This is a genomic window from Paenibacillus sp. sg306046 (assembly GCF_059821225.1).
This window is the reverse complement of the sequence record NZ_JCAMRT010000007.1, coordinates 1-57,671: the sequence shown is the minus strand read 5'-3', so window position 1 is coordinate 57,671 and position 57,671 is coordinate 1. Positions and strand designations below refer to the sequence as shown.

48 protein-coding genes, 1 pseudogene, 1 riboswitch and 1 other annotated feature (1 of these 51 running past the window's edge) are annotated in these 57,671 nt (G+C 55.8%); of the genes and pseudogenes, 15 read left to right on the top strand and 34 right to left on the bottom strand.

Annotated features, from left to right (window positions below):
• Both AC6ROY_RS09165 and AC6ROY_RS09160 read right to left on the bottom strand, forming a co-directional pair.
• A protein-coding gene (locus AC6ROY_RS09165) for a carbon-nitrogen hydrolase family protein (protein WP_500099957.1) crosses the window boundary here: on the bottom strand, positions 1–701 show its 5' portion. Its footprint begins 184 nt before the window's first position; only the first 701 of its 885 coding nucleotides appear in the window; it begins with the start codon at positions 699–701; the stop codon falls past the left edge of the window.
• Between the two features lie 18 nt (positions 702–719).
• Complete coding sequence (locus AC6ROY_RS09160) at positions 720–2,258, bottom strand: GNAT family N-acetyltransferase (RefSeq protein ID WP_500099955.1); 1,539 nt, start codon at positions 2,256–2,258, stop codon at positions 720–722.
• Positions 2,259–2,485: 227 nt separating this feature from the next.
• Here AC6ROY_RS09160 and AC6ROY_RS09155 point away from each other — a divergent pair, with 227 nt between their 5' ends.
• Positions 2,486–2,692, top strand: a complete 207-nt coding sequence (locus AC6ROY_RS09155; protein ID WP_500099953.1) for a hypothetical protein — start codon at positions 2,486–2,488, stop codon at positions 2,690–2,692.
• Between the two features lie 127 nt (positions 2,693–2,819).
• Here the strand turns inward: AC6ROY_RS09155 and AC6ROY_RS09150 are convergent, their stop codons facing one another.
• Positions 2,820–4,913 carry a putative bifunctional diguanylate cyclase/phosphodiesterase gene (locus tag AC6ROY_RS09150; protein ID WP_500099952.1) on the bottom strand — a complete coding sequence of 698 codons (2,094 nt, stop codon included), beginning with the start codon at positions 4,911–4,913 and terminating at the stop codon, positions 2,820–2,822.
• Between the two features lie 208 nt (positions 4,914–5,121).
• Between AC6ROY_RS09150 and AC6ROY_RS09145 the strand changes: the two genes are divergently transcribed.
• Positions 5,122–6,993, top strand: coding sequence for a hypothetical protein (locus tag AC6ROY_RS09145; RefSeq protein ID WP_500099950.1), 1,872 nt, complete (start codon positions 5,122–5,124; stop codon positions 6,991–6,993).
• A 107-nt stretch (positions 6,994–7,100) separates the two neighbouring features.
• Complete coding sequence (locus AC6ROY_RS09140; RefSeq protein ID WP_500099948.1) at positions 7,101–7,475, top strand: hypothetical protein; 375 nt, start codon at positions 7,101–7,103, stop codon at positions 7,473–7,475.
• Between the two features lie 438 nt (positions 7,476–7,913).
• On the opposite strand, the gene AC6ROY_RS09135 is transcribed toward AC6ROY_RS09140, so the two are convergent.
• On the bottom strand, positions 7,914–8,558 hold the full coding sequence (locus AC6ROY_RS09135) for a phosphatase PAP2 family protein (RefSeq protein ID WP_500099946.1): 645 nt from the start codon (positions 8,556–8,558) through the stop codon (positions 7,914–7,916).
• Positions 8,559–8,842: 284 nt separating this feature from the next.
• Between AC6ROY_RS09135 and AC6ROY_RS09130 the strand changes: the two genes are divergently transcribed.
• Both AC6ROY_RS09130 and AC6ROY_RS09125 read left to right on the top strand, forming a co-directional pair.
• A complete protein-coding gene (locus AC6ROY_RS09130; RefSeq protein ID WP_500099945.1) occupies positions 8,843–9,043 on the top strand; it encodes a cold-shock protein in 201 nt (66 codons plus the stop codon).
• Between the two features lie 100 nt (positions 9,044–9,143).
• Positions 9,144–9,332 carry a cold-shock protein gene (locus AC6ROY_RS09125; protein ID WP_500099944.1) on the top strand — a complete coding sequence of 63 codons (189 nt, stop codon included), beginning with the start codon at positions 9,144–9,146 and terminating at the stop codon, positions 9,330–9,332.
• 122 nt (positions 9,333–9,454) lie between these two features.
• Here AC6ROY_RS09125 and AC6ROY_RS09120 read toward each other — a convergent pair whose 3' ends face one another.
• The 4 genes from AC6ROY_RS09120 to AC6ROY_RS09105 all read right to left on the bottom strand — a co-directional run bounded on the left by AC6ROY_RS09120 (position 9,455) and on the right by AC6ROY_RS09105 (position 14,090).
• Positions 9,455–10,417 carry a DUF4097 family beta strand repeat-containing protein gene (locus AC6ROY_RS09120; protein ID WP_500099942.1) on the bottom strand — a complete coding sequence of 321 codons (963 nt, stop codon included), beginning with the start codon at positions 10,415–10,417 and terminating at the stop codon, positions 9,455–9,457.
• A gap of 450 nt (positions 10,418–10,867) precedes the next feature.
• Complete coding sequence (locus tag AC6ROY_RS09115; protein ID WP_500099941.1) at positions 10,868–11,989, bottom strand: GIY-YIG nuclease family protein; 1,122 nt, start codon at positions 11,987–11,989, stop codon at positions 10,868–10,870.
• Positions 11,990–12,234: 245 nt separating this feature from the next.
• Positions 12,235–13,443: a DUF418 domain-containing protein gene (locus AC6ROY_RS09110; RefSeq protein WP_500099939.1), complete on the bottom strand. Its 1,209-nt coding sequence runs from the start codon at positions 13,441–13,443 to the stop codon at positions 12,235–12,237.
• Positions 13,444–13,445: 2 nt separating this feature from the next.
• A complete protein-coding gene (locus AC6ROY_RS09105; protein ID WP_500100173.1) occupies positions 13,446–14,090 on the bottom strand; it encodes a TVP38/TMEM64 family protein in 645 nt (214 codons plus the stop codon).
• A gap of 687 nt (positions 14,091–14,777) precedes the next feature.
• Here AC6ROY_RS09105 and serS point away from each other — a divergent pair.
• A pseudogene (gene serS, locus AC6ROY_RS09100) lies at positions 14,778–15,607 on the top strand (serine--tRNA ligase); the annotation flags it as partial.
• A 28-nt stretch (positions 15,608–15,635) separates the two neighbouring features.
• On the opposite strand, the gene AC6ROY_RS09095 reads toward serS, so the two are convergent.
• Both AC6ROY_RS09095 and AC6ROY_RS09090 read right to left on the bottom strand, forming a co-directional pair.
• Positions 15,636–16,124, bottom strand: a complete 489-nt coding sequence (locus AC6ROY_RS09095) for a CBO0543 family protein (RefSeq protein ID WP_500099938.1) — start codon at positions 16,122–16,124, stop codon at positions 15,636–15,638.
• The gene (locus tag AC6ROY_RS09090; protein ID WP_500099937.1) at positions 16,124–16,618 is read right to left on the bottom strand and encodes a CBO0543 family protein; all 495 of its coding nucleotides are present in this window, start codon (positions 16,616–16,618) and stop codon (positions 16,124–16,126) included. The genes AC6ROY_RS09095 and AC6ROY_RS09090 overlap by 1 nt, the downstream gene beginning before the upstream one ends.
• 154 nt (positions 16,619–16,772) lie before the next feature.
• Here AC6ROY_RS09090 and AC6ROY_RS09085 point away from each other — a divergent pair, with 154 nt between their 5' ends.
• Complete coding sequence (locus AC6ROY_RS09085) at positions 16,773–17,363, top strand: beta-class carbonic anhydrase (protein ID WP_500099936.1); 591 nt, start codon at positions 16,773–16,775, stop codon at positions 17,361–17,363.
• A 180-nt stretch (positions 17,364–17,543) separates the two neighbouring features.
• Here the strand turns inward: AC6ROY_RS09085 and AC6ROY_RS09080 are convergent, their stop codons facing one another.
• The 5 genes from AC6ROY_RS09080 to AC6ROY_RS09060 all read right to left on the bottom strand — a co-directional run bounded on the left by AC6ROY_RS09080 (position 17,544) and on the right by AC6ROY_RS09060 (position 22,625).
• Positions 17,544–17,960, bottom strand: a complete 417-nt coding sequence (locus AC6ROY_RS09080) for a YkvA family protein (protein WP_500099935.1) — start codon at positions 17,958–17,960, stop codon at positions 17,544–17,546.
• Between the two features lie 24 nt (positions 17,961–17,984).
• Positions 17,985–18,743 carry a GTP pyrophosphokinase gene (locus AC6ROY_RS09075; protein WP_500099934.1) on the bottom strand — a complete coding sequence of 253 codons (759 nt, stop codon included), beginning with the start codon at positions 18,741–18,743 and terminating at the stop codon, positions 17,985–17,987.
• Between the two features lie 114 nt (positions 18,744–18,857).
• Positions 18,858–19,865 (bottom strand): AI-2E family transporter, encoded by a 1,008-nt coding sequence (locus AC6ROY_RS09070; protein ID WP_500099932.1) that lies wholly within the window; start codon positions 19,863–19,865, stop codon positions 18,858–18,860.
• Between the two features lie 213 nt (positions 19,866–20,078).
• Entirely contained in the window at positions 20,079–21,194 is a 1,116-nt protein-coding gene (locus AC6ROY_RS09065; protein WP_500099931.1) for an acyltransferase family protein, read from the bottom strand.
• Positions 21,195–21,392: 198 nt separating this feature from the next.
• Positions 21,393–22,625 (bottom strand): stalk domain-containing protein, encoded by a 1,233-nt coding sequence (locus tag AC6ROY_RS09060; protein WP_500099930.1) that lies wholly within the window; start codon positions 22,623–22,625, stop codon positions 21,393–21,395.
• Positions 22,626–23,039: 414 nt separating this feature from the next.
• Here AC6ROY_RS09060 and AC6ROY_RS09055 point away from each other — a divergent pair, with 414 nt between their 5' ends.
• A complete protein-coding gene (locus tag AC6ROY_RS09055; protein WP_500099929.1) occupies positions 23,040–23,345 on the top strand; it encodes a hypothetical protein in 306 nt (101 codons plus the stop codon).
• Between the two features lie 694 nt (positions 23,346–24,039).
• The gene (gene hflX / locus AC6ROY_RS09050) at positions 24,040–25,311 is read left to right on the top strand and encodes a GTPase HflX (RefSeq protein ID WP_500099928.1); all 1,272 of its coding nucleotides are present in this window, start codon (positions 24,040–24,042) and stop codon (positions 25,309–25,311) included.
• An 80-nt stretch (positions 25,312–25,391) separates the two neighbouring features.
• On the opposite strand, the gene AC6ROY_RS09045 is transcribed toward hflX, so the two are convergent.
• The 4 genes from AC6ROY_RS09045 to kimA form a co-directional block, all read right to left on the bottom strand.
• A complete protein-coding gene (locus AC6ROY_RS09045; protein ID WP_500099926.1) occupies positions 25,392–26,036 on the bottom strand; it encodes a hypothetical protein in 645 nt (214 codons plus the stop codon).
• A 107-nt stretch (positions 26,037–26,143) separates the two neighbouring features.
• Entirely contained in the window at positions 26,144–26,914 is a 771-nt protein-coding gene (locus AC6ROY_RS09040; protein WP_500099925.1) for a hypothetical protein, read from the bottom strand.
• A 19-nt stretch (positions 26,915–26,933) separates the two neighbouring features.
• Complete coding sequence (locus tag AC6ROY_RS09035; RefSeq protein ID WP_500099924.1) at positions 26,934–28,115, bottom strand: SPFH domain-containing protein; 1,182 nt, start codon at positions 28,113–28,115, stop codon at positions 26,934–26,936.
• A gap of 306 nt (positions 28,116–28,421) precedes the next feature.
• Entirely contained in the window at positions 28,422–30,239 is a 1,818-nt protein-coding gene (kimA, locus tag AC6ROY_RS09030; RefSeq protein ID WP_500100172.1) for a potassium transporter KimA, read from the bottom strand.
• A 232-nt stretch (positions 30,240–30,471) separates the two neighbouring features.
• On the opposite strand from kimA, the gene AC6ROY_RS09025 reads away from it, so the two are divergent.
• Complete coding sequence (locus AC6ROY_RS09025; protein WP_500099923.1) at positions 30,472–31,137, top strand: metalloregulator ArsR/SmtB family transcription factor; 666 nt, start codon at positions 30,472–30,474, stop codon at positions 31,135–31,137.
• Between the two features lie 39 nt (positions 31,138–31,176).
• A complete protein-coding gene (locus AC6ROY_RS09020) occupies positions 31,177–32,541 on the top strand; it encodes an MFS transporter (protein ID WP_500099922.1) in 1,365 nt (454 codons plus the stop codon).
• Between the two features lie 25 nt (positions 32,542–32,566).
• On the opposite strand, the gene AC6ROY_RS09015 is transcribed toward AC6ROY_RS09020, so the two are convergent.
• Positions 32,567–33,016, bottom strand: a complete 450-nt coding sequence (locus tag AC6ROY_RS09015; RefSeq protein WP_500099921.1) for an SRPBCC family protein — start codon at positions 33,014–33,016, stop codon at positions 32,567–32,569.
• A gap of 115 nt (positions 33,017–33,131) precedes the next feature.
• Between AC6ROY_RS09015 and AC6ROY_RS09010 the strand changes: the two genes are divergently transcribed.
• Positions 33,132–33,974, top strand: a complete 843-nt coding sequence (locus AC6ROY_RS09010; RefSeq protein ID WP_500099920.1) for a DUF6597 domain-containing transcriptional factor — start codon at positions 33,132–33,134, stop codon at positions 33,972–33,974.
• Here AC6ROY_RS09010 and ileS read toward each other — a convergent pair.
• Positions 33,971–37,057 carry an isoleucine--tRNA ligase gene (gene ileS, locus AC6ROY_RS09005; RefSeq protein ID WP_500099919.1) on the bottom strand — a complete coding sequence of 1,029 codons (3,087 nt, stop codon included), beginning with the start codon at positions 37,055–37,057 and terminating at the stop codon, positions 33,971–33,973. The genes AC6ROY_RS09010 and ileS overlap by 4 nt on opposite strands.
• Before the next feature lie 71 nt (positions 37,058–37,128).
• Positions 37,129–37,387, bottom strand: a binding site (T-box leader).
• A gap of 247 nt (positions 37,388–37,634) precedes the next feature.
• Here ileS and lepB point away from each other — a divergent pair.
• Complete coding sequence (gene lepB, locus AC6ROY_RS09000; protein WP_500099918.1) at positions 37,635–38,153, top strand: signal peptidase I; 519 nt, start codon at positions 37,635–37,637, stop codon at positions 38,151–38,153.
• Between the two features lie 365 nt (positions 38,154–38,518).
• On the opposite strand, the gene AC6ROY_RS08995 is transcribed toward lepB, so the two are convergent.
• The 4 genes from AC6ROY_RS08995 to AC6ROY_RS08980 all read right to left on the bottom strand — a co-directional run bounded on the left by AC6ROY_RS08995 (position 38,519) and on the right by AC6ROY_RS08980 (position 42,935).
• On the bottom strand, positions 38,519–39,310 hold the full coding sequence (locus AC6ROY_RS08995) for a DUF817 domain-containing protein (RefSeq protein ID WP_500099917.1): 792 nt from the start codon (positions 39,308–39,310) through the stop codon (positions 38,519–38,521).
• Between the two features lie 284 nt (positions 39,311–39,594).
• Entirely contained in the window at positions 39,595–40,983 is a 1,389-nt protein-coding gene (gene thrC / locus AC6ROY_RS08990; protein ID WP_500099916.1) for a threonine synthase, read from the bottom strand.
• Between the two features lie 27 nt (positions 40,984–41,010).
• On the bottom strand, positions 41,011–41,508 hold the full coding sequence (locus AC6ROY_RS08985) for a hypothetical protein (RefSeq protein WP_500099915.1): 498 nt from the start codon (positions 41,506–41,508) through the stop codon (positions 41,011–41,013).
• Positions 41,509–41,939: 431 nt separating this feature from the next.
• Positions 41,940–42,935 carry a DMT family transporter gene (locus AC6ROY_RS08980; protein WP_500099914.1) on the bottom strand — a complete coding sequence of 332 codons (996 nt, stop codon included), beginning with the start codon at positions 42,933–42,935 and terminating at the stop codon, positions 41,940–41,942.
• 121 nt (positions 42,936–43,056) lie between these two features.
• A riboswitch (FMN riboswitch) is annotated at positions 43,057–43,200 on the bottom strand.
• A 308-nt stretch (positions 43,201–43,508) separates the two neighbouring features.
• Between AC6ROY_RS08980 and AC6ROY_RS08975 the strand changes: the two genes are divergently transcribed.
• Complete coding sequence (locus AC6ROY_RS08975) at positions 43,509–45,665, top strand: ATP-binding protein (protein WP_500099913.1); 2,157 nt, start codon at positions 43,509–43,511, stop codon at positions 45,663–45,665.
• Positions 45,666–45,786: 121 nt separating this feature from the next.
• On the top strand, positions 45,787–46,356 hold the full coding sequence (locus AC6ROY_RS08970; protein WP_500099911.1) for a DoxX family membrane protein: 570 nt from the start codon (positions 45,787–45,789) through the stop codon (positions 46,354–46,356).
• A 131-nt stretch (positions 46,357–46,487) separates the two neighbouring features.
• Here AC6ROY_RS08970 and AC6ROY_RS08965 read toward each other — a convergent pair whose 3' ends face one another.
• The 9 genes from AC6ROY_RS08965 to AC6ROY_RS08925 form a co-directional block, all read right to left on the bottom strand.
• Positions 46,488–47,366, bottom strand: a complete 879-nt coding sequence (locus AC6ROY_RS08965; RefSeq protein WP_500099910.1) for a radical SAM/SPASM domain-containing protein — start codon at positions 47,364–47,366, stop codon at positions 46,488–46,490.
• 102 nt (positions 47,367–47,468) lie between these two features.
• A complete protein-coding gene (locus AC6ROY_RS08960) occupies positions 47,469–48,566 on the bottom strand; it encodes a mechanosensitive ion channel family protein (RefSeq protein WP_500099909.1) in 1,098 nt (365 codons plus the stop codon).
• A 207-nt stretch (positions 48,567–48,773) separates the two neighbouring features.
• Positions 48,774–49,415, bottom strand: a complete 642-nt coding sequence (locus AC6ROY_RS08955; RefSeq protein WP_500099908.1) for an NAD(P)-dependent oxidoreductase — start codon at positions 49,413–49,415, stop codon at positions 48,774–48,776.
• 330 nt (positions 49,416–49,745) lie between these two features.
• Positions 49,746–50,108, bottom strand: coding sequence for a DUF423 domain-containing protein (locus AC6ROY_RS08950; protein WP_500099907.1), 363 nt, complete (start codon positions 50,106–50,108; stop codon positions 49,746–49,748).
• A gap of 127 nt (positions 50,109–50,235) precedes the next feature.
• Positions 50,236–51,360 (bottom strand): acyltransferase family protein, encoded by a 1,125-nt coding sequence (locus tag AC6ROY_RS08945; protein WP_500099906.1) that lies wholly within the window; start codon positions 51,358–51,360, stop codon positions 50,236–50,238.
• Between the two features lie 723 nt (positions 51,361–52,083).
• The gene (locus AC6ROY_RS08940) at positions 52,084–54,468 is read right to left on the bottom strand and encodes a polyprenyl synthetase family protein (protein ID WP_500099905.1); all 2,385 of its coding nucleotides are present in this window, start codon (positions 54,466–54,468) and stop codon (positions 52,084–52,086) included.
• A 464-nt stretch (positions 54,469–54,932) separates the two neighbouring features.
• The gene (gdhA, locus tag AC6ROY_RS08935) at positions 54,933–56,303 is read right to left on the bottom strand and encodes an NADP-specific glutamate dehydrogenase (RefSeq protein ID WP_500099904.1); all 1,371 of its coding nucleotides are present in this window, start codon (positions 56,301–56,303) and stop codon (positions 54,933–54,935) included.
• A gap of 668 nt (positions 56,304–56,971) precedes the next feature.
• Positions 56,972–57,244, bottom strand: a complete 273-nt coding sequence (locus AC6ROY_RS08930; protein ID WP_500099903.1) for a hypothetical protein — start codon at positions 57,242–57,244, stop codon at positions 56,972–56,974.
• A 30-nt stretch (positions 57,245–57,274) separates the two neighbouring features.
• Entirely contained in the window at positions 57,275–57,589 is a 315-nt protein-coding gene (locus tag AC6ROY_RS08925) for a hypothetical protein (protein ID WP_500099902.1), read from the bottom strand.
• Positions 57,590–57,671: the final 82 nt, after the last annotated feature.

The window sequence follows — 57,671 nt, the reverse complement described above, 5'->3', positions numbered from 1 at the left end:
TCGCATGGCGTAAATACGCCTGCCTGGCAATAGCCCTGGTCAATCTGCGTACGTGACTCGCTGAGCGCGCCGACCAACCCGCTCAGGACGACATACACCTGGTTTTCGATCGCCCGCGCCTGTGCGCAATGCCGCACACGATGATAGCCGAAGGCGCTGTCTGTGTAGGACGGGCATAAGATCAGCTCCACACCGCTGTCCGCAGCCATCCGGGCCAGCTCCGGAAACTCAATATCATAGCAGGTCAAGATCGCCGTCTTGCCCCAGTCCGTCTCGATAATGTTCAGCCGGTCCCCTTCATTCAGCGACCACTGGCTCCGTTCCTCCGGCGTCACATGCAGCTTATCTTGCGTTTCAACCCGTCCGTCCGGGAAAAACAGATAAGCCCGGTTCACATAGCCGTGCGGCTCCCGGCAAATATGCGTACCGCCCAAAATAACCGTTTGATACATCAGGCTGCACTGCCGGAAAAACCGAATATAGCTGTCGGTGCAGCTGTCCAGATACGCGCATGCCTCCTCGTGGGTCATCGGGGGCTGCAGGCTGAGCAGATGCGCCGTCATATATTCAGGAAACACGATCAGCCCGGCGCCTTGCCTCGACGCTTCCATGATGCTTGCAGACAGCTGGTCCCAAAACTCCCGCTCCGACCTTAGATCGCTGAGTCCATATTGGATCGTTGCTACGTTTAATTTCGTCATAGGTTGCCTCCCGCGTCTCTAGGATCGAATATGGAGCGTGTACATATCTGTACGCCGGTCTCGAAATGTCAGCACTTCCTCCGACTTGCGGTGGCGCTGCAGCACTTCCATATCGACCTCGGCCATAATGACCGTCTCCGTGTTTTCACTGCATTCGCCCGCAATGCCGTCGCGCGGGAACGAAAAATCAGTCGGCGTATAAATGCCCGATTGCGCGTATTGAATATCGACGTTATCGACATGCGTCAAATTGCCGACCGTCCCCGACGTCACTGTAAATACTTGATTTTCGATCGCCCGCGCCTGGGCGCAATATTTCACCCGCAGAAACGTCTGCCTGTCTTCGGCGCAAAACGGCACGAAAATGAGCTGCGCCCCTTCATCCGCCACAATACGCGAAATTTCCGGGTACTCGATGTCGCTGCTCAGCTGGATCGAAATTTTGCCGCAATCGGTATCGAACACCTCCAGCCGCGAGCCGCCGTTGATGCCCCACCACTTTCGCTCATTCGGCGAAATATGCAGCTTGTATTGGCGGGCAATCGTCCCGTCGCGGCGGAACAAATGTCCGACATTGTAAATCCGGTTATTTTGCTCCACGAAGTGGGAGCCGCCGATAATGTTGACGTTGTACTTTACGGCTAGCTCGCTGAACAGCTCGACATATTGCGAGGTAAAGGTGCTCAGCTTGCGGATCGCCAAGCTTGGGGAACGCTCCTCCAGAAACGACAGCAGCTGCATCGTGACATTTTCAGGGAAAACGGCGAAGTCCGACTTGTAGTCAGCCGCCACATCGACATAATGCTCGCATTGGGTGGCGAACTCCTCGAAGGAGTCGATTTTTTTCATCATATACTGCACGACGCAAATGCGCACAGGGAAAGAACGCTTGTAATGAAACTTGCTGCTGCTCGGCTTGTAGTCAATATTGTTCCACTCCAGCAGAGCTGCATAATTCATCGAATCCTGGTCATCGGACAAATAGTTGGTAATGATCCGCTTGAGCGTGAAGCCGTTCATCATCTGGAAGGTCAGCACGGGATCGTAAATGTTCTGCTGCAGCACTTCCTCGGCGTATTCGCGCGGAGTCAGCGTGCCGTTATATTTATGGTAGCCGGGAATGCGGCCGCCGACGATAATGCTCTTGAGGTTCAACTGCTCCGCAAGCCGCTTGCGCGCCTCGTACAGCCGCCGGCCGATTTTCATCCGCCGGAATTCCGGATGCACCATAACCTCCATCCCGTACAGGCTGTCGCCGATCGGGTTATGATTGCGGATATACCCCTTATCCGTAATCTCGGAATACGTATGCTGCTCCAGGTAATCCTCGAAATGCACGATCAAGCTGGAGCAGGACCCGATAATTTCACCGTCCAGCTCCACGCAAATTTGCCCCTCCGGAAAAATCCGGATGTGACTTTCCATCTGCTCCTTTTTCCAGGGATGCATATTCGGAAAGCACAAATGCTGCAATTCAATGATCCGGTCAATATCTGCCATGTCGATGGGGCGAATCAACATTTTCTTTTCAAACTGCGAGACCTGATCCTTGGTCATGGATAACTCCCCATTCTTGTGTTTCCTCTAACTATGCACGGCGAGTTTAATGCCCGTATTAGCGGATCGTAAACGCTGTGTAAAAGTTCGCTTGATTTGTTTGTATTTGGGGAAAATATTCTGTAATATAAATAATACGAGCACACGCTTCCTTACAGGGGGGTTTGGTCAAGCCATTTGCGCAGCTGCATCCCTGAACTACAATCCAGATGAAGGGAACGGTTAGTGTGAGAAAAATAGGGAAATTGTCTTGGTTAACTATGTTTAACGTAGTCATTGGACTCGCCATGGGGATTTTTGCTTATGAGTCCTTTCAAGCGTCACACCCGGTTCGCGGCACGATTTTTGCAGCTAACAGTACAGTTATTTTTGCCCTTGCTGCAGTTTACCTGATATCCAAGCTCAAACTTCAAGATAAGGGCAGCGAGGCGTGACGCAGCAGAAAAAGCTTCCGATCCGCAGCCACTGCGGTACCGGAAGCTTTTTCGCATCATTTGCTGCAATCACCGCTGCGCGAGCTATCGCTGCGTGAAGGCTCGGGACAAATCCAGCTGCACCGGATCAGCCTGCGCTCGCGCTTGCGGCGCCAGGCAGCAAAAACCGCTCGCGCAGCTGCTCGGCCGTCAGCGGACGGCTGAACCAGTAGCCTTGAATATGCTCACAGCCCAGCTCATGGAGCAAATACGCATGCTCCTCCTCCTCGACCCCCTCGGCGATCAAGGTCACATTCAGCCCGCGGCCCAGCGCAATAATCGCCTTGACGATCGAAAAATTAACTTCATTGGTCGTCAGATCGCGGACGAACGATTGGTCGATTTTCAGCTTGTCGATGCTGAATTTTTTCAGGTAGCTGAGCGAGCTGTAGCCCGTTCCGAAATCGTCGATCGCAATGCTGACGCCCAGTTCCTTGAGCCGATTGAGCTTGGCGCTCACATACCCGAAGTCGATCATCGCAATGCTCTCCGTGATCTCCAGCTCCAGATACTCCGCTTCCATCCCGGATTCACGCAGCGCATCCGCGACCAGCTCGACAAGCCGCTCGTCTCGGAACTGGCGAACCGACAAGTTGACAGCCATCTTGACCGCGCCAAGCCCTTCGCTGCGCCATTGCATATGACGGGCGCAGGCGGTGCGCAGCACCCATTCGCCCAGCGGCACGATCAGCCCGGTTTCCTCGGCCAGCGGGATAAAATCGGCGGGCGAGATAAAGCCCTGCTGCGGATGCTGCCAGCGTACCAGTGCCTCGACGCCCGTCAAGGTCAGACCGCCCACCTGACACTGCGGCTGGTAATACAGCGTCAGCTCGTCCTGCTCCAGCGCCCGGAACAGCTCCTTCTCCATCATCATCTTTTTGCGTGAAATATCGTTCAGATCGGAGGTGTAGAACTGGTACGTATTTTTCCCCTGCTCCTTGGCCCGGTACATCGCCATATCGGCATTGCGGATAATCGCGTCCACATCGCTGCCGTCCACAGGAAACATGCTGATGCCGATGCTCGCCGTCAGGTGCAGCTCATTGTCGTCCATCTGGAAGGAGGTTGACAGCAGCTGGACGATTTGCCGGGCCGCATCGACGGCGTGCTCGCCGGTCGTATTCGGAACCACGACGGCGAACTCATCCCCGCCCAGCCGGAACAGCCCGTATTTGCGCCGCAAGCCCTGCTCCAGCCGGGTCGAGATCAGCTTCAGCACTTGATCACCGACCGCATGTCCAAGCGTATCGTTGATCAGCTTGAACCGGTCGAGATCGAGGAACATCACCGCGACCTGCGTCTCCCGCTCCCTCGCCTCATCCAGCACGTCCTCCAGATGCTCGTGGAAGGAGCGCCGGTTCGGCAAAGCGGTCAGCGGGTCATGGTACGCAAGAAAATGAGCCGTTGATTCCGTTACCTTCTCCTGGCTGACATCCTTGGCTACGATGTACATCCCGACGATTTGTCCGCTGACATACATCGGAATGTTGGTCATATGCAAGTCGAGGTAGCTGCCGTCCGCCCGAATCGCCTGAACCTCATAGCTGAGCGGCTCTCCCTGCTTGGCCGCCTCGAAGCGTTCCATCGCCTTGGCCTGGTCATGAACGGCGATCAGCGAGGTCAGCGGCTTGCGCGCCAGCTGCTCCTGCGTATACCCCGCCACCTTGCGCATCGCGTCGTTCGTCTGGATCAGGCTGCCTTGCATATCCACCCAGCATACGATGTCAGGATGATGGTCGAACAGCGACTTGTACCGCTGCTCGCTGACCTCCAGCCGCTGCTCGGCCCACTTGCGCCGGGAAATGTCCTGGAACAGGATAAGCGCGCCCAGCAGCTCCCCGCCTTCACTGTACACCGGCCGGCCGCGAACATGAAGAATATGGACAGGACTGCCCTTGCGGACGGCCCATACCTCCTCCTGCTGAATCGTCTGTCCCTGCAGCACGCGCTGAAAAGGCCGCTCCTCCTCGCACATCGGCGTCTGGCCGTCGGCGCGGTAGTAGCTGCACATCCCCGGCCCCTGCTCCACCAACCCCAGCTTCCGGGCCGCTTCATTATAAAAAAGCGGCTGACCCGCCGCATCATACACAATTATGCCTTCTTCCAAATAATCAACAATCGCCTTGGAGAATGACTCATGCAGCGCTTGTCGTGCGAAAATCAGATCTGAATTCAGCTTCATCACCACCATCTGGGACTAAAGACATTACCCTTCAGTACCGATCTACGTACCCTGATTGTAAAGTACAGCGATTTTCGTTGTCAATTTCATCCTTTCAAGTTTTCATACCGATAGAAAGTCGATTCAGCGTTATCGTGTGCCGTTATCAAACCAGTTTGAATCAGTTACAATAGAAAGAGTAAAATTGAAACGTTTCAAGGAGGGGCTTATGCCATTGATTTCACCCGATGACCGGCAGGCGGAGCTTGTCCGCCGCATCGCGCTGGCCGCCTGCCAGCTGCCGGATGCCGGAGACGGCCTCTGGTTTTATGAGGATATTCGCAACAATTTTTATTACGCCTCCTACTTGTTTGCAGCCGCTGTCGCGGCGGGGACGGAATCAGACTCGACCGCGTCAGATGACAGCGGGGCGGCCGGGGCAGTGTCAGGCTCGACGGCTTCAGTTGGCGGCGGGGCGGCCGAGGCAACGCCAGACTCTGCGGCGCAAGCCTTGGCCGGGTTGCCGCTAAGCCGCGAAGCGGCCAAGACGCGCGCCTCCGCAGTGCTGCGGGCCGTGCTGCGGCTGCAGGATCGGGACCCGGACAGCAGCCTGTACGGGCATTGGCCGCTGGGGCTGTATCCGTCCCCCCAGGAAGCCCAGCCGCATGTGCTGCCTGTCGAGCTGATGGGCAGCCTGATGGCTTACTTCCGCGAACGCTATGGCGCGGAGCTGGATGCGGAGCTGCAGGACGCGTTTGATACGGCGCTGGAGCATGTGTACCGCAGCGGCTTCTACCGTGTGCCGCTGGATCGCTTCAACCATCACGAGGCCAAATATACGGCCGCCAAGCTGATTTTCGGCAGCCGCTACGGCGACCGGGAGCTGCTGGAGGATGGCGTGCGTTCGCTTACGCGCACCTTGGACTTCGTCCGCCAATACGGCCTGGTCGAATACGGCGCGCTGCCCTGGTTCTGGCATTGGGTGCAGGCGTTCACCTGCGCCTGGTCGATGATCGCCGACCCGGCAATCAAGCAGACGCTGGCCGAGCTGCTTGACGAGCTGTGGCGGGAGCGGGCTTCGTTTTATTTGCAGGGAACATGGGTCGGCGCCCAGTCACGCGGCTGGCCGCATGATCTGCCGCGCGACGGCAACGTTCTGTTTGATTACGTCCAGTTCGGCGACTTCAAGCTGCCGGAGGCGATGCCCAGGACCGAATATGCCGGATTTCTGTACTATCCCGCTCCGGACGACGCGCTTCGGCTTGCGCTGGACCGCACCCGCCCGGTGGAGGTCGCCAGGTCGGTGCCGCGCTCGGCCGCGTCGCCGGAGGACAAGCTGCACAGCTATGCGTATATCACGGCGGCTTTTGCGGCAGGCGGCATCTGGGAGCGGGTCGAGGAATTCGATAACGAGCAGCATCGCTGGGATATTACGCTGCCGCTGAGTCGGGACGAAGCTTCGTCCGGCGTAAATCAGGCGTATTTCTTCCACCCGGCAGACGCCGCTTCCTCGACCTGCGACGGCGACAGCCCCGGCGATCCGCGCCACCAGACGGGCTGGACGGAGGTGCTGTACGACCGCAATGTCATCTGCGCCGTATATCCGCTCCCGGATACAGCGGCTGACCGGATCGTCGGCGTGCTGCCCCAAGGGCTATGGCAGCAGCAGGGCCAGTCGCTATTCGGCCACATTCCCGCCGATAAGGGGCTGCAAAGCCAAGCGGCCGCCCTTTCGCCTGCAAGCGGCAGCGCGGCCGCTGACCACGACGGCGTCTACCTCGCCGTCCACCTCCTGCAGCCGTTCCGGCTGCAGCAGCATGATGACCGCGTCACCGTCATCAGCGAAGGACGCTCCAACGCCGTCGTCGTCGAGGCGTTGGATGCCGAAGCCGCGCGCAGCCTTGGCCTGCGCGGCTTTGCCGACTTCGCAGCCGACCGGTCGGCTCGGCTGCCAGTGTTCACCGCCGCCGCTGAAGCGGAGGTCGGCGTCGCCTATCGCAGCGTCTACGGACGCGAGCTGACGCTGCGGTATGCGGGAGACGGCGAGGTGCGCCGCTCCGTTGAGGGGCAGCCTGTCCGCTTCGACGGCTACAAGCGATAACAGACCGGCCCCAAGCCAGCGAGCCGGGACAGGTCCGCTAGCTTGGGGCCGGGACACGTACGCTGGCTTTGAACCAGGGCACGTACGCTAGCTTTGGGCCAGGGCACGTGCGCTGGCTTTCGGCCAGCGCACGCTCGCTGCCGCTGGAGGCCGGCAGCCTCAGCAGCGTGAAGCCCCAACACGCGAAGCATAGCTGCACCCTGACCACACTCCCCAACGGCATTCCGCCTCAACCCCGCATGAAAGCGGGTTTTTCACAAAAAAAGTACGGCGAATCCCAACCGACGATGCCGGTTAAGATTCGCCGCTTTTTTGTACTGAAAACGGTTATTTACGATATAAGCCCCGGTTATCCTGAGCTTGTCAAAATTCAACCAACCTGGATATGTCCCCCAATGATCATCTCCAATACCGGTCAAGTACCAGTCCCCTTGCAAGGTTCGAAGATGAGCCGCGAGCTTGATGAAACATGTCCTCTGTAGAAGGACTTTTACCGAGGGATTGTCTTTCAAAAGGTGGACATACGGATACATCGTAGTTATGCCTCTGCGAGCGATATTCATTTCTATATATAGATGTTACAAGCGTATATGTACCTGAATATGGACATGTGACAGTAGGGGGAAAGGAAGGAACGATGTCCACCCTTCAAAAGACAAGTGTCTCCCGACAGTGGACAAACAGTGAACCAGAAGAGCCTGCCTCCGACTGATTTGGCTCGTGGCAGCCGACTGAAAAACGGTGATGGCTCAGAAGGGCCCAACCTTGATTACAATTCTCCAAAACGTCCCCGAACCGAGCGGCATGGTCAGTTTTGTTGCCTAAGGCGGAGCGATCGGTCAAGTGCCGACGGACAGGGTGGCTTTTGCCCACCGTAACCGGAAGGAGCCGCCAGCCACCGCCGCTCCTCCCGGCTCCATTTAAGGAAATGACAGAGAAGAACGCCGTTTGTGACGTCTGACGCCTCCGTCGCGATAAAGAAACCCGGCGGCAACCGCCACGCAGCCCAAGCCGGCGAAGTAGCCCGCCAAAATGTCGGTTGCATAGTGAACGCCAAAATATAATCGGCTGTAGCCGATCAGCGCGATCAGCAGCGCGCCGAGTACAGCTACGCCCCAACGAATCAGCGCCGGACGGGCTGTGTTCCAGACGATGACAATCAATATGCCGTATAAGGCCATGCCCATCATGGCGTTGCCGCTCGGGAAGCTGTAGCCGTCAACCGCGATCCAATCGCTATGCAGCGGACGCTCGCGCTCAAACAACACCTTCAAGCCGGTATTCAGCAGAAACGCCGCAAGGACCGTACCCAGAATTGTCAATGCCTCTCTGCGCAGCCGCAGCAGCCAGACGAACACTACCGCAATCAGTGTCACTCCGGCGAAAACAACGGTCGAGCCTAACCCGTTCAGCGCCAGCAGCAGAGCCCCCGGCTCCGTTCCCGCCTGTCCGCCGAGCCCGTTTTTCATCGCCGTATCCAGCGCGCTTCCTCCCTCCGCAGGCATCGTCCAAACAAGTCCTGCTACTAACAAGGCGCTCAGCAGCGCGATTCCCCATGCCTTCATTCGATTCAACCTTTCTGCTTTAGTTGCTGGTGCAGCTTTGCCTCCCAGTATACACCGTTGCGAATCAGCTTGCCATATGCGCAAACCTGCACAGGACGGACAGCCCCGCTGGAATACCTTGGCATTGCTATGTGCCTTCTTACATGATATAATAAATTATTCGTATAAAGGTAACCATAAATTCACATCTTAGATAAGGTGTTCATTTCATTTTAAGAAAAAGAACACTTTGGTCGGATGTGACTTTTTCTACATACGGCATTAACTTTTAGGAGGAATTACACGTGGAAACAGGTACAGTGAAATGGTTTAACGCCGAGAAGGGCTTTGGCTTTATTGAAGTTGAAGGCGGCAAAGATGTATTTGTGCACTTCAGCGCCATTCAAGGCGATGGCTTCAAATCGCTGGATGAAGGCCAGCAAGTTCAATTCAACATCGTGCAAGGCAACCGCGGCCCGCAAGCCGAAAACGTCATTAAGCTGTAAATGTCATGATTTAGGGAAAGAACCGTGCCGGACGGGACGGTTCTTTTTCTCTGTTTGACACCTACTTTTAGCCGGCAGAGAAGACAAGGAGGAATGTGTGATGTATTTTTCCAAAAAATCCGCAGAACCGACTCCACAGGAAGAAACCGCGATCTGGACATGCAGCCAGGCGGGCTGCTCCTGCTGGATGAGAGACAGCTTCTCGTTTGAGCAGGACCCGCTTTGCCCGATTTGCAGCTCCGCCATGGTGCAGGGCTCCAAGCTGCTTCCCGTGCTCAAAGGGCACTAACAGACGCACACAGCACCTTGCTATCGGCTTTAAAAGTCGCAGGCACAAGCCGGTATACACCGCTTGTGCCTTTTCGTCATCCCCTATGTCCGGCGAAGGGGCCGGTTTACTTTTACTGTCCGTCAGCGTTCCGCCAGCTTGAAATCGCCTGAGGTTGTATGCACATTCAGCTTGACCTCGCCCGCTCCGTAGGCTCCCTGGATTCGATGATTTTCCTCCTGCTTGACGGTGTACGCAAAGCCTTCCCACTCCAGCTTGCCTGTACCTGAGCTTGATTGGTAATCAACCTTGAGCGACTGCGGCCGACCGCCGATCGCCACTGTCACATCGCCGCTTGACGCTTTCAATTCCGCATGATTCGTCAACGTATCGGACTCCAGCAAGATGCTGCCGGACTCTGTCTGCCCGGACACCAGCGCCGTGCCGTCGATCAGCTTCACATCGCCGCTTGACGCCTGCGCCCGCAGCTCGCCGGCTGTGTACCGCTCTGCGCTTATCGCGCCTGAGCTTGTGCGCATGTCGATGCTGCGTGCCTGCAGCCCGGTTGTCCCCACATCGCCGCTTGACGCAACGGCGGAAATTTTCTCGCCCTTCAGCTGCTCCAGGCTGATCTCTCCGCTGCTGGACTTAATCTGAATGTCATCAGCCGTCAGGTGCTCGACATGGGCATCTCCGCTGCTCGTTTCGATTACGAGAGACTTAAACTGCTTTTGCGGCAGCTCCACCTGCAAGTCCAGATCCGAATTGATGCGGCTGAAACCGCCGCTCTGCTCCGGGAGCTCGATGCTAATCCGGACCGTATCTCCCTTAGGCTCCACCTTCAGCTTCAAATTTTCGCTGTCGCTTGCTCTTCCTTCAAGTCGCGCAGCGATCCGGTCCGGGCTGCCCGGCACTACCTTGATCTCGGCGCTGGTCGATTCGATGCGCACATGACGTATGTTTTCCGCCTCGACCGATTGCTCCTGCTGAACGGGCTGCGTGTTAATCGACAGCTTCCCTGCTGAAAAAAAGCGGATCGGATTCGCCACGTAAATCATAATCAGCACCCCGACCGCGATCAGAATATACCCCAAGCTTCGTTGCATCGTATCGCGCTCCATTCCCTAACTGTAAGTAACCCAAGTATATCAATTTGCCTTCTTACAGATCGTTGGACCTCCGAATGGAATTCATGCCCGCCTTTGGTCCAGGTTCATTCGTAATTGGCCAGCTCGATTCAGTCTCCATCCTGAATGGGGCTGTGCCGCACAAGAAACAGCACCCACTATTTTACGGGACGTTTCACGGATGAGCAAGCCAAGTAGTGTTGACCGTGCATACACTCATCGTCCTTTGCTGGTTGCTGGCGTCGTGTACAAGCTGCATTGCAGACTCCGCAGATAGCCGGTTCCCAGCCCGCTAAAGCGCAAATAGACGCCTGCGATACCACGGTTGATGTGGGATCGAGACGTCTTTGCCAGTGCTGTACCGATCTGTACGCACACTTCGAAGGAATCCTCAAGATTCCTTCGTATTTATCCTGCAAACGGCCTGCTTTATCGCTGCTCGCTTGAGCCGGGCGCGATCCGGCTTAGCCGGTAGTCGTAATTTTGCTTGCACAGCTGCAGCAGGTCGTACTTCAATCCCCGCTTGGGCCGGGTGATCACCGGAGGTCGAACGCCCTGACGGCGCAGGGAGGCACGAATGGCCGTTGCATCGCCGATCCGGTTGACAATCAGCTCATCGGGCGCGTTGTCCGCATACCGGGCCATTACAAAGCGGTCGCAGGCCAGCTCCTCGGCGGCCGTTCCAAGCTCATGCCACTGAAAATCGCGCAGCATCCCTTCCTGCACGCTGGCGATCATCACGGCCTCCGCGCCGAAATACAGCACGTCCTGATTCTGATTGCTTTCACGGTCGACGATTTGCTTGTCCGGAATTTTTTGCAGCGCGCGAATATGATTCAGCATGTTCTGCGCCTTCTCGAATTCGAGCCGCTCTGCGTAAGCAGTCATGCGGGCCGTCATCTCGGCAATAAGCGCTTCCCCCTGATGCGCGAGCAGTCCGGCCGCCTGCGCAGCGCGCGCCTGGTACTCCTCCTCGGAAATCAGCCCTTCGCACACCCCGCTGCATTTGCCGATATGATACAGCAGACATACTTTTCTGGGTAAGGTTGTACAGGTTCGCAGTCCGTAATGATCCGTGACAAATTCGAGCAGCGCATCCCGAAACCGGCCGCTGGAGAACGGCCCAAGACGCTGTACGCCTTCCGCTGACGTTTCCCGGTCTTCGGCAGCGCCGGCTGGCGAGGCAGATCTCCCCCGGTTGCGGTAATACACGTCCAGACGAGGCAGACGCTCGGAGGTCAGCTGAAGATAGGCGTAGCCGCTGTTGTCCTTTTTCAACGCACGGTTGTATTTGGGCTTATGCAGCTTGATCAGGTTGTTTTCGAGCAGCAGGCTTTCAGATTCGTTGTTGACCAGCACGACTTCAATCGCAGCGATTTCTGCGACCAGCTGTCGGGTCCGTTTATGCGCATGATGCGGCTTGAAATAAGAGCGCAGACGCTTGCGCAAGCATCTCGACTTGCCTACATAAATAATCTGACCGGAGTCATTTTTCATGAGGTAACAACCCGGGGTCAGCGGATAGTCAGCAGCCCGGAAGTCAATCGGCATGACCTTCCCCTCCTCCGTCCCGCTATCGGGCAGTCCCAGCGGCACTGACCTCGCCGGCTTTTTTCGCCCCTGCGCGGGCGTCCCTGCTCCCCTGAATTCTGATTTCTTCGTAAATAAAGCATCAATGCAGCCCGCAGCCAAGCACGGCACGGCCACCAGCGGCTGAGCAGCCCTCGCCTCGCTGCTTCCTTGTCAAGCCGCGGCAGGCACAGGCCAGCCTCGGCAGCAGGGCTGGGGCCACGCCATCAGGCGCGGTACTCCTCCCGGCTCTCTGGCGCAGCCGGAGCAGGCGCGCCGCCCGAAGGCTGGCGCAAGGCGGGCAAGCGGCCGTAAGTTGCCGCGCGCCACAGCCACTCCATCGGACCCATCCGGTACCGGCGCAGCCACCAGCGGCTCCCGGCAACCAGCAGCAGCGTTACGACCGCCGCATACACCGTCGTCGCCCACAGCGGCAACGACGCCGCACGGTCGCCCCATAACGCCAGCAGCAGCATGGTCAGCGCCGTCTGCAGCAAATAGTTCGTCAGCGCCATCCGTCCGAGCGCGGCCAGCCCGCTGAACCGCTCCGTTCCCCAGGCATGCATCAGCCGCAGCAGGCTGCTCACGTACAGCACAGCGAGCGTTTTCCCTGTCAGATAGGTAAACGGCAGCATAACCTGCCACATATACGCGTCCACATGATTGGCATAATACATCACGATCACCGCCAGCAGCGGAACGGACAGCCCCAGCGCCGTCCATTGCACAATCCGCACCGTACGCGCTGCATGCTCAGACATCCGTTGCGCCGTAAACCATTGCCGCTTGCCCGCATACAGCCCCAGCAGGAACAGGCCGAATATATCCAGTCCGTTAAACAGCACATTCCCGATGCCGTCCTCCAGCACATACCGCAGCCGTTCAGCCGGATCGGGCACAGCGGTGAATAATGGCTGACTCAGCTCGCTTTCCGGGACAAATACGACCAGCGCCGCCATCGCAACCATCAGCAGCAGCCCGTACAGGCCGCACAGGACGATGCCCCAGACAAGCGCCGTACGGGGCTCGCGCCTGATAAACAGCAGCAGCAGAAAACCAAGCAGCGCATACGTGTACAAAATATCGCCGAACCAGAGCAAGATCCCGTGAGCCAGTCCGAACAGCAGCAGCACCGCCAGCCTGCGGGCAAACAGCCGCTTCGGCCGCAGCCCGCGCCGCTCGGCGCTTTGGATGAATAAATAAAAGCCAAGCCCGAACAAAAACGCAAAGATCGAATAAAACTTCGTCTGAATAAACAGATCGTAGAGCAGACGCATCCAGCTGTCATCTGCATCATACACGGATCGGAACATGAGGCCATTACCGATCATATCCGGCACATTCGCCAAAAAAATACCGACAATCGCGAAGCCGCGAATGACATCCAGTTGCTGCAGGCGCTGACCTGGCTCTACCCCCGCATGCTGTCTCTCCATCCCTATTTTTCCTCCTTAGCCTCATCTGCATCATGCCCTTTTTCGGACAACACATCCCTGCGGGCGAAACGCGCCTCCACCTTGCGGCTGAGCAGCAAGGAAACGCCAATAAACAAGGCTATGTAAAGCAGATACAAGGGATTTTCAATGTACCGGGCCGGATCATGGCCGATATACGAGACCACAAACACCATGATGCCCTTCCCGAGCGCAATCGCCAGCAAAAAAGAACGCAGCGGCATCCGCGCAATTGCCGCAGCCGTGTTGATCACAATAAACGGCCCGATCGGAAACAGGCTGAGCAGAAACACGTAACTGAACGCATGGTGTCTGATCCACGCCATTGCCCTGGCAACCTTGGGCTTGCTCGACCAGCGCTGCGCGATCCGGTGTGCCGCGAGCTTGCGCAAAATCCAGAAATTTACGACGCAGCCTGCAACGATCCCGATCCAGGAGTACAAAAAGCCAAGCCACAGTCCGTATACGGCGGCATTGACGCCTACAATGACCAGTGTAGGCAGCGGTGGAATAAACGACTTGAGGAACGGCAGAGCCAGTCCCGGAACCGGGCCAAGCGACCGGTAGTGCTCCAGCACGGTTCTCAAATTTTCCTCTGTAAGTTGAGCCAGTAAATCCGACATAGGTATCGCTTCCGTTCGCGTCCGTTTCTTGGGCCCTGCGTGCTGGGCTTCTCTCTTGATTTACCACGAACGGTCGCCTCAGTCAAGTTGCCGGGGCCGTTTCGGCAGCAGGATTCGCCCTGTGTTAAGCCTGAGCAGTCAACCCACTGTGGATAGGCTCTTCTGTGGATATGTTTATATGCACCGCCATACTTATGCACATCAAGGCATTTATACCTGTGATCTTTGTGGATAAACCTGTGGATAAATGGAGTGCGGGACGCCGCTTGCGAGCAGCCGCGACTTGCGCGATACTACAACAAACTCATCATTGACATCATGCCGTTGAAGAGCATCCAACTCGGAGGCGTTTTCGTCAAGGGGAATGAAGGCCGCACGCGCAGCCCGCCTCATGCTCCCCCTAAGCTAACCCGACCCGCCCGTTATCGCGGAGCAAAGTGGATTGGACCGTTGCCTGGTCCGGTCAATTTGGGTGGCACCGCGAGTCCTGAGCACTCCTCGTCCCATGTGGATAAGGGCGCTTTTTGCATTTTTCGGAAAAGGAGCGAGGTTGTCATGGTAGGGATGTCATGGATTCGGGAACACGCAGCGGAGGTTCAAAGGCTTGCACAGCTCAAGTACTGCCGCTGGATGTCGAGGAGCTGCTGGCCGAGGAGGCGCTGCGTCGGCAGCGCAATGTACAATCGGAGCGGATTGCCGCGCGGCGTCAAAACGGCGGGAAGCCGCCAGTATTACTTGCGGGGAGCAGGCGCGCTGCTGCATCGGGCGGTTCAGCAGCTGGCGCTGGATTTGCTTCTCAGCCGTGGCTTTACGCCGATGGAGGTGCCGTTGATGGTCCGTACGCAGGCGCTGGCGGATACCGGCTTTTTTCCTGCCGGGCGCGATCAGGCTTTCCGCATTCAGGAGGAGGACAAGTGGCTGGCCGGTACCTCCGAGGCTCCTCTAGTCGCCTATTACAGCGGCGAAATTATTGACGTCTCCACGCCTGTCAAGCTTGCGGCCGCCTCCACATGCTTCCGCAGCGAGGTTGGCTCGGCGGGCAAGGATGTCCATGGGCTGTACCGGGTCCATTCGCCAAGGTTGAACAGGTGGTGCTGTGCGAGGCTGATCTGGCCGAGTCCGAAGCTTTGCTGCAGGAAATGGTCCGCAACGCCGAGGACCTGCTTCAGCTGCTGGAGCTGCCCTACCGGGTGATGGCCGTTTGTATCGGGGATATGTCGCAGAAAACGTACAAGCAATATGATATCGAAGCGTGGATGCCCAGCCGCCAAGCGTACGGCGAAACACACTCGGCTTCGGCTTTGCTCGACTTTCAGGCTCGCCGGGCAAACATCCGGTACCGGGACGCCGCTGGACGGCCGCGTTACTGCTACACGCTGAACAACACGGCGGTCTCAACTCCGCGCATTCTGATCCCGCTGCTGGAAAACCATCAGCAGGAGGACGGCTGCATCCGCATTCCGGACGCACTCCGGCCTTATCTCGGCGGCCAGCGGCGGCTTGTCCCGCCTCAAGCGCTCTGAAGCTGAATCCGGTGCGTGGCCCTGCTCCCTATTCATTGGGGGGCAGGACCAGATCCGGATGCCCTGCCCGGAACCAGCGATAAAACAGACGGGAGGCGACCAGCGTCAGCAGCACCGAAAATAACGTCCAATACCAGGCCCAGCCAGTGTAGGTAATCAGCTGCGTATATTTCTCAATAAAATACTCTGGAACGGTAACCCCTGAAGCGTAAGCGAAATAATAACCGAATTTCAGTAACGGGTGCGCCTTCTCCGGATAGTAGACATTCACATAACAAGCAATGACAGGAAACACTAGAAACTCAAAAGCAAAGCTGGTCCGCGCAGCCACTTGAAATTCGCGCACCGGATACTCCAGCAGTCCCAGCTCCACCACCAGCAAGCCCAGAATCCAGCTCAGACACTGTTGAAATAAAAAAACGGCCTGCACCGTTCGCGGAGCCTTTCGATGCACAAACCACAACGCGGTCAGCGTCAACGCGTACACCCCGATCAGCAGCCATCGCTCCAGCAGCATCAGCTTGTCTCCCGGCTACTCGGCCGCACGCGCTTTCCATCGAAATACCAACGGTAATAACGGTAGATCAGCTGCAGCAGTACGCCTGAAAATAAAAAATAAAGCAGCCAGTTCGGCCGAAGCGGATGAATAAGCTGCGTGAAGCGAGCTACGATTCTGACAAAACCGACCAGCAAGCACGCATACAGCGCTGTATACAGCAGCCTCGTGAACCAGGCACCGGCTTTCGGATAATACAAGCAATACAGCACGCACACCGTCGGATACAACGCGTAGTTAAACGAAAAATTGGTAGCGCCCGCTTTGGCGAACTCACGCACCGGGTTGGCGTTCACCCCCAGCTCGACTAATACAAGGCTTATGCTCCAGGTAAATACCTGGTCGGCCAGAAAAATAATCGCCGCTTCCCGGCGTCTGGCCGCCGGCACCAGCCAGATGAGCGCACAAATGATTCCGAGCCATGCTCCGGCTAAAACCCATCTTTCACTTGTCATAGGTCGGCTCCCGTTGTCAGCCATATTCGCAGTATTTCCAAGTGACGGGCCGAATACTCGGCCCCGCCCGGAGCCGTCCGTACAATTTCGGTTGACTCTCTGGGAATCCCCATGAATAATAGAGATAGCTTTACTAACAAGGGAGGTCAATCCAATGTCATTAGTGGCGGAGCTCATGTCTTATAACAAGCAGTTCGTGGAACAGAGAGCGTACGAACCTTACTTGACCGACAAATATCCGGACAAGAAGATTGTCATCCTGACATGTATGGATACGCGGCTGGTTGAGCTGCTGCCCCGCGCGCTCAATCTGCGCAACGGCGACGCCAAAATCATTAAAAACGCCGGGGCCATTTTGACCCAGCCGTTCGGCAGCGCTATGCGCAGCATCCTGGTTGCGATCCACGAGCTGGGCGCACGCGAGGTGCTGGTTGTCGGCCACTACGGCTGTGGCATGACCAAGCTTGATGCCGACGCGATGGTGAGCAAATTCAGGGAAAACGGTATTTCGGAGCAGGTGCTTTCTACGCTGGAGCATTCCGGAATTCGCATGGAACGCTTCCTGAAAGGGTTCGAAAGCCCGCGGGAAGGCGCTCTGCACAGCGTCAATATTATCCGCAATCATCCGCTTGTGCCCGCTACGGTTCCAGTGCACGGCTTCCTGATCCATCCGGATACCGGGGAGCTGGAGCTGATCTCCGACGGCTCCGGCTACCAGCAGCCGGAGCAGCCGGACATGGCATAGTCAGTCTAAAGTCGGGCGCAGTCGGCTGCGCAAGCAGCCGCCCCTGAACCGGAGCGGTGGCAGCAGGCATTGCAGGAACCCGTTGCTGCTGCAATTGATACGTGAAAAAAGCCCGCCTGCATCAACTTGATGCGGACAGGCTTTTGGCGCAGCCGTGTGCAGCCGTGCTTGCGAAGACCGCTAGACTGACTTATTAGACGCTTCCTCTTCCTTCAATTGAGCCTCGACCTCGATCACATCAGGACTGGCGGCGGCGGCTTCCCCGAACAACTCCTGCAGCTTGTTCACAGCCTTCTGCTTCACTTCGCTGTCGATGCTCTGCGACACCGCGCCCAGCGCCAGCATCAGCGCGCCCAGATCATCGACGTAGCCAACGGCGGGCAGCAAATCCGGCACAATATCAAGCGGGAAAATGAGGTAGCCAAGCGCGCCGTAAATTTGAATTTTTGCCTTCAACGGCGTGCGAGGGCTTTCCAGCGCGTAAAACAGCAGCAGACCGACATAAACGACCTTCATTCCCGCCTCGCGGGCTGTCTTGCCGAGCTTCGTCCAAAACCCTTCAACGGAAAAATGCTTCTCATACTTCGAGTGATCCATGCCGGTCCCGCCTTTCGGATAAGGTTACTCGCCCAGCTCCATCAGATCAAGAAAGGCCTGCGGCAGCGCAAACTGCTGGTTGCTAATAATGATGCGGTCCTCGCGGCTCGCGCCCGGGCCGGACTGCTCCTCCTTGATGCCTTCCACTTCCTTGTGCAGACGCTCCATTTGGCGGTCCAGCGCCGAAGCGGCATTCGCCGCCTCCTTCAACTCCTCCAGCAGCCGGGCAGGTACAGTTTGGTTATCCTGCTTGTATTTATAATAAATTTTATGCTCCAGACTGGCCCAGAAATCCATCGCAATCGTCCGAATCTGCACCTCGATGCAGACGCGCTCCTGCCCGTCGGACATATGCACCGGCACCTCGATCAGCAGGTGGAGGCTTTGGTAGCCGTTTGGCTTCGGATGACGGATATAATCCTTTTCCTCCAGCACCGTCAGATCGACCTGATTTTTGAGCATATCGCTGATCACATAGATGTCCGCAAGAAAAGAGCACGTAATACGCAGTCCCGCGATATCCTTGATTTGGCTGCGGATAGCCGGAAAGGAAATGCCCCCTCCCTTGCGGTACAGCTTGTTGAGGATGCTCTCCGGCGATTTCAGCCGCGACTTCGTATGCTCAATCGGGTTGTATTCGTGCAGAAACTGAAATTCCTCCACCAGAACGCCGATCCGTGTTTCCATCACATCAAGCGCAAATTTATACATCATCATAAACCGTGTAATTTCATTGCGAAACCGCTTTAATTCATGTATAGACAGCTGGTTTAACTGATTCATCGGTGTATCCCTTTCCTGTTTCCATTAGGCTAGACGGTCCGGTGACCGCATCTCTAGTGTAAAGCACCTGGAGCGCAAGATGCAAATCACCTTCCGGCCGCATGCGGGAGCAGGCTATTTTTTCGACGTATCAACATCAATAATATCCAGCAGGAAGACAAAAATCGGAATCCCCAAAATCAGTCCCCAAATCCCCAAATAATGCTCCGAGAACAACAGCACGACAAGCGTGTAAAACATCGGCAAATTCATCTTAGACGACATCAGCTTCGGATTCAGCAAATACCCCTCCAGGAAATGCAGCACAGCGATCATCACAAGCACATAGATAACGAGCGTATGGCCGCCAAGATTGTAGGCGATAAAGCAGAGCGGGATCAAGGAAATCACGAAGCCCGCAACAGGAATCAGACTAAGCAGGAAAATCATGATGGCCAGCGCGAACAAATACGGAAATCCGAGAATCCACAGCCCGATGATCGTAAATAGCGTATTAAACATCGCAATCAGCACCTGCGCCTCGATCACTTTGCCGAAGGACAGGATGAATTTTCTACCAAAATATTCAAGCTCATTATAAAACCAGGACAGCTTGCTTTCCTTCAACCGCGAGGTAAACGCCAAGATCCGGTTTTTCTCCAGAATAAACACAAGGCTGAGAATAATGGACAACACCAGCGTCGTCCCCCAGTTGCTGATCCGCAAAATATACTCGAAGCCCTGCTTCATATAAGACTGCAGGTTCAGATCCTTCACGCTTTTGTAAATATACCGGGTGAACTCATCCTGCGGGGCAGGCAGGTTCGTCAGACTGATCAGGATGTCGGCAAGCTGCTTGATCTGGCTGAATAGCTTAGGGAAATAGTTGACAATCGCCCATACGAAGCCGGTAATAAACACCGCATACAGCAGCACAATAATAATTTTGCTGTTGATCGTCACGAATTTGCTGATCCGGCTCGTAATGACCCGCTGCAGGCTGTTCATGATGTAAGCGATCAAAAAAGTGAGCAGCACCAGATTCATCATATCCCGGATACTGAACAACAGCACGCAGATCAGCAGCAAAATCATAAACCGCCGCACTGTCAAACTTGCAAAAAAATTCCTCAGATTTTCCATCCCATCATCTCCACTCGGGCAGTCCGCTATATTTGTCCTATAGCTTAGTCTACCGCAAGCAAAACGCTTATCGCAATGTTATGTCGAAAAAGGATTTATTGTGGGGCCAATCGAGGGTAAATCGGGGCGGCGCGACCCGTCCATGGGGGCTGAAAACCGGGCAAGGTCGCGCTTTACTAGCGGGGACTGCTCACTAGCGTTCATGCAGCGGGTTCAACGCCGGGCAAGGTCCGACGGATGGCGGAGTCCGGCAGAATCCGGCGCATAGTCCATTGCCGCGTCCCTCCCTCGCTTCTCGTCCAGCAGCCTGCGCAGCTTGGCAACCAGCGGTCGTTCAATCCGCCGGTAAAACGCCACGCCCAGCAGCGCCGTCACGATAAATGACAGGGCGATGGCAGCAGGCCGTCCCAGCAGCTCCGGCACATGCAGCGTCCGCAACAGCTTGTTGACGACCGACAGAAACGGCAAACTTGTCAGCAGAATCGAATACGAGGCGTCGCCCAAAGCAATAAGCGGCTTCCAGCCGAGCCCCTCCACCGTCCGGCAGCGCGTAATGCCCGCCAGCAGCACTACCGACGACGCCATATACAGCAGATCGAGATACGGCAGGTCCGGCTGCCGCAGCGCGATCAGCCAGAGCAGCGGATAACCGCCCGCTCCGGCCAGCATCCACCAGCCGGACCACCCGCCGATCAGCCGGCGGCGCTCCGCGAATCCGATCAGCATGCCGCTGAAAAAAGCCAGATGCACCGGATTGAACAGAAATTGCAGCAGCACACTGTCGCGAACTTGAATAACGCCGAAGGCGTTCAGCAAAATAACCGTAAACCAGGAGGAAAACAAAGCGGCAATCGCCTTTTCCTTGAGCAGGAAGCATAGCGAAAAAGCCAGATAAAAAAATACGATATAACTCAAAGACCAGGCTACGCCCATCACTGGCGGTACCGACTGCGGCCATAGCAGCAGCGACTTGATAATTACGCCCGGCTGCCGCTCGTGACCGAGTCCGAAGGAGGGCACCAGAAAATAAACCGGCGTGAGAACAGCCATCAGCAGCCAGTACAGCGGATAAATCCGCATAAACCGTTTGAGCAGAAACACGCCCGCTTCCTCCTGACGGGTAAATCGTCCCTGGTAGATCATGTACATCAAATAACCTGTCAGCACAAAAAAGAAGGTGTACGCACCCGATTTGCCAAGTCCGCTCACCCCAAGGAAGTCGTATGAAAAATAGCGCTCGCCCATCTGTGAAGTGTGAAACAACGCCACCAACAAGACGGCCGCGCCGCGGGCCGCCTGGATCGGGGCTAGATTCGATGCTCGCTTCATGCTTGCCAACCCTTTTCATCTCTAATGTTATCTTCTGAAACCCATCTTCTCACAGGAAGCTGATCATGGGCTGAAGACAACCTGAACGTTAGCTTAAGGCAAGCTTAAAATTAGATTGGAAAAAGCACCGGCCGACGGACGACCGATGCTGGCTGCTTGCCGGAAGCCGTGATCCGATCCGGCTACCCTTTGAATACTTTATCGGAAGGCAGTAAACGGAATGTCAAACTCCGGCATGCCCTCCGCATAAGGGGTATATTCGTACTGACTGAAATAAATAACAATAGCGCCAGCCTTCAGAAAAAAGGAGCGGTCCGGCTCAATCGTCTCAAACGGCTGCAGCATGTAGAGCTGCCGCTCCTGAATTTGCTGCTGGATAGCCTGGTTGATAATCGAGACAAACCGGGAGTTGCCCTCCGCCGCCTCCTGCAGCGTCAATTCACGGCCTGTATTGAGATCAAAGGTATACGGCACCCGCGCCGTCATACCGTGCGCCCCGCCAGTGTAGCTGTAATAGTCCACATACATACTCAGCCGTCCCTGCTCATTATAAGTCACCGTATAATAACCGGCGTATGTGACCGGCGGGATCTCAAAGTCCGGATTGTCTGCTTTTACAGCTTTGTTGTCCGCCGCTGCGGACGCGAGCAGCAGCCGTCCCTCGGCGGCGTGCGCTTCGCCTTCATGCTTGAGGAAGGTATTGATTTTGTCCTGCACTACATGATCGGCGAAGCCGGTAATCTGCGGATAATGAACGAGCATCGACCGCTTTTCGCCTTCCTCCTCAATCGTCCGCGTTTCCACAGTCAGCGTATTTTCGGAGATGGTGTCGATCTTTATCGTGCGCGTCGCTGCGTCGTAAGAAATGCCGTAACCCATATGCTCCAGCAAAAATCGCAGCGGCAAGTAGGTAGAGCCATCCTGCACAATTGCAGGCGCGCCGAATAGTTGCTGTCCATTCAGCGTATACGTATGCAGCTGATCCAGCCCCAGTGACAACGTGCGGCCACGGCCGCTGACGGTAACGAGCCGGTTGGCCGCATTCCAGCCTGTCTCCAGGCCAAGCCGCTCATTCAGGGCGCGCAGCCCGATATACGTATCTCCCGCGACATTGGCAGCAGGAACCGTACCCGCTTGCCCGTCGATGACCGTCGGCCAAGGAGTGACGTTTAGCTGCGCGGCTGTCCCGGCAGACGGCAGTGCCTGCGCAGACATCTGCGTCGGCGTCTGGGCTGGCGTCTGAGTCTGCGTCTGTGATGCCGTCTGGGCCGACGTCTGGGCCTGTGCCCCTGACGGCAGCAGCAGCACTGCGGCAGCCGCCATCGTCCATGCAGCCGCCAGCGCCAGCACGCTTCGACGGCCGCCCTTCCCTATGCGCCTTGTTCTCCATCCGCCGTGCCCGCGTGGATCGGCCGGTTGTTTAACGTTCATATGCTTCTTCCTCTCCGGTTCGGATGCGGCTCGCCACACAGCGCGCCTACCGGGAATTTACCCGGAACAAACGCATCAGACGCAGACGCACCTATGCTATGATTAATGAAGGATCGCCTACGCTCTGCCCTGGCTCAGTTGAGCTGCGGTGCGAAGCGATTATACTCCCCCAGTATACCGTCAAATTCCATTGCCGGGTAGTGGGGCTGCGGGCGCCTCTCTGCGAAAGCCATGTCTGCCTGACCGCAGCCGCCTTGAGTCAAGCAGGATCGACAGAGGTACTGATACTGGCATTGGTACTGGCACTGGCCTTTGCCCACCCCGACAAAGTACGCTGTAACAAACCTCACTGACAACGGCTCTCATTTGGCGGACGATGGAGAGGAGCTGTAAATTTAATTCGGATAAAGGAGCGTGGACATCATCCCGGAGCATATCATCCACTTCAAGGTAATCCGTCAGCACGAAACCAAGCAGCTGCGCGGATTAATCTATCTGGAGGACGGTCAATTGCCCACCCTGGCCGATTTCGAGCGCTGCCTGACCGAATGCGGTCACCGGGTGCAGCTCAAGGACCCGGAGCAAGCGATCTTCCAGGCCTTCGACGAGTCAGGCGCCGAATATCTCATCGACGTGCTTGAGGATTACCGCAGGTCAACCCGAGACCGTCATGCCGAAAGCCTTGCTCGCAGCTTCATGAAGCAGGACCCGCTGATCTGAGCGCTCACCGAATAGGCGAGGCAGCGGCATCATCATGCCCCTCCGTTCAGATGAAACAGCCCGCGCTACGCATGATCCGCAGGGCGTGTACGCCAGCAAGCAAGCTGTATGCCCTGCTCCAACGCCCGGTTGCGGCGAGCAAGGCTTCATGTTATGATGAACACACTTACAGTGAAACGGAGGGGTTACGTGTGATAGATTGTATCCGGGTTCGTTCTTTGCGCGGCTAATTTAATAGCGCCAAAGTCTCTGTGTGTACAGAGGACTCAGGATAGGTCTGTCCACTTCATCAGGTAACCCTTGCTACCTTCATCCGAACGCAGCGGCTGTGCGCCGCCTGCTTTCGGGTGGCCTTTTGAATTGGCATGTCACGTTTATACGCAGGAAGAAGCCCAGTCCGGTACGAAGATGCCGCACGAGCAGCTAGCGCCCGCTTGTTGTCGCGGTGCGTACTGTCTCGCTTGCGACTCGTTGTCCGTACGGCTGGCTTGCCCTACTAAACGTGACGTCCCTAACCCGGCGGCAAGCTGCTGCCGGACTGTTGCTTGAGCTCCTCGACTTGTCACTGCACACACAGGCAGACTGCCCGTGTGTGCTTTTTTTCTTTGAAAGAGCTGCTTTCATGTCGGGGTTGCGGCGGAAAGCCATGACGGTTTTGTACGAACATTTCATGCCTGAGAGGATGATTATCTATATGGAACAACAGCAATCGAAAGCAGTTATTGTCGGCATTCAGCTGCAGCATCAATCTGATTTTGCCTATTCGATGGAGGAGCTCCGCAATCTGGCTGCGGCCTGCGGCGTCGAGGTCGTCGGCGAGCTGAGCCAGAAGCTGGATCGCATGAACCCTTCCCATTACATCGGAACCGGCAAGGTTGAAGAGCTGAAGGCGCTGCTGGAGGCGTGCGAGGCGTCCACCGTCATCTGCAATGACGAGCTGTCGCATTCGCAAATCCGCAATCTGGAGGGGGCGCTGGCGTGCAAGGTCATTGATCGCACGATCTTGATTTTGGATATTTTCGCGGAGCGGGCGCAAACGCGTGAAGCTCAGCTGCAGGTAGAGGTCGCCCAGCTGCAATATATGCTGCCGCGTCTGGTCGGACTGCGCGCCTCGCTGGGCAGACAAGGCGGCGGTGGCGGCTCCGGCTTCAAAAACCGCGGCTCCGGGGAAACAAAGCTGGAGCTGGACCGCCGGAAAATCGAGGAGCAAATTACCGTGCTCCAGGCCGAGCTGGAAAAGCTGGTAGCGCGCCGCCAAACCCAGCGGAAGCAGCGGCATAAAAACGAGGTGCCGGTCGTATGTCTCGTCGGCTATACAAACGCCGGAAAATCAAGCCTGATGAACGCGATCATCGAAACGTATCACCCCGGCTCAGGCAAGCAGGTGCTGGCGAAGGATATGCTGTTTGCCACCCTGGAAACCTCCGTGCGCCGCATCGACCTGCCGGATCACAAGGCCTTCCTGCTGACCGACACAGTCGGCTTCGTCAGCCAGCTGCCCCATCATCTGGTGAAAGCTTTCCGCTCCACGCTGGAGGAGGTCGCAGAAGCGGATTTGTTGATTCACGTTGTAGACGCGTCCAACCCGGAGTATGCGCAGCAAATCGCGGTCACCGAGGACACGCTTCGCCAGCTCGGAGCCGACCAGATTCCGATGCTTTATGCCTTCAACAAGGCCGATCTGACCGGGCAGCCTTATCCGCAGATCGAAGAGGACCGTCTTTATTTGTCCGCACGGCAAAGCAGCGGGATCGACGAGCTGACCGGCATGATCCGGGAGCGCATCTTCCAGCATTACATCCACTGCGAAATTATCGTGCCTTATGACCAGGGTCGGCTTGTCGCCTATTTCAACGAGCACGGCCACGTCCGCGCCACCAGCTACGAAGAAGCCGGCACGCGGTTGGAGCTGGAATGCAAGGCATCCGATCTGGAGAAATACAAGGACTTGCTGATTCGGGTGTAAGCAGCGGGGCCAACAGCAGACCACTCCTAACGCCACACGTAAAAGGGCAAGGGGCGCTAAAGTGCACCCTGCCCTTTCCTTCAAGTCGCCGGATACGCCAGCGGTGTGCCACAGTAGCTGCAGGCGGACGTTTCTCGCGGCTGCAGCACAGTCTGCGCTCCGCAGCCGGAGCACTCTACGGTTCTTGGTCCGCTGGGGGCAGGACTGCTGCGAGGATTGTGCATGTCGCTCCACGGAGCATTCCACTTGCCTTCGTTATCCCAGTCCACCTCCTCCGTCGCTGCGGTTCCCTCATACCAGTCATCAAGCGAAGGAGGCTCCTCCTCCAGCACAAGCCGTTGCGACTGCTGATCCACGTGACAATAATTCAGCTCGAATATGCGCACCATCCGCAGCAAATCTTCGGTAACGACAGCAGGTCGCTGCTGCGTCAGCTCGGCCAGTCCGGAAATACTCAAGACATGGCTTTCGTAGATCAGCTCTTTGTAACGTCTATATATCGAATAAAGCTGATCCAACTGCATACTAGCTCTGATCCGAAAGCATATGCCTGGCACGAGCAGCAGCAGCACACAACCAAGGTAAACGGAGACAGGCAGCTCCGTTCCCCCTGCCAGTTGGATAAAATAGGAGAAGCTCAGCAGCAGAAAAATGATCAGCAGGAGGTTGCCCAAATATTTGGAATCCAGATGCTTTTGATAGCTCAGATTGCGATGTCGTATCATTCGTATAAGTAACAGGATTAGAGCGATGGGGAACATGAAAATCATGAGTATCGAAATCAACCTGCTCGAAATGACAGGCTGATCACCCCACTGCTTCGCCGAGTACCTCATTCAAGCAACTTCCCTTCTAGCCCATATGATTTGTGCGCAAGCAATTGGCTGTTTCGCTTGACCAGGTCTGCCATGATGTCATTTACAAGCTGGAGCGGCAGTTCCAGCGCCTTCTCGTCAGCCTGCATTGGATTTTGGCCCAATTGCCGCATGCAGCGCTCCAGCTCATTGATTTGCCAAAGCAGACTTTCTTCTATGACAGTCATAGAAGGATGCGAGACAGGGTCGCTGTATCGGACCTGCTCCGTAAGCTTCCGAACCTTCGCAGTCAGCATGGCATCAACGGGCAGCTCACGCTCATCCAGCAACCGCTCGACTGTGAGCATCCCCCGCAGCATCTGCTGCAGCAGAGCTGTCCGAACCTCCTGCCCCTCCGCATCGCTGCGGGTTCTGCGGACGTAGTATGCGGACAGCAGCAGCAGCAGGAGCCACCCGCACAAGAGCACGAGCTGGAGCAGTGTATAGCTGAACAGCGACATGTCCAGCGCCAGCCAACCCACCAACGTGCAGCCGACTACAGCAGCCGCATACAGCACGGCGCTTGTCATACGAAGCCACAGCGCCGGGTGACCTTTCCGGCTTTGAACGAAGCGGAGAGCCGCCTCCAACAAAGCAGCTTCCGCCAGCACGACCGCAGCCAGCGACACCCAACCGTGGGCTGCAGACGTTGTCCACGGCTTGTAGGTGACAAATACACCTAACGTCACGATCAGCACTACAGCAAACACGCCGCCGACCAGACCGCTGTAAAAATGCCGGATTCTCATCGTTGCCGACCTCTCTTCCTCATAGCAGCTTGTAACCGCAATCCAGACAAAACTTTTGTCCCGGCTTAACGTCATGCTGGCACTGTCCGCACGTTAGCGTAAGCTTCGCCCCGCACTCGTGGCAAAACTTACCTTTGTCCGTCATAACCCCGCACTGCGGGCAGGCGATGCCAAGCGGCGCGCGGCAAACTTTACAGGCGGTAGCCTGCTCGGGATTATCCGCTTCGCAAGCCGGACAAGGCCGGTACGCGTCTCCGCAGTGCGGACAAAACTTTGAGCCTGCAGGCAATGGCTGCTTACAGGCGTCACAAGCCGTAGAAGATCGGGCCGAAGCAGCACCGTTCAGCCGGGAAGCCGTGTGATCAGCGGTCTGGCCGAACAACTCCCATAAGCTATTGCCGGAGTGAGTCCCTCGAAAGGATGGCGAATGTCCTGTATGCCGGGCAGCCTGCTCGATCGAATCGAAGGCTCGCTCCTGCTGGTAGCTGTATCCTATAATGTCCATCTCCGCTTTCTTCGCCAGCGCCTCGCGCAGCCGATTAATCGCAGGATCGTCAGGGAAGTTGATTGAGTCAATCGTAAAGCTGAACAGCCGCAAACCGTATTCCTCGAACACAGACGAAACACGCTCCTCCATATGCCGCGAAATTTCCGATACATAGGCGTGAATGTCGAATACGCTGATTTTTTTATGAATCAGATAGGAGGACAAAATTTCCTTCATGTTCATCAGCAAAATGCCACGAAAATAGGTAATCAAGGCTGACTGATCCATCGCATCAAGCGTCCCGACCAGCTTCAGCAAAAACTTGCGGGTATCGACAACCTGCACGCCGAACTGACCGAAGGCCCGCACCGCCACGATCACCTGGTAGCGCGGCTCCTGCAGTTGAATCGGAGTGGCGGTTCCCCACTTCATATCCATCCGGTTTAGCTTGTTAACATACCAGACCTCGGCGCTGAACGGAGATTTGCCGCCATACGGCAGATTGATCAAGGAGGACAGCACCGGAATGTTCTGCGTAGACAGCGTATGACGGCCAGGACCAAACAAGTCCAGCGCTTGTCCGTTTTTGAACAACAGCGCCTCGTGGGATTCATGAACAATCAGTTCGCTCCAGGTTGCCAATTCGCTGTGCGGATATTTCCAGACGAGCCGGTCGGGAGGACCTTCAAATTTCAGAACTTTCAAAATCGCCATAGCTTCCATGCTCCCCATTTGTCGAATTTTTCCTGAAAATTGTATATTAACTATACTACGAAAGTTCGATTTTGAGGATGCACGTGCAGGACAATTACAGGAAATACATGCCCCCCCCTTCTGCAAACCACATCTGTTTTTCACCCGCTGTGCCATAAGCCTCCTACCGGGTAATCCTGAACGTATGCAGGCTTCTCCTGAATACGCCCGCTTTACGCCCACATCAAAAAAAACCTCTGAACGCGCGAGCAGCGCGACAAAGGTTCTGTCAACCAATTCTTATACCCGCCCCAGCGGCGACACGCCCTACCTCTGCAGATGGAACGGCACGGTTGCGATGACGACGTCCTTTTTGTTCATCAAATACGTGCGGAGCAGCAGGCCGTGCTGGTTATGCAGCACATTTTCCCACCAATGCTTTGTAATGAACTGCGGGATCAGCACCGTAATATGATCGGTATCCGCCGTTTTCCATTCGACCGTATCAATAAATTTCATAATCGGACGGATGATGCTCCGGTAGCTGGAGCGCAGCACGATCAGCCGCACACCGGGATTCCACTCCGCCCATTTTTTCTCCATCCGCTCGATGGATTCGTCGTCAAAGCCGATGTAGACCGCGACCACATTGTCTGTAAGCGATTTGGCGTAGCCGATCGAATGCATCACAACCTTGGTCACGCCCGCCACAGGCACAACAATGGTGCTGCCCTTGATTACCGGTTTGTCGCGGGCCGGATCAATGCGCAGCTCATCGGCCGTATTGCGGTAGTGATGATGGATACGGTAAAACGCGCCGATCACCAGCGGCAGGAAAATAAACACCATCCACACCTGCGAAAATTTGGTGATGATGAAAATAAGCGTGATGCCGAGTGTCGTCAGCATCCCAATCGTATTGACCGTAAAGCGGGATACCCAGCCTGGCGGACGCAGCTTCACCCACCGAATCATCATGCCGAGCTGGGACAGCGTAAACGGAATAAAAACCCCGACCGCGTACAACGGAATCAAATTTTCCGTTTCGCCATGGAAGACGACGACAAGCAGCGCGGAGAAAATTCCGAGAAAGATAATGCCGTTGGAGAAGCCGAGACGGTCCCCGCGGGCCATAAACGCATGCGGCATGTATTTATCCTTGGCCAGCATAAAAGCAAGCAGCGGGAACGCCGAATACGCCGTATTGGCCGCCAGAAACAAAATCATCGCCGTGACGCCCTGAATAAAAAAGTACAGCGCTCCCCGTCCGAACGTCGCCGCCGCAATCTGCGAAACAACCGTGTTCTCCGGGTCCGGCTTGATGCCGTACCAGTAGGCGAGCAGGCTGATGCCGATAAACATAAAGCCAAGAATGCTCCCCATCATCACAAGCGTCGACGCCGCATTGCGCTCAGCCGGCTGCTTGAAATTCGGAATCGCGTTCGACACCGCCTCCACCCCGGTCAACGCCGAACAGCCGGAGCTGAACGCCTTGAGCAGCAGAAACAGGCTGATATGCGACACGGTTGAGCCAATTTGCGGCACCGCCGCGTGCATGCCGTTCGTCATATAGTTGACGACGCCGGCAACAATCAGCACGAAGATCGACAGGACAAACAGGTAAATCGGAATAGCCAGCACCGACGCGGACTCGGTTACGCCGCGCAGGTTCATCACCGTCAGAAACATAATCATGATGAGTGCGATGAGAACCCGGTGATCATGAAGCGACGGAAAGGCCGACGTAATGGCATCGGTTCCGGCGGACGAGCTGACGGCTACGGTCAGCACATAATCAACAAGCAGCGAGCCGCCTGCAAGCAAGCCGGTCGGTACCCCAAGGTTATCCTTGGCTACGACGTACGCCCCGCCTCCGGCCGGGTAAGCAAATATCGTCTGCCGGTAGGACAAAATCAAAATAAGCAGCAATCCCAGCACCGCAACGGAAATCGGGAGCGAATACCAGACAGCCGCAAAGCCTGCGGCCATCAGGACGATCAAAATTTGCTCCGTCCCGTAAGCAACCGAAGATAACGCATCGGAGGATAATACCGCCAGCGCTTTGAGCTTGCCAAGCTTCTCCCCCTCAATTTCGTTGCTTTTCATCGGCCGCCCGATTAAAATCCTTTTCCATCTGCTGATGATCATCCGTCTCATCCTTCCTCGGATCAGTGCTCATGCTGTAAACGTGCTGGTAAATAGAATAACCATATTTTAGCTCACTATCTCCTAATTACAACTCCCCCAACGAGAAATTGACCGTTTCTTTAGAATTGTAAGCCGTTCCAGATGTCGTCTTCATTTCACAACTAAAGCATTGACAGCTAAAAGAATAAATTATAATATTCAATTAACTTATTGAATTTAGGTGATACACATGGACGCGTCCAATGGACGGCTATTCAAAGAGGAGATCTATAAACAATTTGCCCGGATTGGCAAATGCTTAGCCAGTGAAAAGCGGCTTGAGCTGCTCGATCTGCTGTCTCAAGGCGAGAAATCCGTGGACAAGCTGGCGCGGCAGTCTGCGATGACGGTCGCCAACGTCTCCCAACATCTTCAGGTGCTTGCGGAAGCTCGTCTGGTCACTTCGAGGAAAAAAGGAACCTTCGTTTATTATGAGCTGGCGAACGCCGCGGTCAACGAGCTGCTGCTTGCTTTATGGAAAACCGGCGAGCAGCAGCTTGCAGACGTGCAGCGGATCAAGGAACAATTTCTGAATCCGTCTGACGACGTGTACGCGATTCCTTTGGAGGAAGCTCTGTCCAAGCATCGGCAGGGGGAAATTGTGCTGGTTGATGTGCGGCCTGCCGAAGAGTACGACTACGATCATATCCCCGGGGCGCTTTCGATTCCAGCTGGAGAGTTAGCGGAGCATCTGAATGAACTGCCGGCTCAACTTGCTCTTGTGACCTATTGTCGCGGCCCTTATTGCGCCTACGCGGCGCAAGCTGTAAGGGAGCTTCGCAAGCTAGGCTGTCAAGCTTATTGGCTGAAGGAAGGCATCAACGAGTGGAAGCAGCACACGGGGACGCTCCACTAAAACCGATTCGTTTTTCATATGCCCAAATGAGGTGACGTCATGGCGCTTGCAAAAACCGCGCTCCAACGAAAAGAATTGCTGCTTATTACCGCCGTAGCTCTCGGCACATTGCTTAATCCGCTCAATACGACGATGATTTCGGTCGCTCTAGCCCGGCTGCAGGAGGAGTTCAGCCTAACCTTTGCCGACGTATCGTGGCTGATCTCCACGTATTATTTAGCAAGCGCGATCGGTCAGCCGCTGATGGGCAAGTGGAGCGACATGTTCGGTCGCAAAAAGGTGTTTATGTTCGGACTGCTGCTCGTCACATTGTCGTCGAGTCTCGCGCCGCTGTCTCCCAGCTTTGGCTGGCTGATCGGCTTTCGAATGATTCAGGCTTTGGGCAGCTCGGCTTTGTTTCCGTCCGGCATGGGAATGATTCGCAGCCAGATCACGGAGGGCCAGGCGAAGGCGCTTGGCATCATCTCGATTTTTTCCAGCACCTCGGCGGCCTTCGGCCCCTCCATCGGCGGACTTTTATTGCATTACGGCAATTGGCCGCTGATCTTCCTGTGCAACTTTCCGTTTATTATCGGGTCCTTTTTACTGGCATGGAAGGTGTTTCCGCGCGATTCAAAAGCGGCTGGACGTATGTCCGATATGGACTGGCGGGGAGTCGCGCTTTTTTCGGCAACGATTTTCATGTGGCTGTTGTTTTTTCTGTCGCTTGCTGACGATTTTAGCATGTGGAAGCTCGCGGTTAGCTCAGGTTTGTCGGTAGGGCTTTACCGATACGAAGCCAGGCACAGCAAGCCGTTTATCAATGTCGTTTTTTTACGAAGCAATATGACGGTTACGCTGATTTATGTGCAGTTTATTTTGACGAATATTGCCTTCTACTCGATTATGTTCGGCATCCCGTCCTACTTGCAGCGCGTACAGCTGATGGACCCGCAGAAAACCGGGCTCGTGATGCTGTCGATCGCCGGCTTCAGCATACTGGTCACGCCACTGGTCAGCCGCTGGATTGACCGAAGCGGTTCCAGGCCGCCGCTGCTGCTTGGAACTGTTTTGGTCGTCGCGGGAAGCCTGCTGCTGCTCATTCGGGATCAAGCCAGCGTACTGACCATCTTCCTCGTGCTTAGCGTGCTTGGGATCGCCAATGGCTTTAACAATTTGGGCATGCAGATGGCGCTTTACGATTCCGTAACGAAGGAAGAGACCGGCATTGCCTCCGGCCTGTTCATGACATCCCGGTTCATCGGGACGATTCTGTCCTCAAGTCTGCTTGCGGCACACTTCGGCAAACAGATCACAACCCCGAATCTGCACAGTATGGCGTGGTTATGTGCCGGAATCGGCGTGCTGATGGTTGCACTGACCGTTCAGATGCCAAAAAAGAGCATGAAAAAAGCCGTTGACTAACAACGGCTTGCCGCATCTGAATAGTTTACCAGCCGAAATCGAGCGTTTTTCCGGTTTCCGCCAGCGTCTTGATGCTGCTCAGCAGCATCCACCATGTGTTGGACGCTTTTTCAATGGAGGGATGGCCTGGCGTAAATTCGTCGTTGACCAGCGTCAGCTTGGTACAGCCGCCCACCGCCTCCAGCGTAAAGGTCATGCGGGACTCCAGCTCCGCATGATGCGGCGCGTAGGAAGGTCCGGGGTGCTCGGTGCAGCTCATTTTCCGGTACGGCTCGAACTCCAGCCATTTGCCGTACACATGAACGGTTTCGTCGCCATCGTTGCCCGGACCGACATACGCATAATCCGCTCCCGGCTCAAACGTCGACCTCAGCTCGCAGCCGAAAAAAATTTGCCGCGTCCCCTCCGGACTAACGAGAATATTCCAAATATGCTCAGGCGTAGCGTCTACATAAAACTCGTAATTCAGCTTCACAGGGTTCACTCCATTCCTTGAATGAGATACGATAAGCATACAGGCAGACGGACAGCCTCGTCTTGTAAAAACGCGACAGCCTTCGCCTCCAACTGATGAACCGGGAGTGAGCCGAATGACGATACCGATTCCCAAGCCCAGTCTGGGCGTCTTGCATGTGCAGGAAGCGGCCAAAAAGCTTGAGCTGACCCGCCATGCCCCCTCCGGCCCGCTGGCCGGCTTCGTTAAACATTATTGGATCGTGAAGTGGAATTTATCCGGTCAGGACCCTTATACGCAGCTGGTCGTGCCGAACCCTTGTGTAAATTTGGTCGTCGAGCCCGCGCGCACGGCTTGCTTCGCCCCCGGCAAAGCCACGTATGCCCACTTGCTGCAAGGCAGCGGCTGCGTGTTCGGCGTGAAGTTTCAGCCCGGCGGCTTCTACCCGTTCATCCGGCAGCCGATTTCGGAGCTGGCAGGCCAGCCGATCCCCGTCAGCCGGATTCTGGATATGAACGGCGCCGAGCTGGAGCAGCTGATCTTCGGCCAGCCGGACGCTGATACGGATGCGATGATCGCCCGGATGGAGCGCTGTCTGCTCGCCAGGCTGCCCGAGCCGGACGAGCAGGCCGCTTTTGTCCGGCAGGTCGTCGAACTGATCGGAGAGCGCCACGACATGACTCGCGTCGATACAGTCTGTGAGCACGTTCAGGTTCACCGGCGGACGCTGCAGCGCTTGTTCGACCAGTACGTGGGCGTCAGCCCCAAATGGGTGATCCGGCTGCTGCGGCTGCAGCATGCGGCGGAAACGATGCATGCCGGGCAGCGTCTCGACTTGTCGCAGCTGTCGCTGGAGCTGGGGTATCACGACCAGGCCCACTTTATCAAGGATTTCAAGGCCATGGTCGGACAGACGCCGGACGCCTACGCGCGAAGCTTCCCCTCTCAAGCTGAACGCCCGCCCGCTCCGCGCGCTTAATCCTCGATGCCCAGGCGTACCCGCCGTTCGCCCATCGGGAATTCGGCCATCGCCTCCAGCTGGCCGAATCGCACGTGCTGCAGCAGCACATGCTCCTGCAGCACGCTGTCGAAGCGAACAAGCGCAGCCTGCAGCGTGTCGTCCACATCCAGCACAAGCCGGATGCGGCGTTCGACCGGCAGCAACAGCTGCTTGCGGTAGTCCTGCACAAGTCGGATCACTTCCCTGACCCAGCCCTCCTGCTCCAGCTCCGGCGTAACCGCCGTATTCAGCGTCACCGTAATGCCGCTTGCGGAAGCCGAGGCGAAGCCCGCTCTCGCCTGCGTCTCGACAAGCAGCTCAGACAGCGGCAGCGTCAAAGCTTGCTCCTCCACCTGCAAGCGCAGCTCGCCTGCGCTTACAGCTTGCCGGGCTTCCTCCGAAGGCAGCCCGCGGAGCAGGCTTTGCACCGGCGCGACGAGCTTGCCGTACTTTTTCCCCGCCGTCTTCAGATTCAGCTTCAGCCGAACATCCACGAAGCTGCTCCCGTCCTCCGCAACGCGCAGCATCTTGACATTGATCTCCTCGCGGATGATGGCTGCGAACCGCTCAAGGTCGAAGCCTGGTTCCAGCGATACGATCAGCTCAGACAACGGCTGGCGTGTCTTCACGCCCGACTCCGCCCGAACAGCGCGGGCCAGCTCCACGATCTGCCGGGCGACGCCCATGTCGGTCTCCAGCTGCTCGTCGATGGCGTCCGCCTGCACAGTCGGGTAACCGGTCAGGTGGACGCTGTCGCCCTCGCCGCCGAGACGGCCCCACAGGTCTTCCGCGATAAACGGCATGTACGGCGCGATCATCCCGGCCACCGTCAGCAGCACGCCGCGCAGCGTCTGGTAGGCGGCCAGCTTATCCGCCGTCAGCCCGCTGCCCCAGAACCGGTCGCGGGAGCGGCGGACGTACCAGTTGCTCAGGTCGTCGACAAACAGCTCCAGCTGCTTCGCCGGATTCAGAAAATCATACCCCTCCAGTCCATTTCGGACGAGCCTGAGCGTGCTGTTCAGCCTCGACACGATCCAGCGGTCCAGCTCATGCTGCGACGGCGGCACTTGATGCTTCGCCGGGTCATAGCCGTCGATCGCCGCGTACAGCGCATAAAACGCATGGGTATGGTGCAGCGTATCGACGAGCTTGGACTTCGCCTCCGCCACCATCGACTTCGCGAACCGCTTGCTGTTCCACGGCGCGCTGCCGGCCAGCAGCGCCCAGCGGAAGGCATCGCTGCCGAACTCCTCGATGATCTCCCACGGGTCGATGACGTTGCCCTTGCTTTTCGACATCTTCTGCCCGGCTTCATCGAGAATATGGCCCGTAGAAATAACCGCCTTATACGGCAATTGCCCGTTGTACAGCGTCGATACGGCCAGCAGGCTGAAAAACCAGCCGCGCGTCTGGTCGATCCCTTCGCAGATCATATCCGCCGGGTACTGCTCGCGGAACGTCTGCTCATCGCCGAACGGATGATGGTATTGCGCGAAAGGCATCGAGCCGCTGTCGAACCAGACGTCGATCACCTCCGGCGTCCGCTCCATCACGCCGCCGCAGGTGCAGCGCAGCCGCACTTCGTCCACGAAAGGCTTGTGCAGCTCCAGACCGTCGCCGAACGGCTGCTCCGCCCGCTCCTCCAGCGCCTTGTAGCTGCCGGGCGAAAACTCGTCGCCGCAGGAGCCGCATACCCACACGTTAAGCGGCGTGCCCCAATACCGGTTGCGGCTGATATTCCAGTCCACCAGCTCCTCCAGAAATTTGCCGAAGCGGCCGTCGCGCAAGTAGCCGGGGTGCCAGTCGATCCGGCTGTTATTGGCGATCAGCTGCTCCTTGACCGCCGTCGTCCGGATAAACCAGCTCTCCGTCGCGTAATACAGCAGCGGCGATTTGCAGCGCCAGCAGAACGGGTAGCTGTGCTCGTAGCGCTCTTTGGCGTACAGCAGGCCGCGGGCGGACAGCTCCTTCACGATGTCCACATCGCAATCCTTGACGAATCGTCCGGCCAAGTCCGCCACCTGAGCCGTATAGCGGCCAGACGCGTCTACGATGTTGACGAAATCCAGCTCATGGCTGCGCGCCGTCCGATAATCGTCCTCGCCATGCGCCGGAGCGATATGGACAATGCCCGTGCCGCTGGCCGCGGTCACATATTCGGCATCCACGACGACATGTCCGCGCTGCACCTCCACATAACCGAATGGAGGCTCGTACGGGGTGCCGATGAACTCCGCCCCCTTGTGCACCGACAAGATCGTATAGTCCTGCTTCATGACCTGCTCCACGAGCGGAAGCGCCACGATGTACACCTCGCCCCGCTGCTCAACCTTCGCGTAGTCCAGCTCGCGGTTCACGGCCAACGCCACGTTCGCCGGCAGCGTCCACGGCGTTGTCGTCCAGGCGAGGAACAGCTCGCCGCTCGTCTTGCTTCTGAATTTGACCGTAGCGCTCAGGTCCTTCACATCCTCATACCCTTGCGCCACCTCATGCGAGCTGAGCGTCGTCTGACAGTCGGGACAATAGGGGCTGACACGATGGCCGCGATACAGCAAGCCTTTGCCGTGAATGGTCGACAGCAGGTGCCAGACGCTCTCGATATACTCGTTGGTCAACGTGACATACGGATGCTCCATATCGGTCCAATACCCGATCGCTTCGGTCAGCTCGCGCCACTGCTTCTCATACTCGAACACGCTGCTGCGGCATTGCTCGACAAACTTGGCGACGCCATATTGCTCAATCTCCTGCTTGCCGGAAATGCCCAACTGCTTCTCCACGCCCAGCTCGACTGGCAATCCATGCGTATCCCACCCGGCCTTGCGCACGACGCGATACCCCGACATCGTCTTGTAGCGCCCGATAAAATCCTTGATCACCCGGCCCAGCACATGCCCGATATGCGGCTTGCCGTTCGCCGTCGGCGGACCTTCGTAAAATACATAATTCGGACGGCCCTCCCGCTTTTCCATAGACCGGCGGAACGGTTCACGCTCCTGCCATTGCGCCAGCACCCGCAGCTCGCGGGCTCTTGCCGTCTCCTTCACATCGACCTGATTCATGCGGAATCACCCTTTCTTTATTCTCATTTGTTCGTCCAAGCCTGGGCTAAAAAACAAAAAAATCCCGTCCCGTAAGGGACGAGATTGACTCTCGCGCTACCACCCTTGTTCCGCAACCACCATGACCTGCATGCTCGCTGCGACACTCGTACTGCGTACCATCATACGCGTCCCTTGTAACGGCGGGACCCCGGGTCAGCTTACTGGCTTGCTTCAGCTTTCCTTCTCGGAGAGGATATTCGGCTAATGCTTGAACGTTGGCTTTCAGCGCAGGGCCAACTCTCTGGGGGACAAGGGGATTAGCTTACTTGTTCTCGTCAATGAATTTGTTTGGATCAATTGGATTATGTTAGTTGTACACCGTTTCGACTGAAATGTCAACAGGCAGCAGACGCCTGTCTTTCTTTCCAGCCCCATGCCCCTCCCCGCAGCCGCAGAATGCTTTGTTCCGCTTATGCGATTGCCTTCAACACTTGTTTCGCTTGTGCAGCCTCCGCTGTTATTTCCGCTATCCGGCGAATCCCGCCAGTGCTACAATGAAACCCAGGATGCTCAGTTTACGAAAGGAGCCGCTCCCATGAACCTGTTTATTATGGCAGCACTGACGCTAACCGTCGCATTAAGCGACCCGACGCCTGACAGGCACTTTACAATTCAAGGCCCGTCTATGCAGCCTACGCTGGCCGCTGAAGCTCGCGTCACGGTAGACCCCGATTATTACAACGAGCACCCGTTTACCCGGGGCGACTTGATCGTCTTCAGCGTGCCGGGCGGACAAACGTATGTGAAACGTGTCATTGGCTTTCCTGGAGATACCATTGCCATCCGCAACGACGAGCTGTACGTGAATACCATCGTTCGTGAAGAGCCGTACATCCAAGCCGAGGCTGCCCGATCGACTGGAGAAGGATCGCGCATTCAGTTCGATTTCGCCGAGCATATCGTGGCGGAGGATGCACTTTTTGTGCTCGGAGATAACCGTATGAACAGCATGGACAGCCGTATGCTCGGAGATATTCCGATTCGTTCGATTATCGGCAAAATTACGCTTGTCCGGCCTGCTCCTTCATCCGGAAGCGGGGCAACGACTCGCTAAGCGTCCGGGACAAACGCTCCGGCTTGCCTAAAAGACTGCGCATGCTGCTTTGGTGGCAGGCACAGTCTTCCAGACAAAGGCGCTACCCCTGTACATCAGTTGTCCTAAGTACGCTGCTGTTCAAGAGCTTCTTTCGACTCATCCGGCAAACGATGCAGGTCTTATTGTGGAGCAAGCTTCGACAAAAATGTTCCATGTGGAACAATTTCCACAGTTTTATTCGATAATCAGACAGCAGCAGACGTAATTTTATCACAGCCTTCGATCCATTCATGCGCGACCTGACACGCCCCGACAGCAGCTACAGACCCAAACAACTGGGCCTGGGCCGCCACCGTAAGCTTGAGCCTGTGTTTTTCTGTCGTCTAATCCTCACTCGGCCTTGAAGCTCGCTTGCTCTGCCGCGCCTTCACATGCTTTAGCTGTGCAACGATGATGACGCTAATAATGATCAGCAGAAACCACGAGCTAATCTTACTAAAGCTAACGAGCTGCCAGGCTTGGTGCTGGTCAGGATATTTCCATGCCCCCAAAAATGTAGCAATATTTTCAGCTAACCATATGAAAAAACCTACAATCAGAAAAGCGAGTGTTAAGGGCATGCGATAAGTTACCGTCCGTACCCGATAGATGATCCATGTTTTCCAAAATACCATGCATACAAGCGCCGTCAGCCACCACCGAAAATCCGGAATGAAATGATGTGTAAAAAAATTCAGATAGATGGCTCCGCCCAGCATCCCTGCGGAAACAAGACCCGGCCAGCCCGTCATGTCCATCCTCAGTCTGCGCCAGATTTGACACATAAAGCTTGCTACACTTGCATACATAAACCCGCTATACAGCGGTACGCCGAACAGCTTCGTAAACCCAGGCTCCGGGTATGACCATGATCCCATCCTTACCTTATACATTTCCAGCATCAAACCTATAACGTGAAAAACACAAATCACCTTAATTTCGTCGCGTGTTTCGAGTCCGCTGCGGTACATCAAGTATTGTACGGCAAGCAGGATAAGCAAAATGGCGTCATAACGGTAAATAAGCGGTACCTCGAACACTCTGGAAATAGCTAAAGTTCCAAAAATCGCAACGGGGAATATACAGCTCATCGCCTGATGATAACCGAAATGCAGCAGCTGAAGTAAACGATTCACAATATGTATCCCCTCCCTGCCTTGGCATCAAAATCGCTAGCCAACTTAAATCAATCCAACAAACCTGGGCGCTTTTACTCATCATACAGGTGTTCTGCATGCGGAAAAAGAGAAAATAAATCCGATTTTTTGCTTATTTTCAAATCGAAAAAGCCGGCCACAAGGCCAGCTCGAATCAAACGATGGAAACAGACAGCAAAAAAGCGCAGGTTCAGGCTTCTCGGCCCAAAACCAGCGCTTTAATGATAAAGCTGATATAAATACGTTCATTTCAGCAGTTCTTCTTAAAAGAACGCCTCCAGCCGCTTCTGAATCTCCTCGTTGGTGCCGCCGACAACCTGCTGGAATTGCGGCTTGTCGAACAGCGCCTGAATCGGCTCGGGGTACGTCTGGCTGATCTCGCGCAGCCGGATCGCTTCGTCGAATTTGGCCGGATGGGCGGTGGACAACACGACGACCGATTCTCCTTCGCCGGACAGCTGATCCGCAGCCGCCGCTCCGCAAGCGGTATGCGGATCAAGCAAATATTGATGCTTCGTGTAGCAGCCGCTGATTGCATCCAGACATTCCTCGTTGCCGACGCTATGAGCAGCAAAGTCTGCCTGCACCTGCTTGAGCGTCTCGCCTTCGATCACAATGCGTCCCTCAGCCTTGAACTGCGCCATCAGCGCGGTGACCTGCTCCGCATTTTCACCGTACAGGTAGAACAAGTAGCGCTCGAAATTGCTCGCCACCTGGATATCCATCGACGGGCTGTACGTTCCCTTGAACGCGCCCGGCTCATAAACACCCTCCTGCACGAAACGGGCCAGAATATTGTTTTCGTTGGTCGCCAGCATCAGCTGGTGGATTGGCAAGCCCATCTTTTTAGCGAGATAACCGGCGAAAATATCGCCGAAATTACCGGTCGGCACGCTAAAGCTCAGCTTATCCGCCTGACCTTTGCTCGCCAGCTGCAGGTAAGCGTAGAAGTAATACACCGTCTGCGCCAAAATGCGGGCAATATTAATCGAGTTGATCGCACGCAGATGATACTTGTGCTTAAACTCGACGTCCGCAAACAATTCCTTGATGATGCGCTGGCAGTCGTCGAAGGTGCCTTCGACCGCAAGATTAAGCACGTTGGCGTCATCCACCGTCGTCATCTGCAGCTCCTGCACCTTGCTCACCTTCTGGTGCGGATGAAGGATGCAGATGCGAATGCCGTCCTTGCCGCGCACGCCTTCAATCGCCGACGCTCCGGTATCGCCGGACGTTGCGCCCAAAATATGAATAATCGAATTCGTTTTGCGGGACACGTAGCCGTACAGGTTGCCCAGAAATTGCAGCGCTACATCCTTGAACGCAAAGGTCGGCCCGTGGAACAGCTCCAGCACATAACGGTTGCCGTCCAGCTGGCGCACCGGCGTCACTTCTTCATGCCGGAAGGTCGCATAGCTGTCATCGACAAGCTGCTTCAGATCCTCACGCGGAATTTCATCGTTCACGAACAAAGAGAAAATTTCCAGCGCCAGCTCCGTGTACGTCAGCTTCTGCCATTGCTGCAGCGTTTCCGCCGAAATCTGCGGCAGACGCTCCGGCACCAGCAAGCCGCCATCATCGGCCAATCCCATCAGAATAGCGTCGATAAAGCCGATAGGGGAAACTTGTCCCCGTGTACTGATATAGTTCATATATACGCTCCTCGTCAGAGTTAAATTTTATAGACGCCGCTGGCGTCCAGGGGCGACCTCGGCTTGCTTGCGGCCAAAAGTAAATACCCGCACCGCGGGGCTCAGCTTCACTTCTAACAGATGCGCAAGGACCAGCGTTGCAACGAGTCCCATAATCGCGCCGGCTACAGACAAGGGCACAACCCACCAGTCCGGCGCCTGAGCAAAGAAAGGAATAAAAGCAACGGCCAAAATCGGCGGCGCATTCCAATGAAACTTGCGAATCAGTCCGGTTACAAGCAGCATGGTGATAAATAGTGAAATGACGCCGGGATACATCATCACCGCAACCGATCCGATCAGGGAAGCGAGCACGGCGCCCATCGCCACCTTGCCGATTTGCTTAGGCAGCAGCGGGCATGACACAAACAAAAGACTGAAGGCGCCTAACGTCGGGAAAAACAACATATGCAACTCAGGAACATGCAAGGACAGCCAGTAAATCAGCATGATATACAAGCCCAAGGCGACAATCTTCGTATTCATTGAACAAAAAGCCTTCTCTCAACTGTAATCATCCCTTCCGGGATGTATAACCCCTTCATTTTACCCCCCTCTTCCTATACCGTCAAGGGATGATGTCCATATCCTTCCATATCCTAAGGTCCGAAAAGTCCGGGCCCAGGGGCCAGCCGCGACGCTGGATGACGCTTCATGTCGTCAGCGGGCAGCAAAAAGCCTGCTCCGGGAACGGAGCAGGCAGGTAGAACCAGCGGCACTAGTAGAACGTTTCGTAAATTCACTTGTTCGAACCATCGCTTAGATAGGTCGTTTTACATGTCAGACACCGCATCCGAACTTTTGAAACGATCTTCTAGCTAACCTGTACTTCGCTCCGCACTGATGTAAGACCGCTGGAGCCTTCGGTTTCCTTCACCGCCGCAAACGGCACGACGGCGCGCATTCAGTCCATCTGCTCAAGCCGCTTGCGCGGCAGCAGGCTCGGAGGCCGGCGCGCTGCGGCGGCTCATCAGAAACAGCGTGGACCAGATCAGCACAAAGCCTGTCAGCTGCCCCCAGGTCAGCGCCTGATCAAACGCCAGCCAGTTGACCAGCACCCCGACAGCCGGGAAGGACAGCTCGGCGATCGTCGCGTACACCGCCTTCGTCGAGGACAGTCCTTTGTAGTACAGCAGCATGCTGATCAAGCCTGGGAAAAAAGCCTGAAACAGCAGGTTGACCGCCAGCAGCGTCATGGCCCCGCCGGTTCCCGCCGCCTGCCACGAATCGCCGGCTGCAAACAGGACAACGGAAAGCAGCGGAATCGCGACCAGAAAGCGCAGCGAAGTGACCAGATGGAAGTTCAGCTGCTTTTGCAGCAAATATTTACCCATGACGGTCGAGCCGCCCCACAGCACCGCGGCCAAAATCGAAAACAGGCAGCTCAGCGTCGCCAGGTCGTGCAAACCCAAGGACGGTGCGCCAAAGCCAAACGTCAGCAAATACGTACCGAGCAGCGCAAGTCCGACATATCCGAAAAAGCGGGCGGGCAGCGCTTCCTTCAGCAGCAGTCGGGCAAGCACAATCGCAAACAACGGCTGCAGCTTCTGCAGCAGCAGCACCGCGTTGGCATTGCCGTAAGCGAATGCCGACGTAAACAGCATCGTGGCGATGGCGGAGCCGCCCCACGAGATAAACAATAGCGCTCCGATCACGCCGAGCGTCAGCTTGCCCGTCAGCGTGTGACGATACTTGATAAATACCGGGAGCGCGTAAAAAGCAAGCAGCACATGCTCGATAAATACAATTTGCGCAGAGGTAAAGCTTTTCAACAGCAAAATGCGGAACAACGGATCGAGACCCCACAAAATCGCGCCAAGCGCAACGTACCAGATGCCCCGGCTCTCACGGGCGATGGTCGATTTCCAGGCAAAGCTCTTGCGTTCAGTGACAGAACCAGCTGTGTGCTCCAATTCAAAAACCTCCTGAGGAATGTTTTGAATTGAACCTTCTGAAAAGAGACAAAGCCCCCGCTGATGATCCAACGGGGGCAACGCCAAACAAACCTGTCGCTCAAAGCATTCGACAGTTGTTTTTCACCTTCTCTCATCCGGACTATACCGTCGGCCTTGGAATTGCACCAAGTCAGTCCCGGCCGAAGGCCGGGAGTCGCGGGCTGCGATACACGAACGTATCATCACCGCCGGTAGGGAATTTCACCCTGCCCCGAAGGTTCAACTTCTTGTAATGTGAATCTTAGCACAAGCAGCGGGAGGCTGACAATAGCTACTTTCTGAAAATTTCAGAAAATCGCGTAATCGGGCAAAAAACCGCGCTTATAAGACTTATAGGCCTAAGGAAATAGGTATTAGGTCGGTCTTGGCGGCTCTAGTCCAGGCAGCCACTTTCCAGTAAAATATAGGGTATCACCCTATCCCTGTCCATTATTATTGAAACGGAGGGTTGCTCAACCTATGCTGGAAGATCAGAATTCGCCTCGTTTAACAGAAGATACTCCTCCTTCCCACGTCATCCGAGAGCAACTCATGGATCACACGGATTGGGATCAGAGCCCCCTCGGACCGAGGGAAAGCTGGCCCCCCAGCCTGATCGCAGCACTTGATTTATGTCTCGGCCACCCGCTTCCTACGGTTCTCCTGTGGGGCAAGCAGCGGACAATCCTCTATAATGAAGCGTTTATTCCGTTCTTGCACCCTCTGAAGCATCCTGAGTCGCTGGGGCAACGAATGGCCGCCTGCCAATTCCCACTCCGGGATCAGCTTGAACCGATATTCGATGACGTGCTGACTTCAGGCACAGGCATCATTCAGGAGGATCGGCAAATCTGGCTGAACCGCCTCGGCTTTCTGGAGGAATGCTATTTCACCTTTACGTATAATCCGCTTTACGACGAAAACCGTCGGCCCTCCGGTCTGATCGGCACCGCCATCGAAACGACGCAACGCGTGCTCGGCGAGCGGCGCTTCACCCTGCTCCGCCGCCTCGCGGCTTGTGTCGGCGGCGGCCGCGCCAGCCCGGCCCATACTTGCGCCAGCCTGATGCAGGTGCTCGGCCGGCAGCCGCAGGATATCGCGTTTGCCCAGCTTTATCTTGTCGATTTCCATTCCGGGACGGCCCATCGGGCCGGACATACCGGGACCGGGCAGGCCGCAGCCTTGCTGCCGGAGCAGCTCAGCTTATCCTTGCCTGTCGAGCAGGACCGCTGGGGAATCGTCCGCACCGTCCGCTCCCGGCAAGCGACCGTCTTGCGTGATCTGGATGTTCGTTATACCGAACAGCTTGCAGCCGATGGCGCAGAGCCGCCGCAAACGGCCGTCGTGCTGCCGCTGCCCGATGCTGCTACCGCCGAAGCCGCGGCTGTGCTGATCGTAGGCGTCAGCCCGAGGCTTGCCTTCGATGCCGATTACGCCAGCTTCTGCGAATTGCTGGCCAGTCATTGCGCCGCCGCATTCGCGATCAGCTCCGCGCGATCCCAAGCAGCGCCGCTTGAGCTGGAACAGCAGCGGACCAGAGAGGCGGCGCACAGCAAGCAGCTGGTGAACGAGCAGTCGCGTTCCGGGTTGACTGCGAGCCTGACCCGGCCTGCGGAAGGGAATGGCCAAGCCATGCCTTCCGACGCCGATCTTCAAGCTTTAAGTAAGCGCATCCAACTGCCCGAAACATGTCACGAACTCAGGGAATGGTTTTGCCGGACTTTTCATAATCATGTCTGTATGATCGCGATCAGCCAGCTGTCCACCGGCACTTATCTTGATGTTAACGAAATGTTTGCGCGTGCCCTCGGTCTGCCGCGTGAGCAAATTATCGGCCGCACCAGCCTGGAGCTAGGACTGTGTATCAAGGAAAAGTCTGTCCCCCCGCTAACAAGCTTGAAGGGTCGCGAGGTAACCTATACGAACCAGAGGGGAGAAGAACGGTTCGCACTGCTATCCACGGAGCTGATGGTCATCGGGCGGCAAAGCTGCCGCTTATGCATCATGATTGATATCACGGATAAAAAGCGGCTCGATACCCATCTGCACCGGCTCGACAAAATGAATCTGGTCGGCCAGATGGCTGCCAGCATCGGCCATGAAATTCGCAACCCAATGACAACGGTACGCGGTTACCTGCAATGGATGCTCGGCCGTCCGGATTTCAGCTCCTACCGGATGCAGTTCAAGCTCATGATCGACGAGATGGATCGGGGCAATCAGATCATTACCCAATTTTTATCGTTGGCCAACAATAAGTCGTTTGCGCCGGCCCCCTGCCGGTTGGATGAACTGGCGCGAACCATGATGCCGTTCATCCGTTCGAAGGCCAACCTCTCCCGGCTTCATGTCGAGTTCGATCTGGCGCCGACACCGCTGCTGCTGCTGGACAGCAGCGAAGTGAAGCAGCTGATGCTGAATCTCGTCCATAACGGGTATGAGGCGATGCAGGCCGGACAAACGCTGCGGGTGCAAACGTATGCCGTACCGTCCGGCATCGTGCTGGAAATCGCAGATGAAGGGTGCGGCATCGACAGCAGCCTGCTGGAGAAGCTGGGGACGCCGTTTTTGACAACCAAGGAAGCCAGCACCGGGCTGGGGCTGCCGATCTGCTACAGCATTGCCCATCGGCATCATGCGTCGCTTGATGTACTCGCCCGCGAAGGCGGCGGGACCGTCGTCCGCGTCACCTTTCCCCTGCATGCCTGAGGTTGCGGGTAGGCTGTGACAATCCTCACACCGTAAATTCAACCGACGCGTTACAATGAGCTTAATTCATTCGAGCACGAGAGCGAAACGGCTCAACTATTTTTAAGGGAGGCGCATTACAATGGCAAACAAAGAAATTATTATCCCGGAAAACCCTGTCTCGAACTTTTTATTCAACAGCACGCGAGCGGGTCTGATCTGGCTGCTGGTCCGGTTGTATGTTGGGTATTCGTGGATTACAGCAGGCTGGAAAAAGGTAACCAGCCCGGCTTGGACCGGAGATCAGGCAGGCACCGCGCTGCAAGGCTTTGTAAAAGGCGCTTTGGCGAAAGCTGAGGCAGGTAAAGATGTAACCGGCTGGTATGCGAATTTTCTGGAAGGCTTCGTGATGCCTAATGCGAAGGTATTCGGCTTTGCTGTAGCCTTCGGCGAGCTGCTGGTCGGACTTGGCCTGATCCTCGGCCTCCTGACCGGAATCGCGGCCTTCTTTGGCGGCGTGATGAACGTCAGCTTCCTGTTTGCAGGTACGCTGAGCACGAACCCGATTTTGTTTATTTTGGCTACCTGGCTGGTGCTTGCCTGGAAAAATGCAGGCTGGTACGGGATCGACCGCTGGGCGCTGCCGTTCCTCGGCACACCATGGAGCCGCAAAGGCATCGGCAACAACGCGGCCCAGACGACCAAATACTGATCCGCAGCACGGGCCGTCAAGACGGCGCAAGCTGCATGAACGTACATCTGTTAGTTAGGTAAAACAAACAAGCACCGGAACCGCCCATCGGCGACTCTGGCGCTTGTTTGTTTTACAGCATTTCTCCGCGGCTAGGCGCCGAATCTGCGGCGGTAACCGCATTTGCGGCACAGCTCTTCGACAATCTCCCGGCGGGAGAAGCCGTCATACATCCGGACAGCGCGTTCGCCTTCGATAATGTCTGAAAACGATTGCTGGTGAATGTTGCCCAGGTTAATGACGCCTTCCCCATCCAGACAGCAGGGGATCACCGTGCCATCAACCAGAACACCAGCCTGATTACGCAATCCGTGGCAGAAGCCCTTGCCTTCATCCTCGTCTTCCTTCAAGTCCGGCCACTTGAACTCATGGTCCTGGTTCAGGTAAATTTGCTTGGTCAGCTTCACGCCGCCGCCTCGTTTGAACTTCTCCTCGATTTTGTAATCCAGCTCGAATTCCCGCTCAATCATCTCCAGGATGTCCCGATTGCGCTGACGTTCTTCGTTTTTCACATTATCCTCAGTCAAGTTCCACAGCCGCAGCGAAACAAGCATGTCGGAGTGGGCCACCGCTTCCTTGGCAAACGACAGCACCATCGACACGTAGCCTTCCTTGTCCACCGAGCCCTCATGTCCGTCGAAGCTGTGCAGCGAGAAGTTCATTTGCCGCAAAGCGGGCTTGTGGAGCAGCTTATGCTTAACCTTGTGCAGCAGCGTGCCGTTGCTTGTAATATTGACCTTGAAGCCGCGCTCGTGACTCAGATCCAGCAGCTGGTCGATTTTCGGATGCAGCAGCGGCTCGCCCTTCACGTGCAGGTAGATGGAGTCTGTGTGCGGCTTGATTTGCTCCAATATGTTCGTGAAGGCGTCCAGCTGAATAAAGCTCGCCTGCCGCTTCGTCTGCGGACAGAACGAGCAGGCCAGGTTGCAGACGCTCGTAATTTCGATATAAAACTTCTTGAATTTCTTCATGGTCACAGGCTCCGTCCCGGATGTTCTTGGCTCGTACCCTCTATCGTAGCATACAACCCGCGGTTACGCTATGTGTGACGCAGCGGCGACAAGCCCCTCTGCTCAGGCATGAACCCGCTCGCGCACAGGCGCTGCCTCCTCAACGAAGATCCGCTGCGCAGGGTAAGCGAGCCGGATGCCTTCTTCCTCCAGGATGCGCATCACGGTCAAATTCAGCTCTTGACGTACCGTCAAATATTCCACCCAGATCGTCGTCTTCGTAAAAAAGTAAAAGAAGATGCCCAGGCTGCTTTCGTTAAATTCATTAAACTTGACGATAATCATCTTCGGGTCAATTCCCTCATGCGCCTTCAGCATCACGTCAATCCGCTCAATCGCTGCCGCCAGCCGCTCCCGGTCTGAATCCAGCGCGACACCAAGCGAAAAGGAAATGCGCCGCTTGCCCATCCGGCTCCAATTCGTAATCGGCTGCGCGGCCAGCGTCGCGTTGGGCACCGTAACCACCGAATCGGCGAACGTGCGGATTTGCGTGCTGCGGAACGTAATATCCTCCACGAACCCTTCCACGCTCGGCGTCAAAATCCAGTCGTTTTTGGCAAACGGCTTTTCCAAAATAATGACGATCCCGCCGATAATGTTGCCCAGCGTGTCCTTGGCCGCCAGCGCGATGGCGAGACTGCCCAGCCCCATCCCGGCTACGAGGCCGTTAATGCTGAAGCCCCACTCCGCCGCAACCAGCGTCACGCTGATTAACAGGACCACGAAGCGCAGCACGCGCGACAAAAACGGCAGCAGCATGCTCGAATCGTCCAGACCGAGCCGCTTGCTGAAGCCCTCCAGCAGCAGCAGCGACGATGACGCCGAGATGTTGTACAGCCCCCAGCCGACCAGCCCGATTCCCGCGCTGCGAAACAGCTTATCCACCGCCAGACGATGCTCCCAGTCCGCCGGCATCAAGTACGAAGCGGCCCAGTACGCGCCCACAACCACAAACAGCAGCCGCATCGGCTTCTCCAGCGCCTCCAGCCAGAACAGCTTGCTTTGGGAGCCCTTGAGCTTCCGCGATAAAAACGCAACCAGATACCGCGTAAACAGCTTGCGGCACACCAGAAACAGCGCCAAAATCCCCAGCGCAATCCCAATGTCCTTCCATCTGATTTGCTCGGCCAGGTGCATCCCCCACTCCGTCACTGACACCATGCATCCCTCCGGATCTGTCAAATAAAGGTCTATTATACCATGAACAACTGCCCCGTTTCACACAAAAAAACCTGCCCAAACCGATACGCGCACGCAGCGTACCGATTTACAGCAGGGAATTTAGATGACTTCGTTCAGATGAAAAGCTTCGACTCGAAGCACTTACGATGAAGCTGCATCCGTGTTTTCCGGCAGCTTTGCTTACGCTTATTGAGCTTCCGCTACGACCGAAAAGCGCTCATTCAGATGGTTAGCCTGCTCGATTTCATCTACGACAGCAATCGCATAGTCGGCATAGCTGATATAGCTTTTGCCCTGGGCGTTGAAGATCGGATGGTTGCCGCCCTTCTGGTAAGCGCCGGTTCGCGGACCCGCCGGGTCAAAAAACATGGCCGGACTAAGGAACGTCCACTTGAGGCCGCTCGCTGCGCGCAGGTCGTTCAGGTTTTTGCCCTGGTTGGAGGCCGTTGGGTAATACTCCTTAGGGAATTGCTCGGTATCATACAGACGGGTTGTTCCGGCTTCATCCGCATATAGGCTGCCCGCTCCGCCAACAACGAACAATCTCGTCTCAGGCGCTCCCTGAGCAGCCGCGATCAGCACCTTGCCCGCGTCCACATGCAGATGCTCCTGGCCGTGCGGCGCGCCGAACGCATTAACGACAACATCGAACGCCTGGAAGTCTTGGGCCGTAAGCTGGAAAATATCCTTCTCAATAACCGCCGCACCCGCCAGATCAACCTTGGAGGCGTCCCGGACAATTGCCGTCACCTCATGCCCCCGGCTCAATGCTTCTTTGCCGATCGTATTGCCAGCCTTACCGCTTGCTCCAATAATCGCAATTTTCATGTTCCTTACCGTCCTTTTCATGTAAATGAAACGCTCTAACTAGTAACCAGTTTAGTTACAGGATGGAGTTTTGTCAAGACTTAGTTTATACACTTTAGCCTAATGCCATGTACGGCTTCGTCTCTGCCTCTGTACAGCCGCTGCACGGCAGCAGCCTGCGCATGCCTGCCTTGGCCGTAGCTGCCTAGAAGTCTGATGCCTTCCGCCTCCTACGCACAGCGGCTGCGACGGCAGCAAAAACACCGCTCCTGCAACCAGGAACGGTGTCTCATAGCCCGCGGGCGACACGCGCCTGCCGTCCCAATCTGACGACAGGCGGCGCTTAAACGGTTAAATAGCCGCAACCAGTACCAGCGCCCAGCCAACCAGGAACGCTACGCCGCCCAGCGGCGTGACCGGGCCAAACTTCCGGTTGCCTGTTATGCTGAGCATGTACAGGCTGCCCGAAAACAGCAGCACACCCGCCAGCAGCAGCCAGCCAGCCGTCATCATCAGTGAAGAAGCCGGAAACCTGTCCGCGAGCAGCCCAAGCAGGAGCAGGCCAAGTCCGTGCGCGAGATGATACTGCACCGCAGTTTCGTACACCTTCATTTTATCCGGCGACAGCTTGGCCTTCAGCGCATGCGCTCCGAAAGCTCCGAGCGCGACGGCCGTAAACATCAACAAACTGCCAAGTACAACAAAGGTTTGCATGCCAGAGCCTCCACCCCAATACGGAATTAATCTGTCTCCAGCATACCATGAGCCGGTTCACCCCGACAACGAACAGCCAAGCCAGCCTTGCATCCAATCAGCAGCCGCGCCGCATGTCGGAACAGCTCTAGAGCACTCTTTTGACATAAGGAATCAGCCGGATGCAGCCCGCCGCAGCCACGCACACGATAATCGAGAGGATGGAGACGGCCGCCCACTTGATGCCAGCAGGCCAGTAAACCTCCTGTAACGCCAGCGTCCAGCCTACGACCACTGCGGGGTGAATGATATACATAGCGTAAGCCTGCTCCGCCAGCCAGGAAGACCACGCTCGTACCTGATTGCAGTGCCTGCGAAACCAGACTAACAGCAGCAGCACGATGCCTATACAAACAAACGGTTCCCACATCGCATACAGAAAGGCTTGAATGTTCCAACCGCCTGCAAAGGCAACCTCCCCCTCCAGCGCTCCAGTCAAAATTAGCCCTACCGGCAGCGCGGGGATCGTACCCAATGCAACCCATGCCCATGTTCGCTGCAGCTTGGACGGAATCGTATCCAGCCAGCCATGCCGCCGGGCCAGCAAGCCCGCTATAAACAGCAGGATGTAGGATGGAAAATAGCCAAGCTGCAGCTCCAGCGGCCCTTCGCCGGTAGGATAGACGAGCCGGACGAGAAACGCCGCGCAGCCTAACAAGAGAGCAATCGCAACAAGCAGCTTGCCCGTGGGAAATGCCAGCGGCTGACGCATCCCGCGTCGGTCCCCTGCAAGTAACCTTACGAGAGCATAAAGCAGCGCGAGATAAATAGACGCCTCCAGAAACCAGGCTGGTCCAAAAAACGTCGTTCGGAAGCTCCATACATACGTTTCATAAAACTGCGCCACCGTCAGCTGCTCCCGGGCTTGGGCGAACCATACGGTCAGCGGTCCGATCCCGAAATAATAAACAAGCAGCGGAATTCCCAACCGCAACAGCCTATCCTGAAGAAATCTGAACGCACCCTTGCGGTCATAGGCCGAGGGTGTGAAATAAGCCGAGATGAAAAAAAACAAGCCCATAAAAAATGACTGGCACACTGCCGTAAAAATCGTCAGCAGCACGGCTGTGCCTGTCAGCTGGCTTTTGTCGACCCCGTCCAAAATCCAGGAGCCTGCTGCCCCGTAAGCAATCGACGTGTGGAACACGATCACTAATAAAGTTAAAAAGACCCGAAGGTGGTCAAGATAGGCCAAGCGCGGCTTGACAGTCAATGATATCGCTTCTCCTTTGTTTGCCAGCTTGGCAGCTTCTTACTTCGTTATATTCTACAGCATTCCGCAATTTCCTTGGACTGGAGGCAGTCCCAAGTACCCTCGCCCCTCCCGCACCAGTATCGTCGATGAGGCCTGATCGTTTGTCAGCCGGGCCAAAAATCCACTCGGGATGCGCTCGCAATTGTAGGCCGTTCTTCTCCTCGAACCGTTTATTTCCCCCATAGCTCCCTCCAAGCAGCAAATATGCGCTCCAAACGCTCCGGCTCCTTTGTTCGACATTAAGCACGCGATCATCTATCTAAATCTAGTAAATTTGTATAATATACGATAGTCCTTCACTTTTTGTACAACAGAGTATACGTTTTGCTTCATTGTGTCTTGCAGCTATGCTGACCGTCGGCGCTACGCTGCCGGCCCATGCCGCGGAGGAATTTCTTCACCTGGCGCCATCGGTTAAAACCGCCTCCACCTCTTTATTAGCAGGCCATAAAGTACGAGTGCTGTACCTGCAGGTCGGCTCTAAACGAAAAGCGCTGCCAACGCTGCAGCTTTGGTTTTGGCATAAGCCGTAGCGCCGGCCGCGATGTCCACCCCAACAAAGAGCGCGCCCAGTTGGGCCAGCGCTCTTTGTTTTCTTCGTCACTGCTCGCAGCTCCCGGCGCGCGGCGCGGCGATACGTGATGGCAGTCAACCACGCGCCGCAAGGCTTTGGCTTCACCGCTACCGATCCCGATTCACCAGCGCATGCAATAAATGCTTCAAAAAAGCGGCCCGGCGCGGCAGCCGTTTCAGCGTTTCGATCCCGAGACAATAGTGCTCCCACATCGCCTTTTGCGCGCCATCCTGGCCCAGAACCGTCACGAAAGTTGAGTTTTGGTTGTCCACATCCTGACCGACGGGTTTCCCCAGCAAGCCCGCGTCCCCTTGCGCATCCAGTAAATCATCCTTGATCTGAAAAGCGATCCCCGCGTGGTACGCAAATGTTTTCAACACGGCGATTTCCTGCTCCGGCGCTTGGGCGAGAATAGCAGGCATCACCAGGGCAGCTTCGAACACGATCCCCGTTTTGTAGAAGCAAATCGCATTCAACTGCGCAAGCGTCAACGCCTTGCCTCTGGAGCCCAAATCCGTGGCCTGCCCCACACACAGCTCCTCCGCTGTCTGCGCGGAATAGCGCATTAAAGCCAGCACCGTCCGGGCAGCAAAGGGCTGCAGCGACGCCTGCTCCTGAATCGCCTTTTGAATCAGAAATAGGCCCGTTAATTCAGCCGTGGCGCTGTTATGCACCTGATGCAGCGTAGGACGCCCTCTGCGGATCGCCGCGTTGTCCTGGGACGGCAAATCATCGAAGATCAGAGAGGACGTATGCATATACTCCAATGACCGCATCAAAGGAATGATGGAGTCCGGGCTTAGCCCGTATTCCCGCACCCCCATGACCCAGGTCACGATCGGACGCAGACGTTTCCCGTCCCCTTCAAGGCTATAGTTGGCCGCATCAATCAGCGACGCCTTCATGGCCGGAATGTCGTCCGGCTTGACAAGGCTCAGCGTATCGTTGATTTGCTGGCGGACCGTGCGGATCGTTTCAAGAAACGCTTCTTTTTCCTGCCGGTTTCTCTTGAGCATAATAACCAGTTGATCCCTGAGCAGCTTATCGAAAAAATCGACATCCTCCGCGTTCTGCACCATCTGCTGGACAAGTCGATTAAACACCTGATTTCCGGCGGCAAACAGGTCCATCAACCGGTTGTACGATTCAGTGCCGATCCGGGCTTTACAGCGCTTGAGACCATTGATGGCCCGATCCAGAATGACCTCGCGAGCTTTCGCATCCGCTTGGTATACGTCATGAATCAGATGGGCAATCACCGCCCAATACAATTCATAGGGATTAATCAGGTCCGGCCGCCGGTCGCGGTACTGCAAATAATAGGTGTACGGGGTCACGGCGCCATCCCGGCGGTCATCCCACAGATCAGCGAAGTCATCAGCCAGCTGGTTGTAAATGCCGTAGAAGAAGGTGCGCTGCTCAAAGCCTTCATCCGCAGCTCCATCCAGCACGGATCGGGCGATCAGCCGGGAAGACGCCGACTTTAAAATCACCGGCATGTACAGCTCTGCGTTTGTGTAGGCGGCGTTGGACAGCTGCTTGGCGCGGTCCAGCTCCTGAGCATGGAAAAACACATAAGCTTGCTCGAAAAACAAGTGCTGCGTCTCCGGCCGCTGATGGCCCTTGATCGTCTCAAAAGCCTCTCGCAGCTCCGCATGCACGTATGCAATCATCGTCTTATGCGTCCCGTCCCAGTCGCCCAGCTCCGGCACTGAGCCTGTGAGCAGCGCGGTCCGGATCATTCCGGAATAGTGCGCTTTCTCCTGCGCCGTTAACAGCGGCGCATCCAGCAAATCGTCGATGAACGGATACGTCAGCCCGTACGAGTAGCCAAGCCGGATCGCGGCATCAAGCCTTCGCGCGCGTTCCAGAGGCGGACAGCCGTCGTCCATGTCCTCCATCGCATGCAGCACCACGCCTAGTATAATTTTCATCAGCTTGCGCTGGGCGTGCTCGGCATTCATTTCATCCGGAATGTTCGCCGCTACCCGCTTCAGCTTGTCGAGGACCCAGATCACGGCTGTTTCGACGCCTTCCTGCTGCGCCCATCGGTACAGCCCTTCCAGGCTGATCAGCTCCGGCTGGTCGTCGCCCTCGGCCTGGGCGGACTGCAGCAACCGCTGCTTCATATCGGCGGCCAGACGCTTGATACGGGTCTGTGTTGCCGGAGCATCCAGCGCCTGACCCAAGTCGCGCATGTACATATACGAAATGCTGCGGTCCAGATAAGCATCCAGCTTTCCTGTACGCTCCAGCCACTGAATATGGCGAACATCGTCCGCGCCCTTCCTCTTTCGTGCTCGCCTTGTTACAAAAGACAGCCATGCCGGGCCGCGAACATGATTTCGTTTCCATATATGAATATCGTCGGTCAAGGCGCGCATGTACTGCCCACCCATCACTTGCTTATACAGCGACGCAAAGTAGCCGGCAGCCTTCTGCTCGGCCAGCTGATAACAACGCTCGGCATGAACGATTCGTTTTTCATTCATAGGTGTATGCCCTCAACTTCTATGGTTAGTATAGGCGTATGTTTTAACGCAGATGAGGTAGCCATAAGCCGGATCAGACTGACCTGCTTCCGGAAGCAGCTTCGTCCGGTCCATTTCATAGGGATACATACGAAAGAGGATTTTTTAGGTTGCGCATTCGGCAGAAGGGGATCGAGCAGGTTCACGGGCGGGCAGGGAGGATTGAACGCGCCGCCTTGTTGGCTTATAAAAAAAGCTTCGGATTGAAGCTCTTTCGATGATGCTACATTCATGGTGTAGCGGTTGCTTTTCTTGCAATTATCGAATCGTTCAGCTCCGCTGAAAACTTATAAATTGTATAATCTTAAAAAACCTAAAGCTCAACGCCCCTCATCGGGACGGCCGCCAACTTTGAACAACATCAAAATGGGGAGCCATCCCGGTAATGGAACGTTGAGCTTTTGAATGCATTTATGCAGTTTTCGTTAAATGACGCCTTGCGCAATCATGGTGTCGGCTACTTTGATAAAGCCGGCAATATTGGCTCCAACGACGAGATTGCCCGGATGACCGTATTCCTCAGCCGCTTGTACGGAGCTGCGGTAAATATTTTTCATAATCGTGTGCAGCTTGTCATCCACCTCGTGGAAATGCCATGAATATCTCATGCTGTTTTGGGACATTTCGAGCGCCGAAACCGCTACGCCTCCTGCGTTCGCTGCCTTCGCCGGGCCAAAGAGCACGCCTGCTTGCAGGAACACATCAATCGCTTCCAGCGTCGATGGCATGTTTGCGCCCTCGCCCACTGCTTTTACGCCATTTCTGACCAGAATTTTGGCCATCTCTTCGTCAATCTCATTTTGAGTGGCGCTCGGTAACGCGATGTCGCACGGGATCGTCCAGATGCCGTTGCAGCCTTCGAAATAAAGCGCGCCCGGGTGCTCCTTCACATATTCGCTGATCCGCTTTCTATCCTGCTCCTTGAGCCGGCGAACCGTATCCAGATTGATGCCGTCTTTGTCATAGATGTAGCCGTTGGAATCGCTGCATGCTACAACCTTCGCCCCAAACTGCATTGCCTTCTGCATCGAATAAATCGCTACGTTGCCCGAGCCGGAAACGACGACCGTGCTGCCCTCAAAGCTCAAACCCTTGGATTGCAGCATTTCATTCACAAAGTATACGCAGCCATACCCGGTAGCTTCTGTGCGAGCCAAGCTGCCGCCGTAAATAACGCCTTTGCCCGTCAAAACGCCCGCCTCGTAAGCGCCGCGAATTCGTTTATACTGACCGAACATGTACCCGATTTCACGAGCGCCAACGCCGATATCTCCAGCTGGCACGTCAGTGTCTTGACCGATGTATTTATACAGCTCCGTCATGAAGCTTTGGGTAAACCGCATAATTTCGTTGTCCGACTTTCCTTTCGGATCGAAATCGGAGCCCCCTTTACCGCCGCCGATCGGCTGGCCTGTCAGGGAGTTCTTAAACGTCTGCTCAAACCCGAGGAACTTGATAATGCTGGCATTCACAGACGGATGGAACCGCAAGCCGCCCTTGTACGGTCCGATCGCGCTATTAAATTGCACGCGGTAGCCGCGGTTGACATGCGTAACCCCTTGATCGTCCACCCATGGCACGCGGAACGTGATCAGACGCTCCGGCTCCACCAGACGCTCAAGAATACCGTGCTTCATGTACTTCGGATGCTTGGCGAGAACGGGAACCAACGATTCCAAAATTTCCTTGACAGCCTGCTGGAATTCGTGCTCGTGAGGGTTGCGCTTAATAACGGTTTCGTATACGGCTTGTATATATTCCCTTGCAGTAGCTTCACTCTCGACTTGAACGATCACACCCGTAACCACCTTCGAATTTAATGTATTGTAAACGTGATTTACTATTAGTTTTACCTCAGACTTGAGCAGAGAGCAACCACAATTTACATGTCATGTAACATTACTCAATGGGGTTAATCAAGGGACCAGCACGTGTGATTTTTAACTGCGGATTTTGCGAGTCGAAGCAGTCAGGAGAAACCCTGACGCCTTATATTGCAGTGATAAGCACATCTGATGTTAATCTTCAAGCCATGTAGCCAAGCTGATGTGAGGGAGCTTCCATTTCACTGTTTTGGAGGGAAATACGGGTGTTTGGTGCCGTCACCGAGCAGCGCCTCGTATAGTCGACCGCTTATAGATGCAAGCTTGATCAAGCCATCCTCCGCTTCGAGATGAACATTTCTCGTTGTTAGGCATCTTCATGGCTTCGAGAAGCGTAAGCTCCCTCGCCCCTCATTCTGATTGAAGATACGTTCAGCACTTCCCCCAATAGAAGAAGCCATCTCTTTAGTTGAAATTTTTGTGATCATACGCCGAATGTATACAGGTTCTGCATATTCCGATTTCGTCACGCTCAGGAAGATCAGCTCCTGTAAATTCAATACGAGTTCGTTGCTTTCAAATGTCCTCGAAATCCACGCCCGACATTTGGGCCACAAAGCGGAATACGACTTCATCCGGGTTCATTTCAGTGTTTTGATAATAGGTCCGGTAGCCGACAGGTCGTGCAGCCGATTGCTAACATCGGCCAGTTGGGCCAGGCAAAAATCTTGATCGAGAAACGCGAGTTCACGAGCCAGTACAACCCCCAACGTTCCGCGCTGCTGGATCGTCACTTCGAACAGATCCACGTGAGCCATGTACGAGGTGAAGACCTCGTAATCGGTAGACTTGCTTATCACCCTGGCAAGGATCATGATGTCGGATAAAGCTTTATGAATAAGATCGTCGCGCATGTGATCAGCTCCATTTCGATTTTTGGGATACTAATTCTTAGAAGCCCTGACTAATTCGGCCTTGGAGCTAACCAGATCAGGTAAAGTGACTGCGGCAGAATTGGCATTCCAAGTGTTGGCGATTTTGTTGATCAAGGCGCACAGCGTCTTGATCGTATCGCTGACCACTTGTTCATCCGCCGCACCGGAACGATCGTCCATCGCCTTGTAGATTTCGACCATTGCCAACGCTATGCTTGGCAACACTTCTTCCGCGCAGTCCTTCGACTGCTCCGCCAGCAACTCCAATTGCTTGTGGAGCAGTTCTTTCGCTTTTTCTGCCAAAGTGCTAGAGTGATCATTCATTAGTTGCTTTCCTCCCACTATAAAGTAATGTTTTCTCCTGTTTTCTCGTGTATACTCAACATTTCAACTTTGACAGCTTGAG

Bases quoted from the DNA above. Each gene is read 5' to 3' on its own strand.
- AC6ROY_RS09160 (WP_500099955.1), bottom strand. From the start codon at position 2,258: ATGACCAAGGATCAGGTCTCGCAGTTTGAAAAGAAAATGTTGATTCGC.
- AC6ROY_RS09150 (WP_500099952.1), bottom strand. From the start codon at position 4,913: ATGAAGCTGAATTCAGATCTGATTTTCGCACGACAAGCGCTGCATGAG.
- AC6ROY_RS09145 (WP_500099950.1), top strand. From the start codon at position 5,122: ATGCCATTGATTTCACCCGATGACCGGCAGGCGGAGCTTGTCCGCCGC.
- AC6ROY_RS09135 (WP_500099946.1), bottom strand. From the start codon at position 8,558: ATGAAGGCATGGGGAATCGCGCTGCTGAGCGCCTTGTTAGTAGCAGGA.
- AC6ROY_RS09125 (WP_500099944.1), top strand. From the start codon at position 9,144: ATGTATTTTTCCAAAAAATCCGCAGAACCGACTCCACAGGAAGAAACC.
- AC6ROY_RS09120 (WP_500099942.1), bottom strand. From the start codon at position 10,417: ATGCAACGAAGCTTGGGGTATATTCTGATCGCGGTCGGGGTGCTGATT.
- AC6ROY_RS09115 (WP_500099941.1), bottom strand. From the start codon at position 11,989: ATGCCGATTGACTTCCGGGCTGCTGACTATCCGCTGACCCCGGGTTGT.
- AC6ROY_RS09110 (WP_500099939.1), bottom strand. From the start codon at position 13,443: ATGGAGAGACAGCATGCGGGGGTAGAGCCAGGTCAGCGCCTGCAGCAA.
- AC6ROY_RS09095 (WP_500099938.1), bottom strand. From the start codon at position 16,124: ATGCTGCTGGAGCGATGGCTGCTGATCGGGGTGTACGCGTTGACGCTG.
- AC6ROY_RS09090 (WP_500099937.1), bottom strand. From the start codon at position 16,618: ATGACAAGTGAAAGATGGGTTTTAGCCGGAGCATGGCTCGGAATCATT.
- AC6ROY_RS09085 (WP_500099936.1), top strand. From the start codon at position 16,773: ATGTCATTAGTGGCGGAGCTCATGTCTTATAACAAGCAGTTCGTGGAA.
- AC6ROY_RS09080 (WP_500099935.1), bottom strand. From the start codon at position 17,960: ATGGATCACTCGAAGTATGAGAAGCATTTTTCCGTTGAAGGGTTTTGG.
- AC6ROY_RS09075 (WP_500099934.1), bottom strand. From the start codon at position 18,743: ATGAATCAGTTAAACCAGCTGTCTATACATGAATTAAAGCGGTTTCGC.
- AC6ROY_RS09070 (WP_500099932.1), bottom strand. From the start codon at position 19,865: ATGGAAAATCTGAGGAATTTTTTTGCAAGTTTGACAGTGCGGCGGTTT.
- AC6ROY_RS09065 (WP_500099931.1), bottom strand. From the start codon at position 21,194: ATGAAGCGAGCATCGAATCTAGCCCCGATCCAGGCGGCCCGCGGCGCG.
- AC6ROY_RS09060 (WP_500099930.1), bottom strand. From the start codon at position 22,625: ATGAACGTTAAACAACCGGCCGATCCACGCGGGCACGGCGGATGGAGA.
- hflX (WP_500099928.1), top strand. From the start codon at position 24,040: ATGGAACAACAGCAATCGAAAGCAGTTATTGTCGGCATTCAGCTGCAG.
- AC6ROY_RS09045 (WP_500099926.1), bottom strand. From the start codon at position 26,036: ATGATACGACATCGCAATCTGAGCTATCAAAAGCATCTGGATTCCAAA.
- AC6ROY_RS09040 (WP_500099925.1), bottom strand. From the start codon at position 26,914: ATGAGAATCCGGCATTTTTACAGCGGTCTGGTCGGCGGCGTGTTTGCT.
- AC6ROY_RS09035 (WP_500099924.1), bottom strand. From the start codon at position 28,115: ATGGCGATTTTGAAAGTTCTGAAATTTGAAGGTCCTCCCGACCGGCTC.
- AC6ROY_RS09025 (WP_500099923.1), top strand. From the start codon at position 30,472: ATGGACGCGTCCAATGGACGGCTATTCAAAGAGGAGATCTATAAACAA.
- AC6ROY_RS09020 (WP_500099922.1), top strand. From the start codon at position 31,177: ATGGCGCTTGCAAAAACCGCGCTCCAACGAAAAGAATTGCTGCTTATT.
- AC6ROY_RS09010 (WP_500099920.1), top strand. From the start codon at position 33,132: ATGACGATACCGATTCCCAAGCCCAGTCTGGGCGTCTTGCATGTGCAG.
- ileS (WP_500099919.1), bottom strand. From the start codon at position 37,057: ATGAATCAGGTCGATGTGAAGGAGACGGCAAGAGCCCGCGAGCTGCGG.
- lepB (WP_500099918.1), top strand. From the start codon at position 37,635: ATGAACCTGTTTATTATGGCAGCACTGACGCTAACCGTCGCATTAAGC.
- thrC (WP_500099916.1), bottom strand. From the start codon at position 40,983: ATGAACTATATCAGTACACGGGGACAAGTTTCCCCTATCGGCTTTATC.
- AC6ROY_RS08985 (WP_500099915.1), bottom strand. From the start codon at position 41,508: ATGAATACGAAGATTGTCGCCTTGGGCTTGTATATCATGCTGATTTAC.
- AC6ROY_RS08975 (WP_500099913.1), top strand. From the start codon at position 43,509: ATGGATCACACGGATTGGGATCAGAGCCCCCTCGGACCGAGGGAAAGC.
- AC6ROY_RS08970 (WP_500099911.1), top strand. From the start codon at position 45,787: ATGGCAAACAAAGAAATTATTATCCCGGAAAACCCTGTCTCGAACTTT.
- AC6ROY_RS08965 (WP_500099910.1), bottom strand. From the start codon at position 47,366: ATGAAGAAATTCAAGAAGTTTTATATCGAAATTACGAGCGTCTGCAAC.
- AC6ROY_RS08960 (WP_500099909.1), bottom strand. From the start codon at position 48,566: ATGGTGTCAGTGACGGAGTGGGGGATGCACCTGGCCGAGCAAATCAGA.
- AC6ROY_RS08955 (WP_500099908.1), bottom strand. From the start codon at position 49,415: ATGAAAATTGCGATTATTGGAGCAAGCGGTAAGGCTGGCAATACGATC.
- AC6ROY_RS08950 (WP_500099907.1), bottom strand. From the start codon at position 50,108: ATGCAAACCTTTGTTGTACTTGGCAGTTTGTTGATGTTTACGGCCGTC.
- AC6ROY_RS08940 (WP_500099905.1), bottom strand. From the start codon at position 54,468: ATGAATGAAAAACGAATCGTTCATGCCGAGCGTTGTTATCAGCTGGCC.
- AC6ROY_RS08930 (WP_500099903.1), bottom strand. From the start codon at position 57,244: ATGCGCGACGATCTTATTCATAAAGCTTTATCCGACATCATGATCCTT.
- AC6ROY_RS08925 (WP_500099902.1), bottom strand. From the start codon at position 57,589: ATGAATGATCACTCTAGCACTTTGGCAGAAAAAGCGAAAGAACTGCTC.